Origin of the sequence: Novosphingobium olei (genome assembly GCF_012927405.1) — a bacterium.
Classification (GTDB): Bacteria; Pseudomonadota; Alphaproteobacteria; order Sphingomonadales; family Sphingomonadaceae; genus Novosphingobium; species Novosphingobium olei.
In genome coordinates this window covers 187672-245342 of record NZ_JABBGM010000001.1, presented here as the reverse complement: position 1 = coordinate 245342, position 57671 = coordinate 187672, and the positions used below count along the sequence as shown (strand labels likewise).

Below are 57671 nucleotides of genomic sequence, written 5' to 3'. Positions count from 1 at the left end.
GCGCTCAGCAGCGAATGGGCGCGGGCCAGGGCCTGCAGTCGGCCGGTAAAGGTGCTGAGGAAATCCTGCGGAGATGCAGCATGGCGCACGCTTTGCGTGGCGATCGCCTGCACTGTCGCCAGCGAATTCTTCACACGGTGGTTGAGCTCGCCCACCAGCAGCGCCTGCGTTTCCTCGGCCCGGCGCCGTTCGGTAACGTCGAGCACCTGCAGCGCCAGCGTGCCGCGCCCGTCCGCCTCGCTAAGCGAGGAGCAGTACCACTCGCCATCGATAGCCGCGCCATCGGCCCGCAGCAGCCGGTGATGCAAGGTCTCGCTCGCCTCGCCGCGGTCAAGCAGCGCCTGCATCGCCTCGATGAAGCCGCGCCGCGCTTCCTCGGGCAACCACGGCACCTGCATCAGCGACAAGCCCAGCACGTCGGCGCGCGAAAAGCCGGTCATGCGTTCGGTCGAACGCGTCCAGGTGATGATGCGCAGGTCGGAATCGATCTCGATGATCGCGAGCGGCGAATTATCGCTGTGCGCGCGCAGGCGCGCCAGAACGAGCCCCATCTCGTCGCGCTGGCGGGCAAGCTCGCGCCGCTGGCGCGCCAGCTCGGCGAACACCGCCACCTTGCCCGAAAGCACCACCGGATCGACCGGCTTGAGCAGGTAGTCGACCGCGCCAGCCTCGAAACCGCGAAAGCGCTTGCGCTCGTCGGTGGCGAGCGCGGTCAGGAAGATGATCGGCACTGCGCGCGTGCGCTCGATTCCGCGCATCAGCTCGGCAAGCTCGAAGCCGTCCATGCCCGGCATCATCACGTCGAGCAGGGCGAGCGCGAAATCCTCCTTGAGCAGCAGCTCCAGCGCCTCGAAACCGCTGCGCGCCTTGACCACCTCGATCCCGTCCTGCGCCAGCAGCGCCTCGAGCGCGCGCAGGTTCTCCTCGACATCGTCTACGGCAAGAACGCGCACCGGATCAGGCAGCCGCATCGCGGGGCTCCTTCCAATTTTCGGCGCTGCGCCGGAAGATCTTCTCCTCGGGCACGAAATCGGTAAACAGGTCCGAATGGCGCGAAAAGCGCAGCGTCTCGCGCGAGCCAAGCCCCAGGAAGCCCCCGCGCCCAAGCGAGCTGGCGAACAGGCCCAGCGCCCGGTCCTGCAACTGCCGGTCGAAATAGATCAGCACGTTGCGGCTCGACACCAGCTGGACTTCGGAAAAGACCTCGTCGGTTGCCAGGTTGTGATCGGCAAAAACCGCCTTGCGCCGCAGCGAAGGATCGAACCGCGCCGCACCGAAGGCAGCGGTGTAATATTCCGAAAGCGATCCCGGCGCGCCCGATGCGCGGTGATTGCGGGTGAAGTCGGGAATGCGCTCCAGATCGTAGATCCCAGCCTTCGCCTTTTCGAGCGCGGCCGGATTGATGTCGGTGCAATAGAAGATGGTGCGGTCTTCAAGGCCCGCCTCGCGGAACAGGATGGCCAGCGACCAGAACTCCTCGCCATTGGCGCAGCCAGCGATCCACACCTTGAGCGAAGGCCAGGTATGCAGATGCGGCAGGACGTTTTCGCGCAGGGCCCGGAAATACGCCGGATCGCGGAACATCTCGCTCACCTGGATGGTCAGGAAGCCCATCAGCGTCGGATGCACCAGCGGATCGTGCAGCACCCTGTCCTGCAGTTCGGACAGTGTTGCGCAGCCGAAATGCGTGCGCGCCCGGTCCATCCGTCGCCGCAGCGATTCGCGCGCATAGTTGCGGAAGTCGTACTGGTAGCGCCGCCAGATCGCCTCGAGTAGAAGGTCCAGCTCGATGTCCTCGGTCGATGTTTCGGCCAGCGAACTCATCGCGGCATCCACACACGGACGAGCGACAGCAGCTTGTCCACGTCCAGCGGTTTGGCGAGGTAGTCGTTCGCGCCTGCGTCCAGGCAGTCCTGCTGGTCCCGCGCCATCGCCTTGGCGGTCAGGGCGATCACCGGCAGGTCGCGCCACAGGCCCTGCTTGCGGATCTCGCGCGTGGCCGTCAGCCCGTCCATTTCCGGCATCATCACGTCCATCAGCACCAGATCCACCGGCAGTGCCTCGCCGCGTGCCACCTTTTCCAGCTCGGCCAGCGCTTCCAGCCCATTTCGCGCGATCCGCACGCGCGCGCCATGCGGTTCGAGCACGCTGGTCAGCGCGTAGACGTTGCGGATGTCATCCTCGACGATCAGGATCTGCCGCCCTTCCAGTGCGGCATCGCGGGTCAGCGCCTTGGCCAGCAGCTTCTGCTGCGGTTCGGGAAGATCGGCGACGACCTGGTGCAGGAACAGCGTCACTTCGTCGAGCAACCGCTCGGGGCTCTTGGCGCCCTTGACGATGATCGACTTGGAATAGCGCCGCAGCCGCAGCTCCTCCTCGGCCGAAAGGTCGCGGCCGGTATAGACGATCACCGGCGGGAAGCCGACGCTTTCGTCCGTGCTCAGTCGTTCGAGCAGGTCGAGCCCCGGCATGTCCGGCAGGTTGAGGTCGAGCACCATGCAATCGAACGTCTCGGACCCGAGCTTTTCGAGGCACGCCTGTGCACTGTGCGCCTCGATCGTCTCCACCGCGCGCGAGGCGAGCAGATGACGCACGCTTTCGGCCTGCGCGACATCGTCTTCCACCACCAGCACCCGGCGCAGGCGCTGGTCCATCCGCGCTTCCAGCCCTTCGAGCATGTCGACCAGCGTTTCGCGGCGTACCGGCTTGAGCAGATAGCCCACCGCACCGTTGGACAGGGCGGGCAGGGTATCGTCGTCGGCCGACACGACGTGCACCGGGATGTGCCGCGTGCGCGTGTCGCGCTTGATCCGGTCCAGCACCGAAAGCCCGGTGTGATCGGGCAGATTCATGTCGAGGATCACCGCGTGCGGCACGTATTGCCGCGCCATCAGCGCCCCTTCGTCCGCCGTCCCGGCGAGCAGGCACTGGAAGCCCATCTCGTGCGCAAGATCGCGCAGGATGCTGGCGAAGACAGGGTCGTCCTCGACCACGAGGATCACCCGCGCGTCACCCGAAAGGACCTCGCGATCGTCTTCGTCGTGAACTCTCTGCGGAGCAATCCTTGCTACCTTGACCGGCGCGGGCGCAGCCGGGGCGTCAGGGCGCGGGGTCGGCGGCGGGGGTGGCAACACCGCTGCGGGGTCGAACGCTGCCGGAAGGTCCAGCGTGAACGTGCTGCCCTGCCCCGGCGCCGAATCGAGCGCGATCCCACCGCCCAGTAGCCGCGCCAGCTCGCGCGAGATGGAAAGGCCGAGTCCCGTTCCGCCGTACTTGCGGCTGATCGTCCCGTCCGCCTGGCGGAAAGCCTCGAAGATCGTGTCCTGCTGTTCTGGCGGAATCCCCGTGCCCGTGTCCCGCACCGAAAACGCGATGCGGTGGTTGTCCTGCGGCCCGACGATGATCGCCACCTCGCCCCGCTCGGTGAACTTGATCGCGTTGGAGACGAAGTTCTTTAGCACCTGCTCCAGCCGCTGCGGATCGGTCTCGATCTCGGTCGGTGCCTCGCCAGAAACCTCGACGCGCAATGCAAGGCCCTTGCTCTCTGCCGAAGCGCGGAACGTCTGGGCGATCTTCTCGACCAGCGGGGCAAGGCGCACGCGCCTTGGCTGAAGTTCGAGCCGCCCGGCTTCGATTTTCGAGATGTCGAGGATGTCGTTGATCAGCGTCAGCAGGTCGTTGCCGGAGGTCTCGATCGTGCGGGCAAAGCGGACCTGTTCCTCGTCCAGATTGCCGTTGCGGTTATCGCCCAGCAGCCGGGCCATGATCAGCAGCGAATTGAGCGGCGTGCGCAATTCGTGGCTCATGTTGGCAAGGAATTCGCTCTTGTAGCGGCTGGCCTGTTCCAGCTCGCCTGCCTGCGCCTTGAGCGATGCCTGCGCGCGGGACAGCTCGTCGCGCTGTGCTTCCAGTGAGCGGGTCTGTTCCTCCAGCTGCACGTTGCTGCGTTCCAGCTCGGCCTGCTGCTGCTCAAGCTCCGCCTGGGCCTGCTGCAGCGCGCGGGTCTGGGCTTCCAGCTCGTCGTTGTTGGCACGCAGCTCCTCGCCCTGCGCCTGCAGTTCTTCGGCCTGCTGCTGCGTCTCGGCCAGCAAAGACTGCAACTGCGCGCGATACTTGGCAGAGCGGATGGAAAGGCCCAACTGGCGACGGATCAGGTCGAGGAACGCGACGGGATCGGCCCCGCCAAGCGCCCCGCCATCGGGCAGAGCGAGCTCGACCACAGCATTGACCGTGCCGTCCACCTCGCCGATCCCGACCAGCAAGCGCTGCGGCTCGCCTTGGCCCAAGGAAGATCCGTAGGTGAAATAGCCTGGCGGCAGGTTGTCGAGCAGCAGCACGCGCCGTTCGGCGACGGCCCGGCCGGCGAGGCCATCGTCACGGCCAAGCCGCTGCGACGGCCCGATGCCGTCGGGCACGCCGATCGAGGCCAGCTTGCGAAAGCCGTCCCCATCGCGCACGAAGATCACCCCCGCGCCCGCGCCGATCCGCTCGACCAGATAGCCGAGCGCGGCGCGGCCCAGATCGTCCAGTGCCTGTTCGCCGGCGATCGCATTGGCCAGCCCAGCCTCGCCATCGCGCAGCCATTGCTGGGTCATCGCCTCGTTGCGATAGCGGATGAACAGCGCGCCAAGCCCCGCCAGCGCGATCTCCACGATGGTGGCGAGCGACCGGTTGACGATGGCGACCGAGGGATCGATCCCTGCAGGCGCGAAATGGAAGCCCACGATCGTCAGCAGCGTTGCAACGAACGCGGACGCCACCGGCACCCAAGGGCGGTCGGACAGAAACGCAAGGACCGTGGGGACAAGGTAGATGACCCACACCGCCGTGCCGAGCGGGAAGACCAGGTCCGCAGCGAAGGTAAGCCCCAGCAGCAGGATGAGCGCGACATTCAGCACGGAGCGAGCAGCGGCCGGAGCACGCGGATTGGGCATTGTTTTCCTTTTGCCGCGTCGGAGTTCGACTGCCGCGGACCGAAAAGCGCAGAGAGACGGTATTTCGCGGGCAAACGCTCTTGAGCGGCAATGGTTCCCTCCTCCACGGCAGGCTTTGCCATCCTTTTCACGGATTGGGTGTTTCGGCCGACGGAATTGCGAAGGAATTTGTTGATCTTGCGCCAGCGACTCGTACTAGCTGCGCGCGACGAATTGAGGACGCCTACCAGAACCTCCAGCAGCAAGGGCGGATCGTGAAGGGACGGGAGCAGACACAGGACAGGCCTGTTGTGCGCAGCATCGCGGATCTGGCCCGCATTGCCGGCGTGTCGGTGTCGACGGTTTCGCGCGCGCTTACCGGCAAGGGCACCCTGAACGAAAAGACGCGCGAACGCGTCCGTGCTCTGGCGGACGAATACGGCTTCCGCCTCAACGTATCGGCACAGAACCTTCGGCTGGGCCGGACCGGTGCGATCGGCGTGCTGCTGCCGCTGGGCCACGAACGCGGCCAGCATCTCTCGGACCCGTTTTTCAGCGCGATGCTCGGCCATCTGGCCGATGAACTGGCCGAACGCGGCTATGACCTGCTCATGTCGCGCGTCCTGCCCGATCGGGCCAACTGGCTCGACGATTTCGTGCGGTCGGGCCGCACCGACGGCGTGATCGTCATCGGCCAGTCCAATCAGGGCGCAGTACTCGAAGCCGTCGGCAAGACCTATCGCAACATGGTCGTGTGGGGCGCTTCGGGCGCGGACCTGCCTTACCTGACAGTTGGCACCGACAACGTCGCGGGTGGTGCGCTGGCGGCACGGCACCTGCTCGAACGCGGCCGCCGCCGCCTCGCCTTTTTCGGCAACATCGACGCACCCGAATTCGTCGCGCGCGAACGCGGCTTCCTCGAAGCCCTGCCCGAAGAGCTGCGCGCGTCGACCGAGATCGTGCCCATCCACCTCACCCCCGAAAGCAGCTTCGCCGCGGCGAGCGAATACTTCGCCGCCGGCAATCGCCCGGACGGCGTGTTCGCGGCCTCAGACATCATCGGGATGAGCATCGTCGCCGCCGCGGCCGAACACGGGATCGCCGTTCCCGAAGCGATGTCGGTGGTCGGCTTCGACGATATCCTGCTTGCTCGGATCGCGACTCCGCCACTCACCACGGTGCGCCAGGACATTGCAGAAGGCGCGCGGCGACTCGTCGACCTTGTCCTGCAGCGAATCGCCGGGGAAGACGTTTCGTCCGCCTTGCTGGACCCCGTGCTGATCGAACGCGGGTCGAGTTGAAACGCTCTTCACGCGCTGAAAGCCGCGCATCCGGACGATGGCCCTAAGGGCAATCCGCAAACGATTGCTATTTGACTTGCAAACGATTGCTGATGGCGCTAGCTGACCCTTGAGCGGTCCGTTCAACGGCCGCCGATGCCCTTCATCGGGCAGCATGGGAGGATTGTCATGAAGCGTGTTTTGCTCACCGCATCCGTTGCTCTGTGCGCGCTCGCCGCGCCAGCGTTCGCTCAGTCTGCACCGGCCGACCAGCCGGCCAGCGCCGAGGACGCCAAGGCCGATCCGCTCGGCCTCAACGAAATCGTCGTCACCGCGCAGCCGCGCGCCGTGAACAAGCTCGACAGCTCGGTTTCCGTCTCGTCGCTCGGCGCCGACGCCATCGCGCAGGCAGCGCCCCGCACCACGGCGGAAATCTTCCGCTCGATCCCCGGCATCCGCTCGGAATCGACCGGTGGTGACGGCAACGCCAACATCGCCGTGCGTGGCCTGCCGGTCGCCTCGGGCGGCGCCAAGTTCCTCCAGCTGCAGGAAGACGGCATGCCCGTCATGCAGTTCGGCGATATCGCGTTCGGCAACGCCGACATCTTCCTGCGCGCCGACCAGACCATCGCCTCGATCCAGGCGGTGCGCGGCGGCAGCGCCTCGACGCTCGCCTCGAACGCGCCGGGCGGCGTGATCAACTTCATCTCGAACACCGGCGAAAAGGACGGCGGCGTCGTCATGGCGACGGCCGGCGTGGACTATCGCGACTACCGCCTCGATTTCGATTACGGCGGCCACATCGACGACAAGACCACGTTCAATGTCGGCGGCTTCTGGCGTTCGGGCAACGGCCCGCGCGATGCCGGCTACACCGCCAACCAGGGCTACCAGATCAAGGCGAACCTGACGCGCAAGTTCGATTCGGGCTACGTCCGCCTGTACTTCAAGCACCTCGATGACCGGGCCATCAGCTACCTGCCGATGCCCACGCTGGTCACCGACACCAACAGCGATCCCAAGTTCGGTTCGATCAACGGTTTCGACATCAAGTCGGACACGATCCAGAGCGCCTACTTCACCAGCGCCTTCGGCCTCGATGGGCAGAACAACCGCCGCACCACCGATCTCAAGGACGGCATGCACCCGCTGGTCAACGCGGTCGGCCTCGAAGCGGTGTTCGACGTGGCCGACGGGCTGAAGCTGGAAGAACGCTTCCGCTACCAGTCGGTCAAGGGCAACTTCGTCTCGCCCTTCCCGGCAGAGATCGGCTCGGCGCAGTCCATCGCCGACAGCACCGGCAACTACCTTGCCAACGGCAGCTTCTCGGGCGGCACAACCGGCGCCTATTCGCTCAAGTACGCGACCGGCCCCAACGCCGGCTCGGCCTTCACCGGCGGCGCCAACGGCCTTGCCATGCGCGTCCACCTGTTCAACGTGGACATCAACGATTTCGGCGGGTTCACCAACGATCTCAAGCTGATCAAGACTTTCGGCGACTATTCGCTGACCGCCGGCCTCTACAACGCCCGCCAGTCGATCGACATGGACTGGGTGTGGGACAGCTTCCTGATGGAAGTGAAGGGCCATAACGCCGCCCTGCTCAACGTCGTCGACAAGGCCACCGGCCAGGTTCTCTCGTCGAACGGCCTCTATGCCTATGGCGTGCCCTTCTGGGGCAACTGCTGCACCCGCAGCTACAACGTCGATTACGACATCATCGCGCCCTATGCCGCGTTCAGCGCGCAGGTCGGCCCGGTCAACTTCGACGCCTCGATCCGCTATGACAGCGTCAAGGCACGCGGCGACTATGCCGGTGCGGTGCAGTCGGTGCTCGACGTCAACCAGAACGGCGTGATCGATCCGGTCGAAAAGAGCGTGTCGGTGATGAACAACGGCGGTGCCTCGCCGGTCAACTACAACGTCCACTACACCTCGTGGTCGGTGGGCGCGAACTACCGCGTCAACAACGACCTTGCCGTCTTCGCCCGTGCCAGCCGCGGCGGCCGCGCCAATGCCGATCGCCTGCTGTTCGGTCTGGTCCAGCCTGATGGTTCGGTCCGCCGCCAGGATGCGATCAACTTCGTCAACCAGTACGAACTGGGCGTGAAGTATCGTTCGGGTCCGTTCGCGCTGTTCGTCACCGGCTTCCACGCCAAGACGCAGGAACAGAACTACGAGGCGACCAGCCAGCGCTTCTTCAGCCGCGTCTACAAGGCAACCGGTGTCGAACTCGAAGCGGCATACCGCCAGGGCATCTTCGATCTTCGCGCCAGCGCCACCTGGACCGACGCCAAGATCGCCAGCGACGCGATCAGCCCCGCCAACGAAGGCAACCGTCCGCGCCGCCAGGCGAACCTGATCTATCAGTTCACCCCCGCGCTCGACTTCGATGTCGCCCGCGTCGGGTTCAACGTGATCGGCACCAGCAAGGCCTATGCCCAGGACAACAACGATCTGGTCTTCCCGGCCTATGCGCAGGTCAACGCCTTCGTGAACGTCCGCCCGGCCGAGAACGTGGAAGTCTCGGTCAACGCCAACAACCTCTTCAACGCGACCGGCTTCACCGAAGCGGAAGAAGGTTCGATCACCAACAACGCGACCAACTACATCCGCGCCCGCGCGATCAACGGTCGCACCATCTCGGCCTCGGTCAAGTACACCTTCTGAGCCCGGGTCGCAGCGCAGGCGCCGCCATGCCCTTCGGCGGCGCCTGCCACCCCTTTTTCAATTCATCCCGCACCCAAGGCAGGAGCCGCCGTGTCCTCTCCCTCCCCGTGGAGCGCCCGCCATCTCCACGCCTACCTCAACGCCGGCGTCGAGCCTGACCGCGCCCCCCTCCTGCGCGAAGGCGACTTTGCCCGGGTCTCCGACAGCACCGACATCTGGGATGCCTGGCCGATCCAGCGGCGCGATGGCCATCCCTTCACCCTCGACGATGGGTCGCAAGTGTGGATGGCGCTCGCCGCGCCGCGCTTTCCCGATCCGGATGAACGCCACGGCCACGCCCGCATCACGCTGTTCCGCCTCGCCCCCGACGGGGCCTGGCACGAAATCGGCCCCGCCCTGCCCGATGGCCTTTCGCCCGGTAGCCGCGAATGGTCGGGCAGCGCGATCGCCGATCCGGACGGCGCGCTGACGCTCTACTTCACCGCCGCCGGCCGCCGCGGCGAAGCCGAACTCACCTTCGAACAGCGCATGTTCTCGGCCCGCGCCACGCTCGAACCCGATGGCCGCTGCACCGGCTGGACCGACCTTGCCGAAATCGTCGCGCTCGATCCCGCCTACTACATGCCGACCACGGCGGGCGGCGGCATCGGCACGATCAAGGCCTGGCGCGATCCGTCCTATTACCGCGGTGCCGATGGCCGCCACTGGCTGACGTTCGCCGCCTCGCTCGCCGGATCGCAAAGCGCCTTCAACGGCGTGGTCGGCGCCGCCTGGGCAGCGGCGGACCGCCCGGACGAGTGGCAGCTCCTGCCACCGATCGTCTCGGCCGATGGCCTCAACAACGAACTCGAACGCCCGCACCTCGTCGGCCACGGCGGCAAGGTCTACCTGTTCTGGTCGACGCAGGCGCACGTGTTCGATCCCGCCGGACCCATCGGCCCCACCGGGCTTTACGGCATGGTCGCCGATCGCGTCGAAGGCCCCTGGACACCGCTCAACGGCAGCGGCCTCGTCTTCGCCAACCCGGTCGAAGCGCCGGCGCAGGCCTACAGCTGGATGGTCCTGCCGGATCTTTCCGTCACCAGCTTCGTCGACAACTGGGGCGGCGGCGATGTACGCCGCTTCGGCGCAACCTTCGCACCGTTCCTCCATCTCGTGCTTGATGGAGACCACGCGAGCCTGAAACAGGCCTGAAACAGGATTGAGCAGAGATGGCGGAGCCCCGGATAGCAGGCGTCGAACTCGGCGGCACCAAGACCATCCTCGTGCTGGCGAACGGGACCGAGATCGTCGAACAGGTCTCGATCCCCACGCAGACGCCGGACATCACGCTCGCAGCCGCGAATGCTCGCTTGCGCGAATGGCACGCAGCTGCCCCGATCGCGGCGCTGGGCATTGCCTCGTTCGGTCCGCTGGATCTTGCGCACGGGGTCATGCTGCCAACGCCCAAGCCGCACTGGACCGATGCGCCGATCCGCGATGCGCTGAACGCCGGTATCGATGGCCCGGTGGTGATCGATACCGACGTCAACGGCGCGGCGCTGGCCGAATATCGCTGGGGCGCCGGCGCGCAGCACGGCTTTACCAGCCTGTGCTACATCACCATCGGCACAGGACTTGGCGGCGGCATCGTGATCGACGGCGTGCCGCTGCATGGCGCAATGCACCCCGAAATCGGCCACATCCGCGTACGCCGCGCACCCGGCGATGATTTCGCGGGCGTGTGCCGCTTCCACGGCGATTGCCTGGAAGGGCTGGTCAGCGGCCCTGCCCTTGCCGCGCGCTTCGGCATGGATGGCAGCCAGATTCCCGACAATCACCCCGGCTGGCAGAATGTAGCCATCGAGATTGCCGATGCCATTGCCACCCTGTTCCTGATGACCTCGGTCGAAGCGGTGCTGATCGGCGGCGGCGTCGGAACGGCGCGGGCGAGCCTGCTGCCTGCGATCCGTGCGTGCGTGCTCGAAAGCCTTGCCGGCTACCTGCCGTTCGTCACCTCCGACAGCGTCGCAACCCGCATCGCCCATCCCGCGCTGGGCGATCGCGCCGGCCCGATGGGCGCGCTGGCGCTGGCGCTCGACGCGCTGGACTGAAGCGCTCAGCGAATTCCCGCAGCCGCGATCAGCTGGGGGATCTTCTCCTTCAGCGCGAAGAAGCCCTTGGTGGCATGGGGCCATGCGCGGTCGTCCCACGCCCGCCGATGCTCCCCAAGCGTCAGCCCTGCATGGCGCAGCGCGCGCTTCATTTCGGGGAACGCTTCGAGCGCCGGGCCAACCGTGGCGAACCCGGTGAGCACCTGCCCTGCGCCCTCGCCATGTGCAAAAGCGGCCAGTTCCTCGGCCGACGAACAGACGCGGAAAGGACAGTGCCAGCGCGCCACGGCGCGTTGCACCCCGTCGCCCAGCGCGGTCTTGTCGGCCGGCACGGCGCCGTCGCTGGCCAGCACGGCCACGCCCCGCACATCCAGATCGCCCAGCGCCGCCTCCAGTTCCAGCGAAAGGTCCTCGGTGGTCAGCCACAGCACCGTCGCCACGCCCGCTTGCCAGCGCAAGGGCGCGCGGGGCAATGCGGCAGCCGGCGCAGGCGGTTCGTCGGGAATGCGCGCCACGGTCGCAAGGCCGCGTGGGCTGAAGCGCCCGCCGGTCATCCGCGCGATCCTGTCGGCATCGGCGAGATACGCCTTGCCGCGCGTGTGCAGGCCCGCGACCCAGCGCCACGACAGCGTGTTCGATGCCGCATCGCCATCGATCAGCCGGTCCAGGAAGAAGCGCGCGCCCAGCTGCCAGGGCAGGCCCAGCGTGAACACCCAGATCGAGGCGAACTGCATCCGCGCCCAGTTGTGGAGATAGCCGGTCGCCTCAAGCTCCTCCACCCAGTGGTCGAAGCAGTCGATCCCGGTCTCGCCGCGACAGGCGGCCAGGTGGCGTGCGGCAAAGCCGTCGTCCTCGCCCAGCCGCAGGTCCAGCCGGTGCAGGTCGCCGCGCCAGCTGGCCCAGACCTGCGGCCGCGCTTCCAGCCATCCCTTGAAGTAGCTGCGCCAGAACACTTCGGTGACGAACTTGTCCGCGCTTTCGCCATGCGCGGCGCGCACGCGGGCGACGACTTCGGCTTCGCTCACCAGCCGTCGGCGCAAGGCGGCGGACAGGCGCGAAACCGCATGGTGGCGCCCGGCGCCGTGCTCTTCATTGCGCCGCGCGGCATAGACCAGCCCGGCCTGCGGCAGGAACGCGTCGAGCCGCAGCAGCGCAGCTTCGCGCGTTACCGGATGTTCGGCGAAACCCTGTGCCTGGGCGGCCGGGCGGGGAGCGATGGAAGCCATCGCCACCCCATGCAGAGTCACCCGCGCCCGCGCCAGCCGACCATACGGGCAAGACTCATGCGGCCACCGGCACTTCTTCTGGCGCGAGCGGGGCGCGGCCACGGATCTGGTCGGCGATCTTTTCGGCGATCATGATCGTGGGCGCATTGGTGTTGCCGCCGACCAGCGTGGGCATGACCGAGGCATCGACCACGCGCAGGCCTTCGAGCCCGATGACCTTGCAGTCCTTGTCGACCACGGCCAGCGGATCGCTCGCCACGCCCATCTTGCAGGTGCCGACCGGGTGGTAGATCGTCTCGCCCTTGGCGCGGACCCAGGCGTCGATATCGTCGTCGCTGCGCACGCCCTCGCCCGGCCAGATCTCCTCGCCGCGATAGGGATCGAGCGCGGGCTGGTTCACGACTTCGCGCGCGATCCGCACGCCTTCGCGCACCGCGCGGCGGTCTTCCTCGGCGGCCATGAAATCGCACAGGATCGCAGGGTCGGCATACGGATCGGCCGAGCCGAGCGAGACCGTGCCCCGGCTTTCCGGGCGCAACTGGCACACGTGCATGGTGAAGCCATCACGCTTGGCGGCAACCTTGGCGTGTTCCTGCATGATCGCCAGCACGAAGTGCAGCTGCAGGTCGGGCCGGTCGAGATCGGGCCGGGATTTGAGGAAGGCGCCCGCTTCCAGCCCGTTCTGCCGCCCGGTGCCCTTGCCCGTCAGCAGGTATTCGAGCCCCACCTTGAGCATGCGCAGACCGCGGATGTCGTTGTAGAGCGTGATCGGCTGCGTGCAGGCCCAGTTGAGCGTCACGTCGAGGTGGTCCTGCAGGTTCTGCCCCACCCCCTTTCGCGCATGGACCGTAGCGATGCCGTGCTTGCCGAGCTGTTCGGGATCGCCGATGCCGGAAAGCTGCAGGATCTGCGGCGATTGAAACGCCCCTGCACAGACCAGCACTTCACGGCTTGCGAGCGCCGTCACCACCGCCTTGCCTTGGCCAAGGCTGTATTCGACGCCCGTGGCTCTGCCGTTCTCGACCAGCACCCGGTGCGTGCGCGCGCCGGTCACGATGGTGAGGTTCGCCCGCTGCCCGGCAATCGGCGCAAGGTAGCCGCGCGCCGCGCTCCAGCGCTGGCCGTCGTGGATGGTCAGCTGGTATCGGCCGAAGCCTTCCTGCTCCAGCCCGTTGAAATCGTCGGTCACCTTGTGCCCGGCCTGTGCGCCTGCTGCGATCACGCCCTTGTAGAGCGGGTGTTCGGACCGCTCGCCCCAGCTGACCTTCAGCGGCCCGCCTTGCCCGTGGTAGGTGTTCGCGCCTTCCTGGAAATCCTCCGCCCGGCGGAAATAGGGCATGACTTCGGCATGGCTCCAGCCTTCCAGGCCCATCTGCCGCCACTGGTCGTAATCGCGGGCATGGCCGCGCACATAGAGCATGCCGTTGATCGCGCTCGATCCGCCCAGCCCCTTGCCGCGCGGATGCCACATCCGGCGGTTGTCCATGAAGGGTTCGGGCTCGCTCCAGAAGCCCCAGTTGTGCTTGCTCTTCTTCTTGATCAGCGAGCCGACGCCCGCCGGCATGCGCACCAGCACCGAGGTATTCTTGCCGCCCGCTTCCAGCAGCAGGACGCGCACCTGCGGGTCCTCGCTCAACCGCGCGGCGAGAACAGAGCCCGCGCTACCGGCGCCAATCACGATATAGTCGAACGTGCCCTCTGGCATCTTCTCATCCCATTCCAACGCTTGTTGACACAGGGGTAAGTAATCGGAATTCCGATTGCAAGCCGCACGATCGGTCACGCGAACCTGACGGAAATTTCACGCAACCGCGTTCTTTCTCCTGCGTTTCCCGCGCATGATCGCAGATAACGCGCCGGCGCTGGTTACCGGGGGAGAGAGTGGCATCGGCCGGGCATGTGCCCTTGCGCTGGGCCACAGCGGCAGGCCGGTCGTCCTGACCTATTACGCCGATGCAGCAGCCGGGCAGGCCGTCGCGGACGAGATCGCGTCCGGCGGCGGCCGCGCTCTGGCGCTGCAGGCCGATGTCGGCAACGAAGCGGCAATCGATTCGCTGTTCGCCGAAGCGGAGCGCGCCTTCGGCCCGATGCGCCTGCTGGTCAACTCGGCGGGGCTCAACATGAGCGGAACGCCGCTGCAGGCGATGACGCTGGCGCAGTTCGACCGCGTGCTGCGCGCCGATCTCTACGGCCCCTTCCTCACCTGCCGCCGCTTCGTGCGCGCGCTGGAAGGCGACGCCCCCACACCGAGCGGCAGCGCCGCGACCGGCGTGGCGCGGATCGTCAACGTCTCGTCCATCCACGAACGCGCGCCGCGCGCGGGCGGGCTCGATTACGATGCGGCCAAGGGCGGCCTTGCCCAGCTCACCACCACGCTGGCACTCGAACTCGCGCCGCGCGGTATCGCGGTCAATGCCGTCGCGCCGGGCATGATCCTTACCCCCATGAACCAGTCCGCGCTCGACCACCCGGACGAGCTGAAGGCCAAGGAGGCGGCGATTCCCTGGGGCCGCGCCGGCCGGCCGGAAGAGGTCGCCGACCTCGTCCTGTACCTGCTGTCGGACCGCGCCGACTACATCACCGGCACCACGGTGACGATCGACGGCGCGCTCTCGCTCACCGTGGCGCAAGGCGCATGAGCGGGCCCGACGCCGCGGGTGCCACCCACGCCCCGCTCGCCTTCGCCGTGCTCGCCCACCACGTCGTCACGCTCGATGCCGCGCGCAGCGACGGGCTGCTCTCGGGCTTCGACCTGATGAGCCCTTACGTCTGGCGCCGCGATGCGGCCTACCAGCTGCTGGTGCGCGTGCTGCCCAATCCGCTCGGCCCCGATGACGCGACCGGGATCATCTACGCCGGCACGTCGCGCGACGGGCTGTTCTTCGAAATGGCGCATGATCCCGCCATCGTCCCCGGCCCTGAAGACGTCGACGCTGCCGGGGTGGAAGATCCCACCGTGGTGCGTTCGGGCGAACAGGTCATGGTGTTCTACACCGGCGTCGAAAAAGGACGCGCGCGCGGATCGCTGCTCGTCGCCGAAGGGCGCGACATCACCGCGATGACCAAGCGCAAGGTGCTGCTCCAGGCGCCCGAGGGCGAAGGCAACATCAAGGAGGCGACCGTCGCGCAAGGCGCCGATGGCAAGTACCGCCTGTTCTACGAATACGCGCGAGAGATCGAACCGGGTCGCGCCGCCTCGCGCATCGGCATGGCGATCGCGGATTCGCTCGAAGGGCCATGGACGGTGGCGGACGATCCCTTCACCGTGCGCGACGACGCCTGGGACAACTGGCACCTGTCGACCGGCCCCATGCTGTCGCGCGCCGGAAAGCCCAACGTGATGTTCTACAACGGCGCCACCGACGATGCCCGCTGGCGGATCGGCTGGATCGCCTTCGACGAAAACTACACGCAAGTGGTCGATCGCTGCGTCGAACCGCTGATCGTGCCTCCGCCGCCGCGCCTGCGCTCGGGCATCGACATCGCCTTTGCCGCCTCGTGCCTCGACGAACACGACGGGATCCACCTCTACTATTCGCTGGAAGACCGCGTGCTGCGTCGCGCCACCATCGGCTGGCTCGTGACGGAGTAGTCGCCGGGATTGTCGACAATCTGTTGACAATTGCCTCGCAGGCCGCGAGCCTGCCCGACATGACGCGTCCCGCCCCCGCCTCCAAACCCCGGATTTCCGCCAGCGAAATCGCCGGCGCGATCGTCCGGGCGATCGAATCGGGCGAACTTCATCCGGGCGAACGGCTGGTCGAAGCGGACCTGTGCCTGCGCTTCGGCACCGGGCGGCAGGCGGTGCGTGAGGCGCTGCAGCAGCTGAAGGCCGCTGGCGTGGTCGAAATTGTCCCCAATCGCGGCGCGCACATCCTCGCCATTTCGGCCGAGCAGGCGATCCTCACGCTCGAAGTCACCGAACTGCTGTTCGGCCTCGCCGCCCGCAGCGCTGCAAGGCGCATCGTGGCCGGGGCGGATGCTTCTTCGTTGGAACGCGCGGTGGCGGAACTCGAAGCCTGCCGCGACGCGGGCGATGCCGCCAGCTACATGCACGCACGCCGCCACCTGTTCGGCGCGCTGGCGCATATCGCGGCCAACCCCGAACTCACCCGCAGCCTCGACCAGGCGCGGGTCCATGTCATGCGCGGCCAGTTCGGCTTCGCCATGATGCGCGGCGAACATGCGGGCGAACTGGCGCAAGTGGGCAAGCTGGTGCTTTCGGGCCACGCCGCCGAGGCCGAAGTCGCCGCGCGCGCCTATGTCGAACGCATCCGCCACCGGCTCGAAACGCCATGAATTCCTGAAGACCCAGGCAAACGTCGCAAAGACGACAAGCGGGAGAGAATGACCATGCAGTACGATCTTGTCATCCGCGGCGGCCTAGTCGTCGACGGCACCGGCACCACCCCCTTCCACGCCGACGTCGCCGTGCGCGATGGCCGCATTGCCAAAGTCGGCACCATCGAGGGGCGCGGCGCAGAGGAGATCGATGCGACCGGCAAGATCGTCACCCCCGGCTTCGTCGACGTGCACACCCACTACGATGGGCAGGTGACCTGGGAAAACCACGTCGCGCCCTCGTCGGGCCATGGCGTCACCACCGTGCTGATGGGCAACTGCGGCGTCGGCTTCGCGCCCTGCCGCCCGCACGAGCGCGAGATGCTGGTCAAGCTGATGGAGGGGGTGGAGGACATCCCCGAAGTGGTGATGACGCAAGGTCTGCCGTGGAACTGGGAAACCTTCCCCGAATACCTCGACGCGCTCGACGAGCGCCAACTCGATATCGACGTCGCCACCCAGCTGCCGCATTCGGCCTTGCGCGTGTTCGTCATGGGCGAGCGCGCACTGCGGCAGGAAGCGCCGACCGCCGAAGATCTCGAAAAGATGCGCGCGCTGGTAGCCGAAGCCATCACCAAGGGCGCGTTCGGCGTCACCACCTCGCGCAACATGATGCACCGCACCAAGGCGGGCGAACTGGCCCCCAGCCTCTATTCCGAGGTCGATGAACTCTGCGCGCTGATGGATGGGCTCAATGACGCCGATGCCGGCGTGTTCCAGCTGATCCCGGCGCCGGCCAGCGATGCCGAGGAAGAATTCGCCCTGCTGCGCAAGGTGGCGGAGCATGGCCGCCGGCCGCTCTCGTTCACGCTGCTCGATGTGCCCAACCAGCCGGGTGCCGGCTGGCGCTCGCAGCTGCGCGCGCTCGAACAGGCGCGGGCCGACGGGCTGGAAATCCGCGGACAGGTCGCCCCGCGCCCGGTCGGCATGTTCTATGGCTTGGATCTCAGCCTGCATCCGTTCAGCGCGCACCCCTCGTACCGCGCCATTGCCCACCTGCCGCTGGCCGAGCGGGTCGAACGCATGCGCGACCCCGAATTCCGTGCGCAGCTGCTGGTCGAAGCCGGCGAGGACACCAACCCCGTCACCCTCGCGCTGATCGATGCCTTCCGCGCCACGCACGAATGGGACGGCGATCGCCCCGACTACGAACCGGTGCGCGACAACCGCATCGAACAGCGTGCCAAGGCGGCGGGACAGAGCTGGCAGGAATACGCCTACGACCTGCTGCTGCGCAACGAAGGGCGGCAGATGTTCTATCTGCCGGCGGCCAACTACACGGAAGGCAATCTCAAGGCGGTGCGCGAAATGCTCGGCCATCCGGACACGCTGATGGCGCTGGCCGATGGCGGCGCGCACTATGGCCTGATCTGCGACGGCAGCTTCCCGACCTACTTCCTGCAACGCTGGGCCCGCGATGCTGCGCCAGACGAGCGCATCGCGATCGAGGATGCCATTGCCGAACTCACTGCGCGCCCGGCGGCAGCGGTACGAATGGCCGATCGTGGGCGCATCGCCGAAGGGCTCAAGGCCGATCTTAACGTGATCGACCTCGACGCGCTCGACCTGCACCTGCCCTACATCGCCTACGACCTGCCCGCTGGCGGCAAGCGCATGCGCCAGGAAGCCGATGGCTATGTCGCCACGATCGTTTCGGGAACCGTGATTGCCCGCAACGGCAAGCCGACCGGCGCGCTACCCGGCCGCCTCGTCCGCCGCGGCCGCGTGCGCGAAGCCGTCGCGGCCTGACCGCAAAACATGGAGCCGCATCCGGCGGCGAGCCCGGACGATAACGCCGTTGGGAGATCACGGACCTGCGCGACCGGCGCGGGCGCCATGCGTGGCGCGTGCGCGTGGAGGGCAAGAGGAACGCTGTGGCGAGTGGCCGGCGGGGCGTTGGCTATCCCGGATCGGCTCAGCCTGAATTCGGACGGGGGCTCGAAACCCGGGCTGCGGCTCGCAAGGCGGCCCGGTCCGTAGCGATAAGTCCCGCGAGGATAAGTTCCGGGATTGGTCGCGGCCGCATGAAGGGGCCGGACCGGACTGGAACCGGACTCGCAAGGGAGCGCTGCCACGCGGTTGAACCACCGCACCACATCCGCCCGTCCGTTGCAGTGGCTTGGGTTGCCCTGAGGGACTTGGGGCTTAACGCCCTCGCTGCCGTATCCCCCGAAAGGGATGCGGCTCCCGCAGCGCCGACCCGCGCCGGTCGCGTCGGGCCTTTCCCAGCGTGGAGATTGGCCCGAAGGAGCGAAGAGCAAGCCGGCCATGCCGCTCCCGGTCCGTGGACGGGCATATAACCTATATGGTACGTTTTGTCAAGGTTGGGGAAGAGACTCCAGAGAACAGGACAGATGCGAGGGGGGCACCCCCTCGCGCTCCCGGGACGTCTTCCGGCGCGGGGGTTGCGCTGTGGGGAGGTGTTGCGTTCGATCTCGCTGTTGCGCTTGTGAGAACAAGGGCGGCCCTTCGACAGGCTCAGGGCAGGCGTTTTCGGGGGCGTGGGGTGTTCGTTCCTCATTCGTCATGCCAGCGTAGGCTGGCATCGCCCTCGGTTTGCGGACCGGGTGGTAGGCGCTCGGCAGCCAGCGATCCCAGCCTTCGCTGGGATGACGTTTTGTGCGCTCCCACACCCCGCCCATCCTGAGCTTGGCGAAGGATTGTTCTGGCCTTCGGGCTCGCGCCCCCTGGCACGAAGGCAATGTGCTCAGCTTTGTTGGCGCACGAGGTCGAGGACCTGCTCGTTAAGCGATTGCGCGCGTTCGGACGTCGCGCTTTCGGTGTAGCAGCGCAGTTCGGGTGCATTGCCGCTCGGGCGAAGGTGGATGACATCGCCATCGGCGAACGTCGTGCGCAGGCCGTCCGTGGTGTCGAACGCGATCGCCGCGCCCGCCAGATGGCCGAACATCGTCGTCAGGCGCTGCAAGACATCGGCAGGGGTGCCTTCCTGCAGATGGGCGAGCAAGGCCTGGCTCTTTTCGGTCGCGTAATCCTTGAGCCGTTCGCTGTAGGTAAAGCGCGTCGGCAGTCGGGCCTGCAGCCCAGCCAGCGTAACGCCCTGTCGCCGCGCTTCGGCCAGAACCGCGACCATGGGCAGGACGGCGTCGCGCGTGGGCAGCGCGGCAAGCTGGCGCTGTTCGACCACTACCGGACTGGCCAGCAGGAAGCCGCCGTTCGCCTCATACCCGCAGACGGTGCTCCACTTTCCGGCCAGCTCATTCATCGCCTCGATAACGAAGGGCGACCCGATCCGCGTTCGGCGCACTTCGCTGAAGGCCTGTGACAGTTCGAGCGCCGTGTTGCAGCTGACGGGCGCCGCCACCGCTTCGATCCCCAGCGCCTGCGCACACAGGATCCCGAGCACATCGCCGCGCATCCACGTGCCGGTCTCGTCGGCCAGAAGCGGCCGGTCGGAATCACCGTCAGTGGATAGGATCGCATCGAGGCCGAATTCCCTCGACCACTGCCGGGCAAGGACCTGGTCTTCGGGCCGCACCGCCTCGGTATCGACCGGAATGAATTTGTCCGACCGGCCTAGCCGGACGACGTCGGCGCCGAGCAGCTCGGCGATCCGGACCACCAGATCGCGGCCGACGGCGGAATGTTCGTAGACGCCGAGCTTCAGGCCGCGAAGCGCATCGCCCCCGAAGAAGGCGGCGTAGCGCGCAACATAGGCCGCTTCGATATCGACCAGCGGACCGCAATCGGGCGCGGAGAGCAGCATGCCATTTTCGTCGAACAGATCCGGCAGGGCGACATCCTGCGCACGCATGGCCAATTCATCGGCCTTGAGGATTTCCCCGTCGGTGCGGTTGAACTTGATGCCGTTGCGATCATCGGGAATGTGGCTGCCGGTGACCATCAGCGACGGCATGCCGTGTGCAAAGCCGTGGCCGGCAACCGCAGGCGATGGCACGAAGCCGCAATAGGCTACCTCGCCACCACGGTGCCGGATCGCGGCAGCGCAGGCCGCGAGAATGCGCGGCGTGGATGGCCGCAGATCACCCGCGATGGCGACCGAGCGGCCCGGCGCGAACTGGCCGATGCCTTCGAGATGCTGAAGAAACGCGCACGTGTAGGCAAAGCAGACCGCATCGGTCATTGCGGTGACCAGCCCGCGCGCACCGCTGGTGCCGAAGGCGACACCGGAGCGGTTCATCAGGTCGGCGATGGAAACGATCGATACCATGGCGTGGATCAGTCCGTAGTCAAAAAGGGGCCGTCAACGTGGGGGGCGTCGTCGGAGGGCCCCCGTCGGAAGAAAAGGGTCTAGTTCGCCGCATTTCCTATGCTGACGATGGAAAACGCCATCGCGGAGATCACGCTGACGAACTTCTGAATATCGACCAGCGGCGCGTTGGAGACATAGAGTATGTCCTTGTTCTGGATGCGGAATCCTTGCGCAACAAAGAACGTGGCCGGGTTCGACATATCCACCCGGTAGATCACCGGGACCTTGCCGTCGGGCGTCATGCGGGTGGCGGGCGTGACGATGCCCCCTAGAGTGGCCGGGTCTTCCAGACGGAAGATGAAGACGCCCTTGATGTCAGCGCGGTTGTCCTGCAGCCCGCCGATCCGGCCAAGCGCCTGCGCGAGTGTGAGCCCGGTCGCTTCGAAATCGACTTCGGCGTTGATGTTGAACGCGCCCAGAGCCTGGAAGCTGTAGGGCTGGTACAGCGCCGTGACCACGTCATTGGCTTGCAGCGGGATGTTTTCCGCAGGGCTGCTGATCACATTAGCCAGCGGTTGCGAGGCGACGATACCGTTGCGCGACAGCTGGATCGTCATCTTGTTGACCGGCTGCTTCACCCCGCCGACGCTGGCGATGGCATCGAGCAGGCGTTCGCCCTTGGCGGTGAGCGGCATGAGCCCGCTCTTGTTGACCTCTCCCACCACGGTCACGTTCGCAGCTTGGTTGCTGGCGATGCGCACGATGACCTGCGGATCGTGCGCCTTGCCGCGCAGGCGCGCGACGATGTCCTGCGCAACCTGCTTGGGCGTGCGCCCGGCTGCGGTGATCGAGCCTGCGAAAGGCACCGAGATCTGCCCCGTTCCATCAACCATCTGCTGCGGGATATCGGCCGAGCGCGAAGTCGAAGGGACGGACGGCGTGGTCGCCGCCAGCGCGCTGCCGGCGGACAGGGACCCGAACAACGCGGCTGGCGGCGCTTCCCAGATGGCAATGTCCAGAACATCGCCGCGCCCGATGAGATAGCGATTGGTCATCGGATCACCGAAGACCTGGGCAAAGGTCTGCGGCTGACGGTTCTGGACGATCTGCCGGGCCACCTGTTCGTTCAGGTCGACCAGCGTGATGCCCGCGTTTTCGGTCTTCACGCTGCGGATGGACTTGCCCGAGGGCCCGGAGCTTCCCAGCGATGCGCACGATGAAAGCAGGGTCGGGATGGCGAGCAGCGCAGCCGTCCTGATCCAGCGGCGATTTGCAATACGGTTCAAGTCGATCCTCTCGGGTCTGATCTGCGGCCTATAGGGGAAGCGGCCGATCCCAACCAGCAGATTGCGTCAGGCCTGGCGCAGGTCCGCATGATGTTGGAGGAACCAGCGATAGGTCTGCTCCACGCCTTCTTCGAGCGAAATCCTGGCCTTCCACCCCATGGCTTCGAGGCGGCTCACATCCATGAGCTTGCGCATGGTTCCATCCGGCTTCGAGCTGTCGAACCCGACCCGTCCGGAAAACCCGGTGACCTTGGCGATCAGCTGCGCCAGTTCCCCGATCGTGACATCCGCCCCGTAGCCCACGTTGATGTGGCTGAGCATCGGTTCGGTATTGGCCTGGTAGGTTTCCTTGTCGAGATCCAGCACGAACAGCGATCCCGCCGCCATGTCTTCGACATGCAGGAATTCGCGGCGGGGGGTTCCGGTTCCCCAGATCGTCACCTCGTCCCGGCCTTCGCGGGCCGCTTCGTGGAAGCGGCGCAGCAGGGCGGGCAGCACGTGCGAGTTTTCCGGATGGAAGTTGTCGCCCGGGCCATAGAGGTTGGTCGGCATCACGCTGCGGTAATCGGTGCCGTACTGGCGGTTGTAGCTTTCGCACAACTTGATCCCGGCAATCTTGGCGATCGCATAGGGTTCGTTGGTCGGCTCGAGAATGCCGGTCAGCAGCGCATCTTCGCGCATCGGCTGCGCAACGGCCCGCGGGTAGATGCAGGACGAGCCGAGGAACAGCAGCTTTTCGACGCCCGCGGCATAGGCCTGATGGACGACGTTCGTCTCGATCATCAGGTTTTCGTAGATGAACTGCGCGGGATAGGTGTTGTTGGCGTGAATGCCGCCGACCTTGGCCGCCGCCAGGATAACCGCGTCGGGCCGCTCGCTTTCCATGAACGCGCGCACCGCCTGCTGGTCGAGCAAGTCAAGCTCTGCGCGCGAGCGGACGACGACGTCATCGCCCCGCTCGCGCAACTGGGTGGCGATCGCTCCGCCGACCATGCCGCGATGGCCGGCAACGAACACTTTCATGGCAGGGCCCCTTACGCTTCCAGGGAGACGGGAACGTCAAGCCCGTGCTGCTTGAGCAGGGCATGGCGCCGCGCGACCTTGAGATCTTCGGCCACCATTTCGGCGCACATTTCCTGCGCGGTGATTTCCGGAACCCAGCCCAGCTTGGTCTTGGCCTTGGCCGGATCGCCCAGCAGCGTTTCCACCTCGGCCGGACGGAAATAGCGCGGATCGATCCGCACGATGACATCCCCCACCGAAAGGGCGGACGCCTTGTCACCCTCGATCGCGGACACGACGCCCACTTCATCGACGCCGCTGCCTTCGAAAGCGATCGTCACGCCAAGCTCGGCCGCCGACCATTCGATGAACTGACGCACCGAATACTGCACGCCGGTGGCGATGACGAAGTCTTCTGCCGTTTCCTGCTGCAGCATCATCCACTGCATGCGGACATAGTCCTTGGCATGACCCCAATCGCGCAAGGCGTCGAGATTGCCCATGTAAAGGCAGCTTTCGAGACCCTGGCTGATGTTGGCAAGCCCGCGCGTGACCTTGCGCGTGACGAACGTTTCGCCGCGGCGGGGGGATTCGTGGTTGAACAGGATGCCGTTGCACGCATACATCCCGTAGGCTTCGCGATAGTTCACCGTGATCCAGTAGGCAAAGAGCTTGGACACGGCATAGGGCGACCGCGGGTAGAACGGCGTGGTTTCACGCTGGGGGGTTTCCTGCACCAAGCCGTACAACTCCGATGTGGATGCCTGGTAGAAGCGGGTCTTCTTCTCCATGCCCAGGAAGCGGATCGCTTCCAGCAGGCGCAGGGTTCCGACCGCATCGACCTCGGCCGTGTATTCGGGCGCTTCGAAGCTGACGGCGACGTGGCTCTGCGCGCCGAGGTTGTAGACTTCGTCCGGCTCGATCTGGGCGATCAGCCGGGTTAGGTTCGATGTATCGCTGAGATCGCCATAGTGCAGGCGGAAGCGCGCCGCTTCCATGTGGGGATCGGCATAGATGTGGTCGATCCGCTGCGTGTTGAACAGCGAGGCGCGGCGCTTGATGCCGTGAACCTCATAACCCTTCTCCAGCAGGAATTCCGCGAGATAGGAGCCGTCCTGACCTGTTGCCCCGGTTATGAGAGCCTTCTTCTGAGCCATAGAGATACGCCATTTCGTTGTTTCAGGGATTGATGTTGCAAGCCGGGCCAGCGCCCGGTGCCACCGAACGCATCACCGCGGCGCCGACAGCGCGCTACGCGGCAGAAAACTCGAAGCGCTTGAAGCAGACCGAAAGCATCCGGCTGTCTGTCGGCAGCGTGGTTGCCTTGTCGAAGCACAGGATCAGGTGGTTTTCATCCCGCAGCAGGCCCGCGTCGAACACGAAGCGGTAATCGGACCAGCCGGGCGTGATCTTTCCTTCGTGCACGATCTGCTCGTTCAGCAGGATCGTGCACTGCACCGCCTTGCCAAGATTGGGCAGCGAAGACGCCGTAAAGCGGGCCTTGACCCGGCCGCGCACCACGTCGAGGCCGGAGAAGTACAGCTCCGAACGATAGCCCACGGCCCAGCGCCATTCTGGCTCGGCATTGCTCCAGCCCTTGCCGACGAAGCGGTCGTCTTCCCGGGTCAGGTCGAGCAGGCCGCCGGTATCGAGATCGCAGTCGCGCACCGTCGACTGCACCGCGATCGGCGCCGGCTGGGCTTCACCGATGACGTCGAGCACCCGGTCGAAGGGAAGTTCGCTCAACTGCGTCAACAAGGCGAGCTTGCGGGTGAGGAAAGAGACGTATTCGTCAAGCGAGGCATAATAGCTGTGCCACAGGTCCTTAAAGAAGGCCGCGTGATCCATCTCGATCACCGGGCCCGGTTCGGCGCCGTAGATCCATTCGAGAATGGCTGGGTGCGAGGCGAGCCACTGCTTGCGCCCTTCGACAACCGTGCGCCAGCCGAGCTTGGCCATCTGCGCCGCCCGGTCGCGGATTGCGATCGGACCGGGGCTGTCCTTGTTGAACAGGATGCCGTTCAGCCAGTTGCTGATGTATTCGCTGTTGGTCGGCGCGCCGTGGGCGAGCACAAGCTTGCCCTGCGCCATGGCCTCCAGCAGCGCCATGCCGATGCCTTCGGCAACGCGCGGGGCAATGAACACGTTGGCCCGCCCAAGGCACCGTGCATAGTCTGCTTTGTCCTTGAACCAAGTGCTGTGGGTGTAGCGATAGCGCGCGTCGGGCCGGGGCTGCGGCGTATAGTTGCCCGGAATATCCGCGACATTATGGACATGCAGGCTGTCCAGTTCATCCCCCAGCAGCGTGTCGACCAGCTTGAAGTCCACGCCATGATCGGGCCGCCGCTGCCAGAAGAAGGCATGGAGCGCATCGAAGCGGGGCAGCTTGTCCTCTTCCACCGCCTCGGGAAAATAGCGCAGCAGCATGGACGTGCCGCCGGCCATGCGGATGCGTTCGTTGAGCGCCAGGGAGAAATTGAAGAACCGGGCCTTGTGCGCGAACAGCCAGTGGATATCGGGCATGCCGCCCGAACCGTCGAACATCGGGATGACGATGACCGGCTTGCCCAACGACAGGAACACCGGGGCAAGGAAGTCCATCTGCCACAGGATGACCACATCGGCTGCGCCGGCAGCAGCCAGCACGCCAACGTCGGGCTGGTCCTCAGGCGAGAGGTAATACGTCTCTACGGCAAAGCCGGTCCGCAGAATATCGACGAAGAAGTCCGCAGACCGCGTCTTCTTGTGGAACATGTGATCGACGAAAAGGGCTTTCTTCATGTCAGATCACCCAGTCCCGGTAACTTGCGGCAAGATCGCGCACGAAACGATCGCGCGCTTGGCGCGCCCTTGCCTGCCGCTTGGCCGGCGGCTCCTTGCTGAATTCGACAACCTTGTCGGCCATGTCCGCGATGCTTGAGCACACGGTGCCGCCGCCGAAGTAGCGAATCTGGTCAACAAAGGCCGGCCCATCGAGCGCGAGGCAATGCCGCCCGCTCAACATCGCTTCGATCAGGACGGCCGATCCGCGGAACTGGTAGACATCGTGCGCATAGGGCAGAAGCACCAGATCGGCGTTTTCGTACATCGTCGCCAGTTCATCGGCCGGCAGATGCGACGGCAGGACGGTGACGCCCGGAATGGCATAAAGCCGGATCAGGTAGTCAATCTGATGCTTGAGATCGCGATCAGGCAGGACCTGCGTGCGGAAGCGGATGCGCATCTCCGGGTCACGCTGGCGAACCTGCGAGAACAGATCGACCAGCTGCAGGAACCCCTTGTCATAGCGCGCCGAGCCCGGACAGATGACCGTGACGTGATCGTTCTGCAGCACCGGCACCTGGGGGCGCAACTCGATGTTGGCGGCGACCGCGACCGGTCGATCGAGCTGGGCCGCGAGATATTCGGCATATCGCGGCGTCTCTGCCGCCAGCCGCACGGAAAGCCCTGCATCGCACAGCCGATTGATCAGCGCGAGCGCGACGTTAAGCGGCTTGGCATACTGGCCAGACGATGCCGTTTCCATCACCCCGATCAGCCTGATCAGGATCTTCGGGCTGCCCGCCGCGCGCAATTCGTCGACCGCCTCGACAAGCGCCAGCAGCGAATAGAAATCGATCGAGGGGTAGCACAGCGTATCGGCCGGCCCCACGCCGAACCTCTCGAGAAGCTGGACGAGATCGCGCTTTGCCGCAGCGGCCTTCTGCGCGTGCGTGCGCAGGATCGTGCTGTCCAGATCCCCCTTCGGCAACGGCATCGCGTCATTGTAGTAATATTCGAATGCCGGCTCGATCCCGTAGCGGGCGGCCGTGTCCTGGGGCAGGCGATTACATCCGAGCGAGACGACCTGATCGTAATACTTCCCAACAAAGTGCCGGAAATTTTCCATGGCGGCCACGTTATGGCCATAAGGAAATACGCACACAGGATCGCAGATGAGCAGTCTTGAAATTTGCTTTTCCTGATTAGTGGCCGTCAAAGACAGCCCAACGCCAATATCGCCGTTGACTTGATCGGACATACCCTGACAAACCCGTCATTACTTGTGCGAACTCGAATTTTTACGTTGCACAGCTTGGTGATCAGCAAAGTGCGGCATGTCTTCGCAGGTGCGGAAAAAGTTACTATAATCTCCATACTGTCCCTGCAAGGGGGAAAAGCAGATTGTCGTGTCACACCCGATGTAGTGCCGCTGCCTCATGGTGAGTATTGAACCATTGAGGCGGTGTTTCATGGACACAACTCAATCAAGCTCATCCCGCCCCAAGCTCCTCATTTCGGAATATCCTGAAAGGTTCCCGCCGCTGGTCCTGCCGAGACAACACTTCGTCGGCATAATAGGGCAAAAGGCAGCAACTTGACTTCAACCTGCAGAGCACGCCGCCTGCTAGTCACATTACCTTCATATCGGTTCAATTTACCCGGCACCGACGTGCCGGTCGGCCCCGCCCCCAAGCGTCGCACTCAACACCGAGCGGCGATCAGCCGGCCTGTCAGGTCAGCATTGACAGCATCGACCCTCGCGATGCTGCACTCCAGCACATCGACGCGATGCTGCAGTGCGCGCTCCCTTTCCTCGGCAGCGGACAGAAGGCCTTCCTGCTCCGCCACGCGCGCCAGTGCGGTAGCCAGTTCGGCTTCCAGTTGCCGGTTCCACGCCTCCTGGCGTTGCAGATCGTGCGAAACCTGCGCCTGCGCTTCTGTCACCCGCGCCAGTTCGTCGCGCGCGGCGGCCAGTTGCTGCTCGAGCCCGGCCACGTGCACCGCGCTTTCCTCTGCCTTCGTTCGGGCAGCGTCGAGTGCTTGCGCATGGGCCTGCTGCAAATTGGCCAACTGCGCCTGGACTGCGGCAAGCTCCGCATCCGCTTCGGCAAGACGCAATTCGAGCGACGCGCGCTCCCCCACGGCTTGCGCTTCGCGTTGCGCAAGCTCCTGCCGCGCGGCTTCCAGTTCGCGAACGAAGGCGTCGCGCTCCGCATGGATTTGCGCCAACCGATGCTCGGCATCTTCCTGCACAGACCGCACCCGGGCCTCCACGGCAGCCTCTGTCCGGGCATCGGCGGCAGCCAGGTATTCGAAGGCGCCCGCGGCCTGGCGGGCAAAAACGGCCTGCTCGGTCCAGATGTCCGCAACGAGCTTGTCGATGAACGCCTTTTCGTCGTCGGTCGCTTTGCAGGCCGCCTTGATCCTATCGGCAATCTCGTCGACCAGGATGACGCAGGCCGGGCGATTGGCAATCGGGTGGAGCGGGAAGTCCATCCGTTCGCTGGCATCGTCGAGATCGAGCGAAATGCCGATGGCCTGCGCGATCGCATCGACCACTTCGCGACGATAATCGGGGTCCGGCCCGGAAAGCGCGTTCGCATCGACCACCAGATCCGCCGAGCGCCGCGCCAGCGTCAGAAAGTAGAGATGGAAGCCGACGAAGTAGCAGAAGACGTTGTCGAAATTGGCGGGATTGACCCACGCTTCGAGACTGGAGGTCGATTCGGCAGGGAAAAGCCTTGCCAGATGGTCGATCACTGGATCGCGACCGGCAAGGCCCAGCGTTTCATACAGGGTATCGAGGAAGTACCAGTTCCCGAAGCGGGCCTGCCCCGCATAGGAGTTCCATTGTTGATAAAGGTTGCGAACGAGCAGGATGTGGAACCCGCCAAAACGCGCCTTCATGCCATCGGCGCGCCCCAGCAGACGCGTGCAGGCGAGCAGCGGCACACGCTGGCGGGATCGGGCGTGGCGTATCAGTTGCTCGACATACGCGGCCACATCCTCGTCCAGCGGCCCCTCCGGCCCCGCCGCGCCGATGTATCGGTCGGCCAGATCGCGCGACGGGGGAAAGCCGGGAACGCCCGCATCACCGTCAAGCAGACCGGCGTATTCCAGCGCATAGGGAGCGCCGCGCGGATGATGCGAGCGCCATCCGTCGGGACGCGCCTCGCCCAGGGTGGAAAGCGTCAGCCCGCCCAGTTGCTCGTTGAAGGGCTCGTAGTAGCAAAGCAGCCGTTCATGCGCGCGGAATTTGGTCCACAGCCATGTACTGCAGGTGCGAAAGCCCGAGTACAGGAAAACCGGCCCATCCTGCAGGGCATGGGGCACCCCTTCCAGGTGATCGGCGATTAGCCTGCGTTTTGCCGACCGGTCCACGGCTGACGCTCCGTGGTCTTGCATCTTAATCTCCCGTACAGCCGGCCCGGGACAAGGCCAGTCCTTTGCGATCCCTTCCGACTTCGTGACGCTGGATAGCGTGTCATATGACAAAGGCGTTTCGTATCCATATCATAGAGTTGGGCCTTGTGTGGTTGCAATGCAGCAGAATTGGTGCAAAACCGCCCCGCAGTGCAGTTGTCATTGCAAGGGTGGCGCAGCTTATCCTGCTGACTTAAGGGTTGTTACAGGCAGGACATGAATACGAATAAGTTTCCCAATCTCTTCAAGAAGGTTGATTGGCTGTTCCTGCTGACCGTAGTATTGCCTACGGCGCTTGCCGTTCTCTATTACGGATTTCTGGCATCGGACGTCTACGTCTCCGAGTCACGCTTCGTGATCCGCAGCCCCGAGAAGCCCGCTTCTTCGGGCTTGGGTGTAATTCTCAAGACCGCCGGCTTCGCCAATGCCGGGGATGAGACGCAGGCCGCCAAGTTCTACATCGGATCGCGCGATGCGCTCAAAGCCATCAATCGCAACGGCGATGTCGCGAAGTCGTACAGCGATCACTCGATCTCGATCTTCGATCGCTTCAACCCCCTGGGCACAGGCGGGTCTTTCGAAGACTTGCACAATTATTTCAACAACAAGATCGGCGCGGACTTCGATTCCGGGTCCGCCATCACGACGCTGACGGTCAGGGCCTACAACCCCCAGGACGCGCAGCGCTTCAACCGTGAGCTGCTTGAACAGTCCGAAGCTCTGGTAAATCGCCTCAATCAGCGCGGGCGCAAGGATCTGGTCGACTATGCCGAATCCGAAGTGGCCGAAGCGCAGAAGATGGCCGGAGATGCGGCTGCGCGCCTTGCGCAGTACCGCAACAACACCGGCGTGGTCGATCCCGAACAGCAGGCGACGGTCCAGTTGCAGATGATCTCCAAGCTTCAGGACAGGCTGATCGCCGCGCGCAGCCAGCTTGCCGAACTGGAAAGCAGCGTGCCGGACAACCCCCAGATCCCAAGCATCAGGACGCAGATCGCATCCCTGACCGGAGAGATCGCCCGACAGATGGGTCAGGTTGCCGGCGATCGTTCATCGCTTTCGGCCAAGGCCGCGCGTTACGAACGGCTCGTGCTCGACAATGAAATGGCCAGCAAGCGCCTCGCCGCGGCGATGACCTCGCTGCAGGAAGCGCGCAGCGAAGCGCTGCACCAGCAGGCCTATGTCGAACGCATTGCCCAGCCCAATCTTCCCGACAAGGCGCTCGAGCCGCGGCGCCTGCGCGGCATCTTCGCAGCGCTTGCCCTTGGCCTGATCGCTTGGGGCGTGCTGAGCATGCTGCTGGCCGGCGTCAGGGAGCATCGGGAATAATGGAGGCGCACTCCGCCCCCGAAACGCCGTTCCGGACTTCGCTGGCGATCCAGGGGCGGGTCATCTGGGCTCTGCTGATGCGCGAAGTGCTGACCCGTTACGGGCGGCACAACATTGGCTTCCTGTGGCTGTTCGTCGAACCGATGATGTTCACGCTGGGCGTAACCGCGCTGTGGACGGCGACCAAGTCGGTCCACGGATCGGACCTTCCCATCGTTGCGTTTGCCATCACCGGCTATTCGTCGGTGCTGCTGTGGCGCAACATGCCGGCGCGTTGCATCGACGCGATCGACCCTAACCGGTCGCTGCTGTTCCATCGCAACGTGCGGGTGATCGACATCTTCTTCACCCGCATCCTTCTGGAAGCGGCAGGGGCAACGAGTTCGCTGATGGTGCTGGGAACGCTGTTCGTCCTGACCGGGCAGATGAGCCCGCCCGAAGATGTCCTCCAGGTCATCGGCGGTTGGGTCATGCTCGCCTGGTTCGGGGCCGCGCTGGCGATCTTCCTAGGCGCGGCGTCCGAAAAGTCCGAGATCATCCACAAGCTGTGGCATCCGGTTTCGTACCTGATGTTCCCGCTTTCGGGTGCGGCCTTCCTGCTCAGCGCGCTGCCGCCGCAGGCCCAGGCCATCCTGAAATACCTGCCGATGATCAATGGCACCGAATACCTGCGCGAAGGGTTCTTCGGCTCCAAGATCCACGCGATCTATGACATGCCCTACATGCTCGCCTGCAACATGGTCCTGTCGATCCTGGGCCTGTCGATCCTGCGGGTAGTCGCTGACGAAGTTATTCCCGAATGATCGAGCTCGAAGACGTCGTAAAGGACTACAAGACCAACTCCGGCCCGGTCCGCGTGCTCGATCGTGTCAACCTGCGCGTCCACCCGGGGCAGCAGCTGGGCATCCTGGGCCGCAACGGCGCCGGCAAGTCCACCATGATCCGGCTGATTTCCGGAACGGAGCTGCCCACCGCCGGTTCGGTGCGCCGTACGATGAGCGTATCGTGGCCCCTGGCGTTCGGCGGCGCGTTCCAGGGCACGCTCACCGGATACGACAACCTGCGCTTCATCTGCCGCGTCTATGGCGTTGACCCGGCCGACTGCGTCGATTTCGTCGAGGACTTCTCGGAACTTGGCATCTATCTGCGCGAACCGATCCGCTCCTATTCATCGGGCATGCGCGCCCGCCTCGCCTTTGCCATCTCGATGACGGTGGATTTTGACTGCTATTTGATCGACGAGATCATCGCTGTCGGCGATGCCCGCTTCCACGCCAAATGCATGGTCGAACTGTTCGAAAAGCGGGCCGACAAGGCCAAGATCATCGTGTCGCACGATCCCGGCTACGTCCGGCAGCACTGCCACAACGCAGCGGTCCTGTCCGACGGGAAGCTGACCTATTTCGACGATCTGGACCCGGCGTTCGAACATTATGCCGAGGTGACATCGGCGAGGGCGGCGGACTGAGCCGTCCGCCATGGGCAAGATCACACGCCGCGTGAAGGCGATATTCGACCACTTGCGCTGGCGAGCGCGCGACCTTGCCGATCGCCTGGCGTTCCCCCCGGCACGCGAAGCCCGCCTGATCGCCCGCGCGCGCGCAGCGCTGCCGGCGCCGCCCGGCCACGGGCCAAAGCGGTTGTTGGTCGATCTGTCCGTCATCCACAAGCACGACGCCGGAACCGGCATCCAGCGGGTCGTGCGATCGCTGCGGGATCGGTTGCGGCTGGCAGTCCATCCCGATGTGGCGATCGAGCCTGTCATCGTGCGCAGGCTGCGCGATGGGTATGTCACGCTGTCGGGCGATGCGCTGGCGGGCGGGCCTGACAGCCTGTTCTTCGGGCTGGATTTCGCCACCGACGCGGTGCATCGGTCCCGCAAGCAGCTTCAGGCGCTGCGGCAGTCCGGAACGCCGATGTGGTTTTTGGTCCACGATATCCTGCCGATGACCCATCCGCACTGGTTCACATACCCGTCGCGCCTCAAATACCGGCGCTGGATGCGGGTCTGCGCCACTTTGGCCGATGGGATCTTCTGCGTATCGCCTGAAGTGACGCGGCAGGTGAAGGAAATGCTGGCAACGCGCTACAGGCGCGCGGATCTGCCGCGCATCATCACCATCACGCCGGGTTCGAACATCACCCCAGCTGACAGGCTGCTCGGCCAGGAGCACCTGCCGCAGGCACCGGCGCTGGATGCGGCGACGTTCGCGCGGGCCGTGCTGATCGTCGGCACGCTTGAACCGCGCAAGGGGCATGCCGATGCGCTGGCGGCATTCGAGCTGCTGTGGCGCCAAGGCCTCGACATTCCCCTTGTCCTGATCGGTCGTCCGGGATGGAACACGGCTGCGCTTCAGGCCGCGATCCGGCAGCACGAACACTACGGCCGCCTGCTGTTCTGGTTCGACGACGTCACCGACGAAGCGCTTCACGCCGCCTATCGCCACTGCCGGCTGGCGCTGGTGCCCTCGCTCGCCGAGGGCTACGGCCTGCCGCTGGACGAGGCGCTGGCGCTGGGTGCGCCGGTCCTGGCCCGCGACATCGCGGTGTTCCATCGCCATGTTAACGATCGCATCCGCTTTTTTCCCGAACACGCCGATGCGCGTGCGCTGGCCGATGCGATCCTGCTCTCGCTGGCCGCAGGCGCGCGCGATGAGACCCTCCCGCCCCTGCCCGACTGGGACGGGACCGTGCTGGAGCTGGTGAAGGCTTTCGACTGCCTGCTCGCCTGATCAGCCGAGCAGGCGATCCGGCAACCTGGGGATGAAGCGCGGCGGGGTGCATGCCGCATAGTTTCGCGCCGTTGCCTCGATCAGCGCGGTTTCGCTCCAGTGCGCGAACATGGCTTCCCGCCGCTCCACGAGCCATTCGGCCAGCGCGGCGGCGTACAGGGCCGGATCGCTGGCGGAAAGGCACTGCGCACCGCGCCGTGCGACTTTGCCCGGATCTATGCGCCCTTCGGCAAGATCATCGAGCAGCGCCAGCAGGTCTTCGTGTTCGCGTTCGGTCGAGATCTGCAGGACCGATCCTTGCGGCAACTGGCGGTACCAGCCCGTGCCGGAGACCACCGAGGCGGCACCATTGGCCCATATGCGCAATTGCGAGCCCGATGCTTCCCCCATGGTCGGATTGCGCAAGTTGAGCACCAGGTGCGCCTGCCGGATCAGCGCATCAAGCCGGTCATCGGGCAAGAACCCATGGTCGCGAACCCGCTCGCCCAGCCCTGCCTCGGCGATCGCGGACCTGACCTCTGGCCCGTTGTTCATCTCACCGGCGAGATCCAGTTCGAAGCGATGCTTCCAGGGCGATTGCGCCCAGGCACGCAGGAACTCGCACAGTCGGCGGTTGGGATTGAGATAGCCGAACATGACGAGGCGAATCGGTCGATCGGGGGTCAGCTGGGGCGGTCCCGGGGCCGGCTCGGCGGGGGGGCTATAGGGCAGCGGCAAGGTCGCGACGGGCATGCCGGGAAACCGCTCGGAAATTTCGTCGGCGACCAGCGGGTTGTGGGTCACGGCGCCGAGCGCCCCCTGCAGGGCGACCTCGAACAAGGGGAAATCGCCGGCGATGGACGAAATCGTCGCGTCACCGGCATGGACCGCTCTTGCAGCCTCGCGTCCGGGCCGTCCATACCAGTGCGCCATGGCCGCCGCATAGGAAGCCATGCCGCCATTGTCGGCAGCTTCGCGATCCAGAACCGCATGACACAGGTCCTGCAAGGACCGGTCGTGCAGCACGACCACGCCGGGATGCCGCCTTGCCGTGTGCAGGATTTCACCGTGGAAGACCGGGTTGTTGCCGATGTTGTAGAGACAGGACCACGATGCGTTCAACGCGCGCGGCGATACGCCGGCCATCGGCTGCGCGCCCAGCTGCCCATCCCCTTGCGCGGCGCCGGGGTGGAGTACCTGAAGTTCGATCCGCGATGAAAGATGCGGCACGATCCGGGCGGAATACTGGGCGATATCGGTGCGCGACGGCGGGACCGGACTGAACCAGAAGGTCCGGCTCATGCCGTCAGCACCTCTACCACCCTGTCCCAGGATATGCCGAGCGCATCGTAGTATTCCCGCCCGGCCCGGCCCATCCGCGCCGCGATGGAGCGATTGCGCCATAGTGCGTCCATTTGCGCGGCAAGGTTTGCGGCATCCGGCGTGGCGACCAAGCCGGTCCGGTCATGTTCGACGAATTCGAGAGGCCCCCCCGAATCCGACGTGGTGATCACCGGCTTGCCCGAAAGCATCGCCTCAAGCGTCACGTAGCCGTAGTCCTCGTCGACCGGCGGATAGACCACGCCGAGGCTTTCGGCATAGAGCGCAAGCTTCTCCGCCTGGCTGGTAAAGCCCTTGAACACCACGCGCTGCTCCAGCCCGCCCTCGCGGCAGAGCTGCTGCAGTTCGGCCATGTACGACGGCACTTCCGCAGCCCCGGCAAAGACCACGCGCACCGGTTCCCGGCACAGCGCCAGCGCCTCGATCACCAAGCGCTGGCGCTTGAGCGGCGTGATGCGGCTGGGAAAGAAGAGGTAATCCCGCGCCTCGGCCGAATGGAACTGCTCGGCGTCCGCAGGGGGATGGTATAGCGGGCGGGCGGCAATGCCGTTGAAGTGCTCGAGCCGGTCGGCCACGTTGCGGGAATTGGCGTAGACCGCCTTCGCTTCGGGAATGAAGCGGCGATCGGCATGGTGAACGGCCGCACGGACCGCCTGCCCATGAGGAAGATTGATGAGATCGCCGTATTCGGGGTGATCCCATAGGTCGTAGGCGGAACGGTACTGGTGTAAGATCCACAGCACCTTGTCCGGATGGGGGGCCAGATAGATCGGGAACTTCAGACCGATCAGCCGGTCGATCCGCAGGCCATTGGCTTCGGACAGGTCGAGCATGCGCGCGATCGCGATGCTTTCGAGCAGGCGCTCTGGCGGATACCATTTGAAGGGGATCGTCACTAGCTCGGTTTCGAAACCGCGCGCGCGCAGTTGCCGCACGAGGTTGTCGGCGTGAACTTCGGCCCCGCCGTGAACGAACGGCACCTGGACATTGGCAACGGCAATGCGCATGGAGACCCGGCCTTACCCTTCGCGCCGCGCGCGGATCAGGGCGTTGCCGAAAACCAGCGCCGCCCTGCCTTGGGCAGATCCCGGATCGGGTGCCTCTGTCAGGAAGCCGAACGGCTCTGCTCCTCCAAGGCTTGCCGCCTCTACCTCTTCGCGCAGGGCCGCAATCTCGCGCGCGAGAAGCTGCTGGTTGAGCGCGATCCGGTCGATCCGCTGGCGCCGGCGGCGTCGGGCGGCGAACCAGGTGCCGAGGCCCGGCAGCCGCAACGGCCAGCCAGCCCTTGCATAAGCCTTCAGGCCTTCGATCCGAGCGAGCCTGCCGCCGCTCTTGCGCAGGCCTTCATCGGATGCGAGCAGGTTCGCCAGGACCTTGCGGCGACCGTTGAACCGCGCCGCGATGCGCTGGTAGGTGGCAAGGCCATCCTCGTCCGGCCAGCGTCCCAGGATGTCCTGATAGGCGCGGTTGACGAATTCGGCGTGCGTGAGCGCGCGCTCTTCTACCGACGACGCCCTGTGTTCCCGCGAACGCAGCAAGCCCCGCACGATCGCGGGCCGGGCCACGCCACGGCGGGCGAGATCACGATAATGACTGCGCCCTTCCGGGTCTGGCTCGCGCTTCAGCAGAACGGCGTAGGCATAGTCGAGAAAGCGGTCGAACAGGACAAGATCGAGCAGCGGACCCGTCTGGTTGACCGGGTAACGGCGCAGATCGATGTCGGCTTCCGTATCTTCGAAGATGTCCGCATTCAGCCCGCTCATCGCCGACGTCTTTCCATGACGCATCGACAAGATGCAAGGAAGGACTTGTCCGGCAAAGCAGCGGCGCAGCTATTTTCGCGAGTATTCGATTGTTCCGGAGATGATTGACGATGCCGTGAAGTTGTCGCGCGTCAGCGGCATCATCCTTTGGGTCCCCTGGTAGAACAGCTGCGCCCCCGCCGATCCGGGAACGGTGCGGGCGATGATCGCCCCGCCGATGCCCTTCATGCCGTTGGCGAGCAGGGCGCTGGCGGTGCCATCGGGGCTGGCGCCCGCACCCGCTGCGAACGGCAGGTTCTGCAGCAGGGCATTGCCCGCGGCCAATCCCGGTCCGGAAAGCGCAAGGCGGAACGTCATGCGCACCTGCCGGCCCTGCACCTCGTACTGGCAGGACCGAGTCGTTTGAGCAGATCCATGCGTCGCTTTGCCGCCGAGTGTCAGTTCCGGGGCGCAGGCCGCCGCGCCTCCCCAGATCGCATTGCCCGAGGTCGGGCCGCTTTCCCGGATGCCGTTGTAGCCGGTGGGATGATCGGACCGGTTGTTCGTGGCCCACAGCGTGTTGTCCGCCCCGCCGTCGATGACGGCGGCGTGCGATCCGTTGTTGCCCCGGTTGTATTGGGCAACGTTCGCGCTGACTTTCACGTTATTGCTATTGTGGAGATAGACGCCATTGTCCGCGCTGGTGATGTGGACGTCATCGAACTGGCTGTACGTAACCCCGGCAAGATAGAGCGCATGGAGCGCCGAGGTGCCGATCCACACGTTGGCGAACATCACGTTGTTGACAGGGTTCGCGTTCTCCGCCTGATCTACCACGATGCCGGGCCCATCGGTGGTATCGGCGACGATGTTGTAGAAGTGGCCGAACTGGCATGCCTGCTGCGAAATCTGGTACGCTTCGCCGCACAGCTTCCACCCGGTCTTGCCGTTCATAGCCTCGTCATTCATAAACTTCGAACCGGCGAAGAACACCAGCTGGTAGCCATAGAGCGCCACGTTCTGCATCGTCGAATTCGACAGGATGACCGCGTTGTTCGGTGCCTTGTTCGCAGGATCGGTGGGAGGGCCCATGTAAACCCCGACCTGGTTCTGCTCGGCACCAACGCCATCGACCGTGACGTTGTCGATCGTCGTCTGCCATTGATCGTAGAGATCGAGCCCATGGCGGCACCCGTTGAAGTAGAGATCCCTGAGCTTGCCCCGGTTCACATAGACGAGCCGGACGCCCATCGCATTGGCATTGCCCATCCCTGCGCACACCACGGTCAGGTTCTGCACCCCCACGCCGGTCAGCCCGCGGGCGTAGGTGCCTTCGGCGAGGATCGCCGGAAAATTGCCGGCGGGCATGATCCTGGTCGCACGCATCGCGGCGCCGGCCAGTTCGACGTTCGACGGCAGCGTGATCGGGCGCGAGATGCGGTAGCAGCCGCCCGGCAGGACGACCCGGCCCGAACCGTTGGCGAGGGCCGCAGCAACCGCCGCTTCGATCCCGCCCGCCACGTCGCGCGACCGCGTGCAGGCGCCAACGTCGCGGCGCTGGTCTGCGCTCAGATGATCGAACACGTTGATCCCGCCGCGAACGAAGTCGACTGCCCGATCTGCAGATGCGCCGACCCCAACCGGCGCTGCCGTGCCCGGAACCTCCGTCGGGGCCGATGCGGATGCAGCCAGCAACAGCGGCGTAATCAGATAGGCTTTCATCGACATGGGCTTACTTTGCAGGATGACCGGTTCAAGCAGAGATCCTCAACGCGCGTCGGCGACGAAGGTTCGGCGTCTTTCCACCACAATCAATAAGGCTATCAGCGAAGCTCGTTCGCTGGCGCCTGCTTGCGCTTCTACCCTGCGTCGCGACAGCAGGATCAGGAGAGCGTCATGTCCGCGCAACGCCAGCTTCACCTTGGCGCCATTCTCGAAGGCGTCGGCACCGACCAGCAATCGTGGCGCGATCCCGACCTTCCGGGCGATGCCAGCATCGACATCGACTGGTACGTCGAAAACGCGCGGGCGGCCGAAGCGGCCAAGTTCGACCTGGTGTTCATCGTCGATTCCCCGTTCATCACGCCCGATACCGCGCCCCACTTCCTCAACCGGCTCGAACCGCTGACGCTGCTTTCGGCGATCGCCACGCAGACCAGCCGCATCGGCCTCGTCGGCACGCTCACCACCTCGTACTGGGAGCCCTACAACGTGGCGCGCCAGTTCGGCTCGCTCGATCACATCAGCCGCGGCCGCGCCGGCTGGAACGTCGTCACCACCGGCCTGGAAGGCGCGGCGCGCAACTATGGCCGCGAAGAAAACTTCCTCCATGCCGACCGCTACGAGCGCGCGCACGAATTCGTGCGCGTGGTGCAGGGGCTGTGGGACAGCTACGAGGACGATGCCTTCCCGCGTGACAAGGCGGCCGGGGTGTTTCTCGACAAGGGCAAGCAGCACCGGCTCGACCACAAGGGCAAGCACTTCTCGGTGGCGGGTCCGCTCGCGCTCAGCCGCTCGCCTCAAGGGCAGCCAGTCATCTTCCAGGCAGGCGACAGCAGCGAAGGGCGCGACCTTGGCGCGGCGATCGCCGAAGCCACGTTCGCCGCCTCACAAAGCTTCGAGGACGGCCAGCGCTACTATGCCGATCTGAAGGCGCGCGCCGCCGCGCTGGGCCGCGATCCCGACCAGATCAAGGTCCTGCCCGGGCTTTTCCCGATCATCGCCGAAACCGACGAGGAAGCCCAGGCCATCGCCCGCGCCCAGCACGAGGCGCTCGATATCGACAAGCTGCTCGTCCAGCTGGGCCGCGCGTTCAACTACCACGATTTCCGCCAGTACGACCTCGACGCGCCCTTCCCCGACCTGACCGGGGTCACGCTCAACAGCTACAAGGGCCAGGCCGAACGGATCATCGCCACGGCCAAGCGGGAAGGCTACACCCTGCGTGAAGCCGCCTACAAGCTGGGCCAGTGGAAGTCGGGCTTCGTCGGATCGCCCGAAACCATCGCCGACGAGATCGAGCGCTGGTTCACCGGCCGCGCCGCCGATGGCTTCAACCTGCGCGTGACGCGGCCTGCCGACTTCAAGCTGTTCCGCGAACGCGTCGTGCCCATCCTGCAGCAGCGCGGGCTGTTCCGCACCGAATACGAAGGCCGCACCTTGCGCGATCACCTCGGCCTGCCGGTGCCGGCGCACCGCCACGCACCGGCGCAGGCTATTGCGGCCACCCAGCCGGTATCGGCCGAAGGGGCCGAACAGGCCGAACCGGAACTGGCCGAACCCGCCGAATGATCGCAAGCTCGTTCCTGCGCGCGGACGTCCTCGTCGTCGGTGGCGGCATGGCTGCGGCCTGGGCGGCGATCGGCGCCGCGCGCCAGGGCGTGTCGGTGATCGTCATCGACAAGGGCGCGATGGGCACCAGCGGGGTGACCGCCACCGGTGGCCCCGGCCACTGGTGGGTGCCGCCAGACCGCGCCGCGCGCGAAGCCGCCATCGCCCGCCAGATGGACAAGGCGCAAGGACTGGCCGAGCGCGCGTGGATGGAGCGCATCCTCGACCTCACCTGGCGGCACCTGCCCGAAATCGCTCCGTTCTATCCCTTTGGCAGCAATGGCGCGGGCGGCCCCTATGTTCAGGGCGTGCGCGGCCCCGAATACATGCGCGCGCTGCGCAAGCTGGCGATCGCCCACGGCGTCACGATCCTTGACCACCATCCCGCGATCGAACTGCTGCGCGACGAGGACGGACGCATTGCCGGCGTCCACGCAGTGGCCCTCGCCAGCGGCGACGTGATCGAGATCCGCAGCGGCGCGACGATCCTTGCCACCGGCGGCTGTGCCTTCCGCTCGGGCCTGATCGGCAGCCACACCCAGACCGGCGATGGCTACCTGATGGCGGCCGAAGCGGGCGCCAGCCTTTCGGGCATGGAGTTCTCGATCTCCTACTCGCTCTCGCCCGCCTGGGCCTCGACCCGGACGCTGCCCTACTTCGCCGCGCGCTTCTTCGACGAGGCCGGCCGCGAGCTCGACATCCCGCCACCCGATGCGGGCCATTCACACCTGCAAGCGCTGGGCCGGGCCATGCTCGAAGGGCCGGTGCTGGCAGACCTGTCGGATGCGCCGCCGGTGCTCGAAGGGCTGCTGCGCCGCATCCAGCCGCTGACCGCCGCCGCCTTCGATCGCCGGGGCATCGACCTGTTCCGCCAGCGCTTTGCCGTGCGCCTTTATGGCGAAGGGACGATCCGGGGCACCGGCGGCATCCGCATCGTCGATCGGGATTGCCGCACCGAAGTGCCCGGCCTGTTTGCCGCCGGCGATGCCGCGACGCGCGAACTGGTCGCCGGGGCCAGCAGTGGCGGTGGCGCGGTCAACTCCGCCTGGGCGCTGTCCTCGGGGCTGATCGCAGGCGAAGCTGCCGCAGGCGAGGCGATCATCGGGCGCCAGCGTCCGGCGGCGGTGCGCGGGCTTGGCCGGGCGGGCTTCCATCCCCGCCGCGGTACCCGCGCGATCGATCGCGCCGGCGCGATTTCCACGGTGCGCGATCGCGTGCTGTCCTACGACCGCGCCTTCTGGCGCACGCGCGAAACGCTGGAAAGCGCGGGCCACGATCTGGAATCGGTCTGGACCGAAGTCGCCGATCACGCCAGCGGCGAAGGGCGCGATCTTGTCGAACTGCGTGAAATTGCCGCGATGGCCGCTACCGCGCGCTGGTGCAATGCCGCGGCGCTGGCGCGGGACGAAACGCGCGGGCTTGCCGTGCGGGCGGACCGGCCGGACAAGGATGGCGCGCTCGGCCATCGCCTGCTGGCGCGCGGGCTGTCGCAGGTCGAAGTGATCGCCGAAGCGCCGGTGCAGCCGCGCGAACCCCAGCCGGTGGCGGCATGATCGCGGCCATCGTCGAAGCGCGCTGCACCGGCTGCAACGCCTGCGTCGGCGCCTGCCCCACGCGCGTGCTGGAACCCGCTGCGAAAGTGCCGCTGATCGCGCGGCTCGATGCCTGCCAGACGTGCTATTTGTGCGAACTTGCCTGCGAAGCCGATGCCATCTGGGTCGCGCCGGGCGAAGACGACGCCACTGCCCCCGCCGAACCGGTGCTGCTCGCATCGGGCCAGCTCGGCCAGGTCCGCCGCGACCACGGCTGGAACGCCCCGCTCGATGGCGGGCAGCTCGACGATTATCGCCTGCTCGGCCCGCTGCTGCGCGAAGGCAGCGAGATCGCCGCGCGCCGCTATGCCGCGGGCAGGACGTCCGAGGCGAGGTAATCGGCCACGCGCACGCGGCGCGGCAGCATGCCGTATTCGGCAAAGCGGTCGGCGGCGCGCTGGACGGCGGAAAGGCATGCGTCGTCCGGCGCGAACAGGTCGGGCCGTTCTCGCGCCACCATCTTGCGCGCGATGGCGATGTCGACCCCGGTCTGCCGGGCATAGATTTCGGCGTAGCGCGCCGGATTGGCCCGGCACCAGCGATTGGCCTGGCGCATGCGGCCAAGCACGTCGCGCAGGGCCGCGCGCTTGGCCGGGTCCGCCAACGCGGCGTCCGACGCGGTGATCAGCGTGTAGCCGGGGCCGATGCCGCGCCCATCGCGCAGGATGCGCGCGCCCGCCGCCTCGGCCTTGGCCTGGAAGATCCCGAACGTGGCCCAGGCCTCGATCTGGCCGCTGGCAAAGGCGGCGGCGGCTTCGGTCGGCAGCATGAAGCCGATCTTCACCCGATCGAGCGGCACGTCGGCTTCGCGCAGGGCTTCGAGCAGCAGGTAGTGCGCGATGCTGCCGCGCGCGCTCGACACGATCACCTGCCGCCCGGCAAGATCGGCGACCGAGCGCACGGGCGAACCGCCCGGAACGATCACCGCCATGCTTTCGGGCGCGCTCTTGGTCACCGCCACGATCTTGAGCCGGCACCCGGCGGCAATGGCGAGCACCACCGGCAGGTCCCCGGCCGGCGCGGTATCGACCGCCCCGGCGTTGAGTGCCTCGAGCAGGGGCGCAGCGCCGGGGAAACTGGCCCAGGTGACGCGGTAGGGGGCGCCCTGCAGCGCGTCGGCCGCGTCGAGCTTGGCCTGCATCAGGTGGACCTGATCGCCCAGCACGAGCCCCTTGGCGCCCGGCCTGCCACAGGCCGCCAGCAGCGGCAGCGCCACCACGCCGGCCAGCGCGCCTGCCAGGAAGCCGCGGCGATCTGCGAAGGATCGGGGCGAATTCTTTGCGAGGTGTTCCATTCCCGTGGGCGCTATTGAAGGCAGCCGCATGCCGCCAATGAAAACCCCGCTGCAGGCTTGAGATTTGCCAATACGACCGATGATCCCGGCATCTGCATCGGCACCCGAAGCTTGCCTTGCGTCGGGACAATCCCCCCGATCAGCATCCCCAATAGATCCCGCGCAAATATTCAACTGCGCGAAAATCGACGCGTTTTCAGGCCCGTTCGAGCACAGTTCAGCCCCGATGATATGGGCATGAGCATCCGCAATTTTTGCGCAAGGCGTCATCCCGGCATGGGCCCCCGACTTATCCGTGGGGGAAACAATGAACACCAATCGCAAATTCATCGTCCTGGCCAGCGTCGCGCTCGGCGCGCTGGGCATGGCATCGGGCGCGCGCGCTGCCGAGGCATTGGCGGAGGCAGGCGCAGAAGCCGTGGCACCGGCAGTGGCGGCAGACGCCGCCGAAACCGGCGATGGCGCGCCGATCGTCGTCACCGGCCTGCGCGGGGTGGAACTGCGCTCGATCACCAAGAGCCCGGCCCCGATCGACGTGCTCACCGGCGATCAGGTCACCTCGATCGGCCGCGCCGAATTCGGCGAGGCGCTGACCAAGCTGCTGCCTTCGTTCAACTTCGTCACCAACCAGGCCGGCGTCACCTCGATCCTGCGCCCGGTCACCAACCGCGGGCTTGGCCCCGCCTACACGCTGGTGCTGGTCAACGGGAAGCGCCGCCACAACGGCGCGACGATCGCCGCCGGCTCCGGCGACAACAGCGGCGTCAACCCGGTCGACTTCGACCTGATCCCGTCGAGCCTGGTCAATTCGATCGAAGTGCTCAAGGACAGCGCCGCCGCGCAATACGGGTCCGATGCGGTTGCCGGTGTGGTCAACGTCAAGCTGCGCGACAGCGACCACGGTTTCAATTCGAACTTCACCTGGGGCAGCCTCTATGGCGGCAGCGGCAGCCTGCCCAGCTGGAAGGCGCAGGCCGATGCCGGCTTCAAGCTCGGCAACGACGGCGGCTTCCTGCACATCAGCGGCGACGTGCGCCACCGGGGCCAGGCCTGGTGGAACTTCCCGGCCACCAACCCCAACTTCTACGGCTCCACCACCAAGCCGAGCGCCGCGGCGCAGGCCAAGAACGCCACCTGGAACCGCGACGGCGCGCACAACGGTGATCCCAAGATCAACGCCTTCAACCTTGCCTACAACGCGCGCTTGCCGATCTCGGACACCACCTCGATCTATTCGTTCGGCACCTTCGGCCACCGCGAAAGCGCGGCGGGCAACAACGTTCGCCGCGCCAACAGCCGGGCAAGCTTCGACGTGCTGTTCCCCAACGGCTACCATCCGGTCAACAACATCGCGGAAAACGACTGGCAGGTGGTGGCCGGCGCCGATGGCGATGTCGGCGGCTGGAAGTGGGACCTGTCGACCTCTTACGGCCGGCACCGCGCCCACCATTCGAGCGAACTGACGCTCAACCCCTCGCTCGGCCCCACCGGGCCGACGCACTTCGACAATCTCGCCACCTACATCTTCGACCAGTGGACCACCAATGCCGACCTGACCAAGGGCATCGAGGTGGGCCTTGCCAAGCCGCTGCAGGTCTCGATCGGCGCCGAAGTGCGGCGCGATCACTTCAAGACGCTGGCGGGCGATCCCGACGGCTACCGCAACGGCGGATACGTCTACAAGGCGGGTGACCAGTTCGACGATCCCAACGTCGGCCAGCTGGCGCTGGTCGGGGCGCAGTCCTCGTTCACCATCCGCCCGTCGGAACAGGCCGACATCAGCCGCACCGTGGTGGCCGGCTACCTCGATCTCGGCATCTATCCGCTGGAGCGGTGGTACATCGGTGCGGCGGGCCGGCTTGAACACTACAGCGATGCGGCCGGCACCACGGTGGGCGGCAAGTTCAACACCCGCTTCGAGATCACCGACCGCTTCGCGCTGCGCGGCACGGTCGGTACGGGCTTTCGCGCACCGTCGCTGTCGCAGATCGGCTATGCCCAGACAGACAACCGCACCGCGATCGTCGGCGGCGTGATCGTGCCCTCGCTCTCGGTGCTGGCGCTCAACACCTCGCCGCTCGCCCGCGCGCTCGGCGCCAGCGACCTCAAGCCCGAAAAGTCGGTCAACTTCGGGTTCGGCGGGGTGTGGGAAATCACCCCCGCGATCTCGCTGACGGTCGATGCCTACCAGGTCACCGTGAAGAACCGCATCATCCGCACCAGCAACCTTGCCGGCGCGAACGTCACCGCCGCGCTCAAGGCCAACGGCTATACCGGGACCGAGTTCGTCACCTTCTTCACCAACGCGCTCGACACCCGCAGCCGGGGCGTCGACGCGGTGTTCCAGGCGGGCCACGATTTCGGCAACCTGGGCAAGGTGAACCTGTCGGCCTCGTTCAACTACAACGAGACGAAGATCCAGAAGCTGGCCGCGCCGCCGGCCCCGCTTGGCACGCTGAGCACCGGCTTCGTGTTCTTCGGGCGCGATCGCCAGGGCGAACTTTCGGTCGGCAATCCCAAGACCAAGGCGGTGATCGCGGCGAACTGGAAGCTCGCGCCGGTCGAACTCAATGTGCAGACCACCCGCTATGGCAAGCTCACCTACTGGCGCTCGCAGCTGACCAGCCAGGACCGCGTCTATGGCGCCAAGTGGATCACCGACGTTGAGCTGAGCGTCGACGTCACCCGCTTCGCGCGGCTGTCGGTGGGCGCGTCGAACGTGTTCAACGTGCGCCCGGATGCCTATCCCGAACTGGGCGATCCCAACACCGGTTCTTCGGGCTTCGTCTATGGCCCTTCGCCCTTCGCGCCCAGCGGGGGCTACTACTACGGCCGCATCGGCGTGACCTTCTAAAGGCCACGCAATCGCGGGTTTACAGCCCCCCGGGCAGGCGGCAAGGTCCTGCCCGGGGGGCCTTTTTCAAGGATAAGCCATGGAATATCGCAAGCTGGGTCGCACCGGCCTCGACGTAAGCGTCATCTGCCTCGGCACGATGACCTGGGGTTCGCAGAACACCGAAGCCGAAGCGCACGAACAGCTCGATTACGCGCTGGGCCAGGGGGTCAACTTCATCGACACCGCCGAAGGCTACCCGGTGACGCCGGTCTCGGCCGAAACCCAGGGCAGGACCGAGGAATACATCGGCAGCTGGATCGCTCGGCGCGGCAAGCGTGACGACTTCGTTCTGGCGACCAAGGTGGCCGGCCCGGTGCGCGATCCGGTGCGCAAGTTCCGCGGCGGCGACAACAAGCTCGACCGCGCCAACATCGAAGCGGCGGTGGATGACAGCCTGCGGCGGCTGCAGACCGACTACATCGATCTCTACCAGGTGCACTGGCCCGAACGGCCGGTGCCGGCATTCGGCGGACGCGGGCTGACCGCGCTCAGCGACAAGCCCGATACCACCCCGATCGAAGCGACGCTCGATGCGCTGGCCGGCCTGGTCAAGGCGGGCAAGGTGCGCCACGTGGGCGTCTCCAACGAAACCCCCTGGGGCGTTTCGGAATACCTGCGCCTGTCGCGCGAAGGCGGCCTACCGCGCATCGCCTCGATCCAGAACGCCTACAGCCTGCTCAACCGCGTGTACGAGATTGGCCTGTCGGAATTCTCTCTGCGTGAGGACGTCAGCCTGCTCGCCTATTCGCCGCTAGCGGGCGGCAACCTGACCGGCAAGTACCTCGGCGGCGTGATCCCGGCCGGTTCGCGCCGTTCGGTGGCCAACCAGTTCGTCCGCTACGACAGCGCGGGCCAGGTCCCGGCCGCGGCGCGCTATGTCGCGATCGCGCAGGCCTTCGGGCTCGATCCCGCGACGCTCGCTTTGGCTTTCGTCAATTCGCGCCCGTTCGTGACCGCGAACATCATCGGCGCCACTTCGCTCGACCAGCTGCGGGTCGATATCGCCAGCATCGACGTGACGCTGCCGCCCGAAGCGCTGGCCGCGATCGAGGCGGTGCACCGGGAAATTCCCGACCCCTGCCCCTGATCGGCGCATTCCAGCGAGAAATGATCAAGACCAATCGAGAATAACTGGATTTTCGATCGCCGCCCGCGCCCGGTAGGTCCTGCGTGATGAACACACGGCATGGAACTCGGGCGCGGACGGCCTTGCTGGCCGGCGCGCTGCTTCACGCAACGCTCGGCCTTGCCGGGCCCGCCGCCGCGCAGACTCCGCCGCCCGATGTCGTCGATCCCGCGCCGACCGCCGCCGACTGGGCCGCGCTGGGCAAGCTGCCCGACTGGAGCGGGACGTGGCTCCCCGACATTTCCGACCAGGTCCGGCAGATCACCACCAACCCCGTGCCGTGGAAGGCCGCGGTGCAGGCGCAGGTCGATTTCTGGACCAGCGAGGAAAAGGAGGGCCGCCCGCGCGGCCTGCTGCTCGATTGCCTGCCGCACGGCATGCCCAGCTTGATCCTGATCACCCACAACGCCAACGAATTCCTGTTCTCGCCCGGACGGGTGACGCTGCTCGGCGAATCCGACGGCAACCGCCTGCGCCGGATCTGGACCGACGGGCGCAAGCTGCCCGATGATCCCGACCCGACGTTCCACGGCACGTCGGTCGGCCACTGGGAAGGCGATACGCTGGTGGTGGAAACGCGCGGCATCCTGCCCCAGGTCTACCTCGCGATCAGCGAAGCGGTGGGCATTCCGCTGGGTGAAGGGGCCGCGGTGCACGAACGCATCCACCTGATCGATCCCGATACGCTGGTGCACGACCTGGTGATCGAGGCGCCGCAGATCCTGACCCGTCCATGGGAAACCCGCCGCATCTTCCACCGCAACCGCAAGCGCAGCTACGAAATCGTCGAAGGCGTGTGCCGCCAGGGCGATTTCGAGGAAGGCACCGACAAGTGGGGCAACCGGACCTACGTTCCGACCCACCAGCAGGACGGCAACATTCTGCCACCTCCAACCAAGTGAGCCGAGCCATGACCCGCACGATCCGCGCCGCCGCTTTCGCCCTCGCCGCCGCCACAGCCACAGCCACCGCCACGATTGGCCTTGCCGGCGCGGCGCAGGCCCATCACAGCTTTGCCATGTTCGATCCGGCCAAGGTGGTGACGCTGCAGGGCCGCGTGAAGGAATACCGCTGGGTCAACCCGCACGTCGCGCTGCTGCTCGATGTCGCGGCGCCCGGCAACGGCGGCGGAGTTTGGGCGGTGGAACTGACCAGCCCGGGCAACCTCACCCGGCTCGGCTGGAGCCGCAAGTCGCTGAAGCCCGGCGACCGCGTGGCGGTGGAGATCAACCCGCTGCGCGATGGCCAGCACGGCGGCGGTTTCCGCAAGCTGACCCTGCTCGATACCGGGCAAGTGCTGCAGGCCCGCCTGATCGACATCGAAAAGAACGCCGCCGCAGGGCACTGAGCGGACGAGAGAGGATTATCGCACCATGGATCTGAAGCTCGAAGGCAAGCGCGCGCTCGTCACCGGCGGCAGCAAGGGCATCGGCCGTGCCATTGCCCGCGCCCTGCTGCACGAAGGCGTGCGCGTGGCCATTTCCGGGCGCGATGCCGATGCGGCAGAGGCGGCGGCGCGGGCGCTGGCCGCCGAAACCGGCGGCGAAGTCCACGCGCTGATCGCCGATACGCGCAGCGACGAGGCGGTCGATGCGCTGGTCGCCGATGCGGTGGCGCGGCTCGGCGGGCTCGACATCCTGGTCAACAACGCCGCGCGTCCCGGCCTTCCGGGTAAGGTTCCGGGCGTCGCCGGGGTCGAATCGCAGGTGCTGCTCGACGAACTCGATACCAAGCTCGTGGGCTACCTGCGCACCGCGCGCGCCGCGGCGCCGCACCTGGTGGCCAACGGCTGGGGCCGGATCATCAACATCAGCGGGCTTGCCGCGCGCGTCACCACCACGATCCCGGGATCGACGCGCAACGTGGCCGTCGCCGCGCTGACCAAGGCGCTGGCCGACGAACTGGGGCCGCAGGGCGTCAACGTCACCGTGGTCCACCCCGGCGCCACGCGCACCGAAAAGACCGCCGCGCTGGTCGCCGCGCGCGCGGCGGCCGATGGCCTGTCCGAAGCCGAGGCCGAACGCGCGCTGTTCGGCGGCAACCTGATCGGGCGGATCGTCGATGCCGACGAAATCGGCGCGATCGTCGCCTTCCTCGCCTCGCCACGCAGCGATGCCATCACCGGCGATGCCATCGCCGCGGGCGGCGGCACGGCGCGCACGATTCATTATTGAGCGCAGGCCACCACCGAGAACAGGGCGGCCCCTTTAAACCCGCGCCGCCAGGGGACATCTGAAAGCCCATGAGCCAGACCCGCCAGCTGCATCTCGGCGCCTTCATGCGCCCCGTCTCGATCCACACCGGCGCGTGGCGCTACCCGGGGGCGTGGCCCGACGCCAACTTCAACCTTGCGCACATCACCCGGCTTGCCCGCACGCTCGAAGCGGCCAAGTTCGATGCCTTCTTCATGGCCGACCACCTCGCCGTGCTGAACATGCCGATCGAGGCGCTCAAGCGCAGCCACACGGTCACCTCGTTCGAACCGTTCACGCTGCTGTCCGCGCTGGCGATGGTGACGGAGCGGATCGGCCTCGTCGCCACCGCATCGACCACCTACGACGAACCCTACCACATCGCCCGGCGCTTCGCCTCGCTCGACCACATCAGCGCCGGGCGCGCCGGGTGGAACATCGTCACCACCGGCAATCCCGAAACCTCGTTCAACTTCGGCAGCGACCAGCATCTTGCCCACGCCACGCGCTATGCCCGCGCGCGCGAATTCTACGACGTGGTCACCGGCCTGTGGGACAGCTGGGCCGACGATGCCTTCGTCCGCGATGTCGAACAGGGGCTGTTCTTCGATCCCGACAAGCTGCACGTGCTGGGCCACGAAGGCGAACACCTGTCGGTGCGCGGCCCGCTCAACATCGGCCGGCCGGTCCAGGGCTGGCCGGTGATCGTGCAGGCGGGCGCATCGGACGCCGGGCGCCAGCTCGCCGCCGAAACCGCCGAAGTGATCTTCGGATCGGAAGCCACGCGCGAAGGCGGCAAGGCCTTCTATGCCGACGTCAAGGGACGCATGGCGGTGGTGGGCCGCGATCCCGACCACCTCAAGATCCTGCCCGCCGCCTTCGTCGTGGTGGGCGAAACGGTGGAAGAAGCCCGCGCCAAGCGCGCGCATCTCGACAGCCTGGTCCACTACGACAGCGGCATCCGCTCGCTCAACATCATGCTCGATTACGACGTTTCGGGCTTCGATCCCGACGGCCCTCTGCCCGACATCCCCGAAAGCAACGCCAGCAAGAGCGCGCGCGACCGTACGGTGGCGCTGGCCCGCCGCGAGAACCTCACCATCCGCCAGCTCGCGGCGCGCGCGGGCAGCTATGCCGGGCTCGCCTTCGTCGGCACGGCAAAGACGATCGCCGACGAAATGGAAGCCTGGCTCGACGAGCGCGCCTCGGACGGGTTCAACGTGATGTTCCCGTGGCTGCCGGGCGGGCTCGACGACTTTGCCACGCAAGTCGTGCCCGAGCTGCAGCGACGGGGCATCTTCCGCAAGGACTACGAAGGCACCACGCTGCGCGACCATCTCGGCCTGCCGCGCCCGGAAAACCGGTTCTTCGCCAAGGCGGCACGCGAGGTCGAGAGCGAAGCGGCGGGCGACCAGCCGGCGGGTTGACGATAATCCAACCGCGCATTGCAACTCGTCATAACCGCACCGGCACGGCGCCTGTTAGACACGGGCGCAGTTTCCCCGAAGTGCGTGGATGAGGAGCGCGAGCCATGGCCGAGATCGTCAACAAGACCGCCCTGATCGTGGGCAGCGGCCCGGGCATCAGCGCCTCGGTCGCCCGCGCGCTGGCTGGACAAGGCTACCGCCTCGCGCTCGCCGCGCGCAATCCCGACAAGCTGCGCGACCTTGCTGCCGAAACCGGCGCGGCCACGTTCGAGGTGGATGCGAGCAGCCCGGCAGCGGTCAGCCAGCTGTTCAAGGATGCGCAGGACGCGATCGGCCTGCCCGAAGTGGTGCTCTACAACGCCGCCGGACGGTTGCGCGGCCCGCTCGAGGCGCTCGATCCCGAGACCGTGCGGCGCGTGCTGGAAGTCTCGGCCTATGGCGGCTTCCTCGTCGCGCAGCAGGCCGCCAAGCGGCTGGTCCCGCTCGCCCGCGGGGCGATCCTGCTGACCGGCGCCACCGCGAGCGTGAAGGGCTTTGCCAATTCGGCCGCCTTCGCCATCGGCAAGTTCGGACTGCGCGGCCTTGCCCAGAGCGCCGCGCGCGAGCTGGCGCCCAAGGGCGTCCATGTCGCGCATTTCGTGATCGACGGCGCGGTCAGGAGCGCCGAACGGCCCGATCCGGCCACCGCGCCCGACAGCACGCTTGACCCGGACGCGATTGCACAGACTTATCTGGCGGTGCTGGCCCAGCCGCGCAGCGCGTGGACATGGGAAGTCGAACTGCGGCCCTATGTCGAGGTGTTCTGACGGGCCAGGATCGGACGGGACGGGATCGGATGGGGGGTAAGGACATGGCCATTGAAGTTCGCCCGCACGGGCGCGTGGGTGCGGAAATCCTGGGGCTGGACCTGGCTGCGATCGATGACGAGGCGCTGGCGCAGGTCCGCTGCGTCTTTGCCGAACACGGCGTGGTGTTCTTCCGCGACCAGCAGATCAGCGAAGAGCAGCACATCGCCTTTGCCCGCCGGATCGGGCCGATCAACACCAACCGCTTCTTCGCCGCGCACCCCGCCCACCCGGAAATCGCGCTGGTGATCAAGGAACCGCACCATCGCGACAACATCGGCGGCGGCTGGCACACCGACCATTCCTACGACGCCATCCCGGCGCTTGGCTCGATCCTCGTCGCGCGCGAACTGCCGCAGAGCGGCGGCGCCACCAGCTTCGCGTCGATGTACGCGGCCTACGAAGGCTTGCCCGGATCGCTGCGCCAGCGGCTGGACAATGCCCGCGCGGTGCATTCGGCCCGCCACGTGTTCGGCAGCAAGGCCAGCGCCTATGCCGCCGCCAGCGATACCCGCGCCGGGCGCATCGGCAACGCCTCGGCCGCCGACGTGCTGGAGGACGTCATCCATCCCGCGATCATCACCCATCCGCTCAGCGGCAAGCGCGCGATCTACATCAACCCTGGCTTCACCACCCGCATCCTCGGCCTGTCGGATGCCGAATCCGACGCGCTGATCGCGGAAGTCTTCGCCCACTGCCAAAACCCCGCCTACCACAGCACATTCACCTGGCAGCCGGGCTCGGTCGCGCTGTGGGACAACCGCGCGACCTGGCACTACGCGCACAACGACTACCACGGCCAGCGCCGCGAAATGCACCGCATCACGATCGAGGGCGAACCGCTGCACTGACCGCCGACCCGCCCCGTTCGTCGCAAGCTTCGCCAAAACTCTATCGTTTCGGTAGATAAATCAGGGCAAGTCGGGCTAGACGTTGCGCGATGCGATTCGCGCGATCGCGCACGCGATGACGTCGGAGCCTGAATGATACGCCTTGAAGGAGTCCACAAACGCTTTCCCGGCGCCGGCGGCGCCGCGCTGGACGGGGTGAACCTTGCCATCGCCCGGGGCGAGGTGTTCGGCATCATCGGGCGTTCGGGCGCGGGCAAGTCCACCCTGGTGCGGATGATCAACGGGCTCGAACGGCCGAGCGCCGGGCGCGTCACGCTCGACGGCGTCGACGTCGCCGCGCTGGCTCCTGCAGACCTTCGCGCGCTGCGCCGCCGCGTGGGGATGATCTTCCAGGGGTTCGGCCTGCTGTCTTCGGCCACCGCCGCGCAGAACATCGCCCTGCCGCTGCGCATCGCCGGCACGCCTGCGCGCGAAGTGGCGGCGCGGGTGGCGGAACTGCTCGGCATGGTCGGGCTGACCGATCATGCCGACAAGTACCCCGCCCAGCTTTCGGGCGGGCAGAAGCAGCGCGTGGGCATCGCGCGGGCGCTGGCGACGCGCCCCGACGTGCTGCTCTGCGACGAGGCGACGAGCGCGCTCGACCCCGAAACCACCCGCGATGTGCTGGCGCTGATCGCCGCGCTCAACCGCGATCTGGGGCTGACGATCGTGCTCATCACCCACGAGATGGACGTCGTGCGGCAGGTCTGCGGCCGGGTGGCGGTGCTGCATGCGGGCAAGGTCGTGGAAAGCGGGGCGACCGTCGACGTGGTGCTCGATCCGCGCCATGCCGAAACCCGCTCGCTGCTTGCCGAAGAGGGCGGCGCACCGTCCTATCGCCACAGCTTTGCCGGAGAGATCGTGCGCTTCACCGCGCGGGGCGAGGCGGCGGCGGGCCCGCTGATCAGCCGCATCGCGCGCGAAACCGGCACCGAGATCGCCATCCTCGAAGGCCGCGTCGGCCACCTGGGCGATACGCCCTATGCGCAGCTGACGCTTGGCCTTTCCGCGGGGAACATCGCGGCCGCGCGCGCCGCGCTGGCACAGGCGGGAGTGATCGGCGCATGAGCGGGTTCTTCGCCGACATCATGTGGTCCGACATCGGCCTCGCCACGCTCGACACGCTGGTGATGGTTTCGGTCTCGCTCGTCCTCACCGTGCTGATCGGCCTGCCGCTGGGCCTTGCGCTGTTCCTGACCGGGCCCGGCCAGGCTTGGGAGCGCCGCTGGCTCAACGTCGCGCTGTCGGCAGCGGTCAACGTGATGCGCTCGCTGCCCTTCATCATCCTGCTGATCGTGCTGATCCCGGTGACGCTGGCGCTGGTCGGCACATCGCTGGGCGTTGCCGGCGCGATCGTGCCGCTGGTTGCGGGGGCGGCGCCGTTCTTCGCCCGGCTGGCCGAAGCGGCGCTGCGCGAAGTCGACCGCGGCACGATCGAGGCGGTGCAGGCGCTGGGCGCCACCACCCGCGATCTGGTCCTGCGGGCGCTGCTGCCCGAAGCGCTGCCCGGCCTTGTCGCCGCCACCACGGTCACCGCCATCACGCTGGTGTCCTATACCGCAATGGCCGGCGTGGTGGGCGCCGGGGGCCTGGGCGATCTGGCGGTCCGCTATGGCTACCAGCGCTTCCAGACCGACGTGATGGTGGTGACCGTCGCGCTGATGATCGTCCTTGTCCAGATCCTGCAAATGCTGGGCGACCGCCTCGTGCGGCGCCTGAGCCGCCGATAGGAGTTTCTCCCGATGCTGCGCCGTCTTGCCGCTCTTGCCGTCCCTGCCCTGCTCTTGCTCTCCGGCTGCGGGAGCAAGCCCGCCGCCGACAGTCCCAACGGCCCGCTGACCGTGGCCGCCACCGCGATCCCGCACGCCGAGATCCTCGAACACATCAAGCCGGTGCTGGCCAAGGAAGGCGTCGACCTCAAGGTCCTCGTGCTCAACGACTTCGTCCAGCCCAACGTGCAGGTTGCCGAAGGGCGCGTGGCGGGGAACTACTTCCAGACCAAGCCCTATCTCGATGAGTTCAACAAGAACCGCAGCGTGAAGCTGGTGACCATCGCCGGCGTCCACGTCGAACCGCTGGGCGGCTATTCGCGCAAGTGGAAGACGCTCGACCAGCTGCCGCAGGGCGCGATCGTGGCGATCCCCAACGAAGGCAGCAACGGCGGGCGCGCGCTGGCGCTGCTGGCCAAGGCGGGCGTCATCACCCTGAAGCCCGAAGCTGGCGCGCTTGCCACCCCCCGCGACATCGTCGCCAATCCGAAGAAGCTGGTGATCCGCGAACTCGAGGCGGCAACGCTGCCGCGCGTGCTGGACCAGGTCGATCTTGCGCTGATCAACACCAACTACGCGCTGGTCGCGGGGCTCAACCCGGTGCGCGATTCGCTGGTGATCGAGGACAAGACCAGCCCTTACGTGAACTACGTCGTCGGCCTTGAAAGCGCGAAGAGCGATCCGCGCGTGCAGAAGCTGGTGGCCGCGCTGCGCAGCGCAGACGTAAAGGCGTTCATCGAAAAGAAGTACGGCGGCGCGGTGATCCCCGCGTTCTGACCGCAAGGGCCAGCTTGCCAATCCCCGCGAACGCGCCGAGATCCGATGCCATGCCAGTAACGATGCCAGCCCCCATGCCGAGCGCCAGCCCCGACCTTGCCGTCTTCTACGAACACCCCGCCTGGTTCGCGCCGCTGTTCGCCAGCCTGGAGCGCGCTGGCATTGCCCACGTCGCGATCCCCGCCACCGGGCACGGCTTCGACCCGGCCGAGCAGCACCCGCCCGCCCCGGTGGTGTTCAACCGCATCGCGATGTCGAGCTTCCTGCGCGCGGCGGAACATCCGATCTTCTATGCCCAGGCGCTGTTCGCGCATTGGGAGGGGCTCGGCGCGCGGGTGATCAACGGCGGGCGGGCGCTGGCGACCGATGCATCGAAGGCGCGGCAGCTCGCGCTGATCCACCGCCTCGGCCTTGCCGCGCCGGCGACGCGCGTCGTCCATGCCCGGGCCGACCTGCCGGCAGCGGCGGCGGCGATCGGCTTCCCCCTGGTGGTCAAGGCCGACATCGGCGGCGCGGGCGCGGGGATTGTCCGCTATGACAGCATGGGCGCGCTTGAAGCGGCGATTGCCGACGGCACCGTGCCCGCAGGGATCAACGGCGTGACGCTGGTGCAGGACTACGTGCCAAGGCGCGGCGGGCGGATCACCCGGGTCGAAACGCTGGGCGGCCGGTTCCTCTATGCGCTCGATATCGAAAGCAGCGGCGACACGTTCGACTTGTGCCCGGCCGATGCATGCGCGGTCGGCCGGCCACCGGTGACGATGACCCGCGCCGACCCGCCGCTCGCGCTGGTGGCGGCGGCGGAGCGGATCGTCGAGGCCGCCGGGATCGACGTCGGCGGCGTCGAATACCTGATCGACGATCGCGACGGCACGGCGCGCTTCTACGACATCAACGCCTTGTCCAACTTCGTCGCCAACCCGAACGAAGTGCTCGGCTGGGACCCCCACGACCGGCTGACCGCGTGGCTGCGCGGGCTGATCGAACAGACGCGAAAGGCCGCCTGATGCGCTTCGGTTTCTGGATGCCGGTGTTCGGCGGCTGGCTGCGCAACGTGCCCGACGAGGGCATGGCGGCGGACTGGAGCTATGTCCGCGACCTAACCCTGGCGGCGGAGCGGCAGGGCTGGGACCTGACGCTGATCGCCGAGCTGAACCTCAACGACATCAAGGGGATCGAAGCGCCCGCGCTCGATGCCTGGTCGACCGCGGCGGCGCTGGCGGCGGTAACCTCGACGCTCGAACTGATGGTGGCGGTCCGCCCCAACTTCCACCACCCCGCCCTGTTCGCCAAGCAGGCGGCCAACATCGACCGGATTTCGGGCGGTCGGCTTACGCTCAACGTCGTCTCGTCGTGGTGGGCGGACGAGGCGCGCCAGTATGGCCTGCAGTTCGACCAGCACGACGATCGCTATGCCCGCACCGCGGAATGGCTGCGCGTGGTCAACGGGCTGTGGAGCGAGCCGCGCTTCAGCCACGAGGGCACGTTCTACCGGCTGGAGGACGCGATCTGCGAACCCAAGCCGCTCGCCCGGCCGCGCCCGCGCCTCTATGCCGGCGGCGAGAGCGAGGCGGCCAAGGCGCTGATCGCGCGCGATTGCGATTCCTTCGTGATGCACGGCGATCCGCCCGAAGTGATCGCAACCAAGATCGCCGACATGCGCGCACGGCGCACCGCCGCCGGGCTGCCGCCGATGACGTTCGGCATGGCAGGCTATGCCATCGTGCGCGACAGCGAGCGGGAGGCCGAGGCCGAGCTTGCCCGCATCACAACGCTGCGCGGCGACCCGCCGGCGGGCTACGACAACTTCGACCAGTGGCTTTCGGGCACGCAGCTGGAGCGCGAGCTGCAGATCCGCGAATATTCCGTCTCCAACCGCGGCCTTCGCGCCGGGCTGGTGGGCACGCCTTCGCAGATCATGGCGCGCATCGCCGATTACGAGGCCGCGGGGCTCGACCTGCTGCTGCTGCAGCTGAGCCCCCAGGCCGAGGAGATGGAACGCTTCGCCCGAGAGGTGATCGGCCCGTGGCGCGCCGGGGCCGCGCGCTAGGCGCACAGCCCGGCGCGCTTACTGGCCCTTCGAGAACGAGCTGTCGAACGCGCCCGACAGATCGGGAACCTTGGCGATGATGCCAGCGGCCTTGTAGCGATTGAGGATGTCGAGCTGTTCGCTGCGCAGGCTGTCGTCGACCGGCGCGGGGGCGGTGCGCAGGTCTTCGACGGTGAAGCGCGCGACATCTTCGGGCAGGCCGGTTTCGCGTGCCAGAACCCTGGCGTACTCGGCGCGATGGTCCGCCAGCCAGGCCCGCGCGCGGCTCAACCGGGCGAGGAAATCGGCGATCTGCGCGCGCTTTGACGCAATCGCGTGGTCGTTGGCGGCGTAGAATCCGGCCTGGCCCGGCAGTTCGCGCGCATCGCCGATGGCGCGCTGGTGATCCTTGATCAGCGCATAGCCGACATAGGCGCCCCACGTCGACCAGGCGTCGATCGCCCCGGTTTCGAGCGCGCTCTTGGCCTCGGCATTGTTAAGATAGACCCAGGTCACGTCCGACGGCTTGAGCCCATGGCGTTCGAGCAGGCGCAGCGCGAGGTCCTGCCCAGCCGAGCCGCGGATCGTGGCGATGCGGCGGCCCTTCAGGTCCTCGACCCGGCGCAGCGGGGACCTCGCCGGCACGATGATCGCCGATGAGCGGCCTCGGTCCGGCCCATCGATCGGCCGCGCGGCATAGACCACCTTGATCTTAGCGCCCGAGGCATAGGCGAAGGCGAACGGCTGGCCGCCAATCCCGCCGATGTCGATCGCGCTCGATCCGAGCGCCTCGAGCAGGGGGGCGGCGGCGGGGAACAGCGCCCAGTCGATCTTGTAGGGCACGTTGTCGAGTTCGCCCGAGGCGCGCAGCAGCGCCTGCACGCCGCCGCGCTGGTCGCCCACGATCAGCGCAGACCCGCCGGCGCCGCCAGCGCCGCCAGCCGAACGATGGCGCAGCCACCAGCCGCCGGCCAGGGCCAGCACGACGAGCGCCAGCGCGGCGAGCACGATGGTCGTGCGGCGGCGGCGCGGCGTTTCGGGTTGCGAGGTGGACGCCATGGCTTTGCCCTTTCTCCTGCACGGTATGTTGCACGCGCCGCATCCGCTGTGGCGCAGGCGATCAAGAGAGCGGCACGCGTCGGGTGGGGTCCAACGCGGAATGCTCAAGCCAGCCGGATCGATGTTCAATGGTTCAGCGACGCTGATCGGGCGC

At 66.6% G+C, this 57671-nt stretch carries 46 protein-coding genes (1 of these 46 running past the window's edge); 28 read left to right on the top strand and 18 right to left on the bottom strand.

Annotated features, from left to right (window positions below):
* The 3 genes in view from HHL27_RS01085 to HHL27_RS01075 are tightly spaced (each overlapping or abutting the next) and all read right to left on the bottom strand, a layout consistent with a single transcriptional unit that may run on beyond the window.
* Positions 1-971: the 5' portion of a response regulator gene (locus HHL27_RS01085; protein ID WP_169491534.1), read on the bottom strand. 820 nt of this gene lie to the left of the window's left edge; 971 of the gene's 1791 nt are visible here — the first part of the coding sequence; it begins with the start codon at positions 969-971; its stop codon lies beyond the left edge, outside the window.
* Positions 958-1836, bottom strand: coding sequence for a CheR family methyltransferase (locus HHL27_RS01080; RefSeq protein ID WP_420874022.1), 879 nt, complete (start codon positions 1834-1836; stop codon positions 958-960). The genes HHL27_RS01085 and HHL27_RS01080 overlap by 14 nt, the downstream gene beginning before the upstream one ends.
* Positions 1821-4934: a response regulator gene (locus HHL27_RS01075; RefSeq protein WP_169491532.1), complete on the bottom strand. Its 3114-nt coding sequence runs from the start codon at positions 4932-4934 to the stop codon at positions 1821-1823. The genes HHL27_RS01080 and HHL27_RS01075 overlap by 16 nt, the downstream gene beginning before the upstream one ends.
* 299 nt (positions 4935-5233) lie before the next feature.
* Here HHL27_RS01075 and HHL27_RS01070 point away from each other — a divergent pair, with 299 nt between their 5' ends.
* The 4 genes from HHL27_RS01070 to HHL27_RS01055 all read left to right on the top strand — a co-directional run bounded on the left by HHL27_RS01070 (position 5234) and on the right by HHL27_RS01055 (position 10956).
* A complete protein-coding gene (locus HHL27_RS01070; protein WP_169492056.1) occupies positions 5234-6214 on the top strand; it encodes a substrate-binding domain-containing protein in 981 nt (326 codons plus the stop codon).
* Positions 6215-6382: 168 nt separating this feature from the next.
* Positions 6383-8863 (top strand): TonB-dependent receptor, encoded by a 2481-nt coding sequence (locus HHL27_RS01065; protein WP_169491531.1) that lies wholly within the window; start codon positions 6383-6385, stop codon positions 8861-8863.
* 90 nt (positions 8864-8953) lie between these two features.
* Positions 8954-10057, top strand: coding sequence for a glycoside hydrolase family 68 protein (locus tag HHL27_RS01060; RefSeq protein WP_169491530.1), 1104 nt, complete (start codon positions 8954-8956; stop codon positions 10055-10057).
* Positions 10058-10074: 17 nt separating this feature from the next.
* Positions 10075-10956, top strand: coding sequence for an ROK family protein (locus HHL27_RS01055; RefSeq protein WP_169491529.1), 882 nt, complete (start codon positions 10075-10077; stop codon positions 10954-10956).
* Between the two features lie 5 nt (positions 10957-10961).
* On the opposite strand, the gene HHL27_RS01050 is transcribed toward HHL27_RS01055, so the two are convergent.
* Together HHL27_RS01050 and HHL27_RS01045 are read right to left on the bottom strand one after the other, a co-directional pair.
* Positions 10962-12182, bottom strand: coding sequence for an FAD-binding domain-containing protein (locus tag HHL27_RS01050; protein WP_169491528.1), 1221 nt, complete (start codon positions 12180-12182; stop codon positions 10962-10964).
* A 55-nt stretch (positions 12183-12237) separates the two neighbouring features.
* Positions 12238-13887 (bottom strand): choline dehydrogenase, encoded by a 1650-nt coding sequence (locus HHL27_RS01045; protein ID WP_169491527.1) that lies wholly within the window; start codon positions 13885-13887, stop codon positions 12238-12240.
* 133 nt (positions 13888-14020) lie between these two features.
* Here HHL27_RS01045 and HHL27_RS01040 point away from each other — a divergent pair, with 133 nt between their 5' ends.
* The 4 genes from HHL27_RS01040 to HHL27_RS01025 are packed head-to-tail and all read left to right on the top strand — an operon-like array spanning position 14021 to position 18272.
* Entirely contained in the window at positions 14021-14821 is an 801-nt protein-coding gene (locus tag HHL27_RS01040; protein ID WP_169491526.1) for an SDR family NAD(P)-dependent oxidoreductase, read from the top strand.
* A complete protein-coding gene (locus tag HHL27_RS01035; protein ID WP_169491525.1) occupies positions 14818-15774 on the top strand; it encodes a glycoside hydrolase family 130 protein in 957 nt (318 codons plus the stop codon). Before HHL27_RS01040 ends, HHL27_RS01035 begins: the two co-directional genes overlap by 4 nt.
* Positions 15775-15833: 59 nt before the next feature.
* Complete coding sequence (locus HHL27_RS01030) at positions 15834-16481, top strand: GntR family transcriptional regulator (RefSeq protein WP_169491524.1); 648 nt, start codon at positions 15834-15836, stop codon at positions 16479-16481.
* Between the two features lie 48 nt (positions 16482-16529).
* Positions 16530-18272 (top strand): N-acyl-D-amino-acid deacylase family protein, encoded by a 1743-nt coding sequence (locus HHL27_RS01025; RefSeq protein ID WP_206069303.1) that lies wholly within the window; start codon positions 16530-16532, stop codon positions 18270-18272.
* Positions 18273-19230: 958 nt separating this feature from the next.
* Here HHL27_RS01025 and HHL27_RS01020 read toward each other — a convergent pair.
* The 7 genes from HHL27_RS01020 to HHL27_RS00990 all read right to left on the bottom strand — a co-directional run bounded on the left by HHL27_RS01020 (position 19231) and on the right by HHL27_RS00990 (position 29126).
* Positions 19231-20712, bottom strand: a complete 1482-nt coding sequence (locus HHL27_RS01020) for a phosphomannomutase (RefSeq protein WP_169491522.1) — start codon at positions 20710-20712, stop codon at positions 19231-19233.
* Positions 20713-20792: 80 nt separating this feature from the next.
* The gene (locus HHL27_RS01015) at positions 20793-21980 is read right to left on the bottom strand and encodes a polysaccharide biosynthesis/export family protein (RefSeq protein WP_240959233.1); all 1188 of its coding nucleotides are present in this window, start codon (positions 21978-21980) and stop codon (positions 20793-20795) included.
* A 66-nt stretch (positions 21981-22046) separates the two neighbouring features.
* Positions 22047-23003, bottom strand: a complete 957-nt coding sequence (gene fcl / locus HHL27_RS01010) for a GDP-L-fucose synthase (RefSeq protein WP_169491521.1) — start codon at positions 23001-23003, stop codon at positions 22047-22049.
* Between the two features lie 11 nt (positions 23004-23014).
* Complete coding sequence (gene gmd, locus HHL27_RS01005; protein WP_169491520.1) at positions 23015-24139, bottom strand: GDP-mannose 4,6-dehydratase; 1125 nt, start codon at positions 24137-24139, stop codon at positions 23015-23017.
* A 94-nt stretch (positions 24140-24233) separates the two neighbouring features.
* Complete coding sequence (locus tag HHL27_RS01000; protein WP_169491519.1) at positions 24234-25763, bottom strand: glycosyltransferase; 1530 nt, start codon at positions 25761-25763, stop codon at positions 24234-24236.
* Position 25764: 1 nt separating this feature from the next.
* Complete coding sequence (locus tag HHL27_RS00995) at positions 25765-26871, bottom strand: glycosyltransferase (protein ID WP_240959304.1); 1107 nt, start codon at positions 26869-26871, stop codon at positions 25765-25767.
* 575 nt (positions 26872-27446) lie between these two features.
* Positions 27447-29126 carry a phytochrome family protein gene (locus HHL27_RS00990; RefSeq protein WP_206069302.1) on the bottom strand — a complete coding sequence of 560 codons (1680 nt, stop codon included), beginning with the start codon at positions 29124-29126 and terminating at the stop codon, positions 27447-27449.
* Between the two features lie 258 nt (positions 29127-29384).
* Here HHL27_RS00990 and HHL27_RS00985 point away from each other — a divergent pair, with 258 nt between their 5' ends.
* The 4 genes from HHL27_RS00985 to HHL27_RS00970 are packed head-to-tail and all read left to right on the top strand — an operon-like array spanning position 29385 to position 33229.
* On the top strand, positions 29385-30497 hold the full coding sequence (locus tag HHL27_RS00985) for a KpsE/RkpR family capsule polysaccharide export protein (RefSeq protein WP_169491516.1): 1113 nt from the start codon (positions 29385-29387) through the stop codon (positions 30495-30497).
* Complete coding sequence (locus HHL27_RS00980) at positions 30497-31300, top strand: ABC transporter permease (RefSeq protein WP_169491515.1); 804 nt, start codon at positions 30497-30499, stop codon at positions 31298-31300. The genes HHL27_RS00985 and HHL27_RS00980 overlap by 1 nt, the downstream gene beginning before the upstream one ends.
* Positions 31297-31965: an ABC transporter ATP-binding protein gene (locus tag HHL27_RS00975; RefSeq protein ID WP_169491514.1), complete on the top strand. Its 669-nt coding sequence runs from the start codon at positions 31297-31299 to the stop codon at positions 31963-31965. The genes HHL27_RS00980 and HHL27_RS00975 overlap by 4 nt, the downstream gene beginning before the upstream one ends.
* Before the next feature lie 10 nt (positions 31966-31975).
* Positions 31976-33229 (top strand): glycosyltransferase family 4 protein, encoded by a 1254-nt coding sequence (locus tag HHL27_RS00970; RefSeq protein ID WP_169491513.1) that lies wholly within the window; start codon positions 31976-31978, stop codon positions 33227-33229.
* On the opposite strand, the gene HHL27_RS00965 is transcribed toward HHL27_RS00970, so the two are convergent.
* From HHL27_RS00965 to HHL27_RS00950, 4 genes are all read right to left on the bottom strand, one after another.
* Positions 33230-34510, bottom strand: a complete 1281-nt coding sequence (locus tag HHL27_RS00965) for a glycosyltransferase family protein (protein WP_169491512.1) — start codon at positions 34508-34510, stop codon at positions 33230-33232. It lies immediately after the preceding gene.
* Positions 34507-35556 carry a glycosyltransferase family 4 protein gene (locus HHL27_RS00960; protein WP_169491511.1) on the bottom strand — a complete coding sequence of 350 codons (1050 nt, stop codon included), beginning with the start codon at positions 35554-35556 and terminating at the stop codon, positions 34507-34509. Before HHL27_RS00960 ends, HHL27_RS00965 begins: the two co-directional genes overlap by 4 nt.
* 12 nt (positions 35557-35568) lie before the next feature.
* Positions 35569-36312 carry a DUF4214 domain-containing protein gene (locus tag HHL27_RS00955; protein WP_169491510.1) on the bottom strand — a complete coding sequence of 248 codons (744 nt, stop codon included), beginning with the start codon at positions 36310-36312 and terminating at the stop codon, positions 35569-35571.
* Positions 36313-36381: 69 nt separating this feature from the next.
* Positions 36382-38013, bottom strand: coding sequence for a pectate lyase family protein (locus HHL27_RS00950; protein WP_169491509.1), 1632 nt, complete (start codon positions 38011-38013; stop codon positions 36382-36384).
* Positions 38014-38187: 174 nt separating this feature from the next.
* On the opposite strand from HHL27_RS00950, the gene HHL27_RS00945 reads away from it, so the two are divergent.
* The 3 genes from HHL27_RS00945 to HHL27_RS00935 are packed head-to-tail and all read left to right on the top strand — an operon-like array spanning position 38188 to position 41551.
* Positions 38188-39582, top strand: a complete 1395-nt coding sequence (locus HHL27_RS00945; RefSeq protein ID WP_169491508.1) for an LLM class flavin-dependent oxidoreductase — start codon at positions 38188-38190, stop codon at positions 39580-39582.
* Positions 39579-41174: an FAD-binding protein gene (locus HHL27_RS00940; protein ID WP_169491507.1), complete on the top strand. Its 1596-nt coding sequence runs from the start codon at positions 39579-39581 to the stop codon at positions 41172-41174. The genes HHL27_RS00945 and HHL27_RS00940 overlap by 4 nt, the downstream gene beginning before the upstream one ends.
* A complete protein-coding gene (locus tag HHL27_RS00935) occupies positions 41171-41551 on the top strand; it encodes a 4Fe-4S dicluster domain-containing protein (protein ID WP_169491506.1) in 381 nt (126 codons plus the stop codon). The genes HHL27_RS00940 and HHL27_RS00935 overlap by 4 nt, the downstream gene beginning before the upstream one ends.
* Here the strand turns inward: HHL27_RS00935 and HHL27_RS00930 are convergent.
* On the bottom strand, positions 41518-42507 hold the full coding sequence (locus HHL27_RS00930) for an ABC transporter substrate-binding protein (protein ID WP_169491505.1): 990 nt from the start codon (positions 42505-42507) through the stop codon (positions 41518-41520). The two genes, HHL27_RS00935 and HHL27_RS00930, sit on opposite strands and share 34 nt — an antisense overlap.
* Before the next feature lie 307 nt (positions 42508-42814).
* Here HHL27_RS00930 and HHL27_RS00925 point away from each other — a divergent pair, with 307 nt between their 5' ends.
* The 13 genes from HHL27_RS00925 to HHL27_RS00865 all read left to right on the top strand — a co-directional run bounded on the left by HHL27_RS00925 (position 42815) and on the right by HHL27_RS00865 (position 56479).
* Positions 42815-45361, top strand: a complete 2547-nt coding sequence (locus tag HHL27_RS00925) for a TonB-dependent receptor plug domain-containing protein (RefSeq protein ID WP_240959231.1) — start codon at positions 42815-42817, stop codon at positions 45359-45361.
* A gap of 79 nt (positions 45362-45440) precedes the next feature.
* Positions 45441-46490: an NADP(H)-dependent aldo-keto reductase gene (locus HHL27_RS00920; protein WP_169491504.1), complete on the top strand. Its 1050-nt coding sequence runs from the start codon at positions 45441-45443 to the stop codon at positions 46488-46490.
* Positions 46491-46576: 86 nt separating this feature from the next.
* On the top strand, positions 46577-47431 hold the full coding sequence (locus tag HHL27_RS00915; protein WP_169491503.1) for a hypothetical protein: 855 nt from the start codon (positions 46577-46579) through the stop codon (positions 47429-47431).
* Between the two features lie 8 nt (positions 47432-47439).
* Complete coding sequence (locus HHL27_RS00910) at positions 47440-47877, top strand: DUF6152 family protein (RefSeq protein WP_169491502.1); 438 nt, start codon at positions 47440-47442, stop codon at positions 47875-47877.
* 25 nt (positions 47878-47902) lie between these two features.
* Positions 47903-48703 (top strand): SDR family NAD(P)-dependent oxidoreductase, encoded by an 801-nt coding sequence (locus HHL27_RS00905; RefSeq protein WP_169491501.1) that lies wholly within the window; start codon positions 47903-47905, stop codon positions 48701-48703.
* Between the two features lie 68 nt (positions 48704-48771).
* Complete coding sequence (locus tag HHL27_RS00900; RefSeq protein ID WP_169491500.1) at positions 48772-50148, top strand: LLM class flavin-dependent oxidoreductase; 1377 nt, start codon at positions 48772-48774, stop codon at positions 50146-50148.
* Between the two features lie 104 nt (positions 50149-50252).
* Entirely contained in the window at positions 50253-50954 is a 702-nt protein-coding gene (locus HHL27_RS00895; protein WP_169491499.1) for an SDR family NAD(P)-dependent oxidoreductase, read from the top strand.
* Between the two features lie 44 nt (positions 50955-50998).
* Positions 50999-51844, top strand: coding sequence for a TauD/TfdA dioxygenase family protein (locus HHL27_RS00890; protein WP_169491498.1), 846 nt, complete (start codon positions 50999-51001; stop codon positions 51842-51844).
* Positions 51845-51976: 132 nt separating this feature from the next.
* Positions 51977-52951 (top strand): methionine ABC transporter ATP-binding protein, encoded by a 975-nt coding sequence (locus HHL27_RS00885; protein WP_169491497.1) that lies wholly within the window; start codon positions 51977-51979, stop codon positions 52949-52951.
* Positions 52948-53613 (top strand): methionine ABC transporter permease, encoded by a 666-nt coding sequence (locus tag HHL27_RS00880; RefSeq protein WP_169491496.1) that lies wholly within the window; start codon positions 52948-52950, stop codon positions 53611-53613. The genes HHL27_RS00885 and HHL27_RS00880 overlap by 4 nt, the downstream gene beginning before the upstream one ends.
* 12 nt (positions 53614-53625) lie before the next feature.
* Complete coding sequence (locus HHL27_RS00875; protein ID WP_169491495.1) at positions 53626-54429, top strand: MetQ/NlpA family ABC transporter substrate-binding protein; 804 nt, start codon at positions 53626-53628, stop codon at positions 54427-54429.
* A 74-nt stretch (positions 54430-54503) separates the two neighbouring features.
* Complete coding sequence (locus HHL27_RS00870) at positions 54504-55436, top strand: ATP-grasp domain-containing protein (RefSeq protein WP_169492053.1); 933 nt, start codon at positions 54504-54506, stop codon at positions 55434-55436.
* On the top strand, positions 55436-56479 hold the full coding sequence (locus HHL27_RS00865; RefSeq protein WP_169491494.1) for an LLM class flavin-dependent oxidoreductase: 1044 nt from the start codon (positions 55436-55438) through the stop codon (positions 56477-56479). Before HHL27_RS00870 ends, HHL27_RS00865 begins: the two co-directional genes overlap by 1 nt.
* Before the next feature lie 18 nt (positions 56480-56497).
* On the opposite strand, the gene HHL27_RS00860 is transcribed toward HHL27_RS00865, so the two are convergent.
* Positions 56498-57517 carry an ABC transporter substrate-binding protein gene (locus HHL27_RS00860; protein ID WP_169491493.1) on the bottom strand — a complete coding sequence of 340 codons (1020 nt, stop codon included), beginning with the start codon at positions 57515-57517 and terminating at the stop codon, positions 56498-56500.
* Positions 57518-57671 lie beyond the last annotated feature (154 nt).

What these genes read in the sequence shown, in the direction of transcription:
- HHL27_RS01075 (WP_169491532.1), bottom strand. Translation starts at nt 4,934, where the DNA reads ATGCCCAATCCGCGTGCTCCGGCCGCTGCTCGCTCCGTGCTGAATGTC.
- HHL27_RS01065 (WP_169491531.1), top strand. Translation starts at nt 6,383, where the DNA reads ATGAAGCGTGTTTTGCTCACCGCATCCGTTGCTCTGTGCGCGCTCGCC.
- HHL27_RS01055 (WP_169491529.1), top strand. Translation starts at nt 10,075, where the DNA reads ATGGCGGAGCCCCGGATAGCAGGCGTCGAACTCGGCGGCACCAAGACC.
- HHL27_RS01050 (WP_169491528.1), bottom strand. Translation starts at nt 12,182, where the DNA reads ATGGCTTCCATCGCTCCCCGCCCGGCCGCCCAGGCACAGGGTTTCGCC.
- HHL27_RS01045 (WP_169491527.1), bottom strand. Translation starts at nt 13,887, where the DNA reads ATGCCAGAGGGCACGTTCGACTATATCGTGATTGGCGCCGGTAGCGCG.
- HHL27_RS01040 (WP_169491526.1), top strand. Translation starts at nt 14,021, where the DNA reads ATGATCGCAGATAACGCGCCGGCGCTGGTTACCGGGGGAGAGAGTGGC.
- HHL27_RS01035 (WP_169491525.1), top strand. Translation starts at nt 14,818, where the DNA reads ATGAGCGGGCCCGACGCCGCGGGTGCCACCCACGCCCCGCTCGCCTTC.
- HHL27_RS01030 (WP_169491524.1), top strand. Translation starts at nt 15,834, where the DNA reads ATGACGCGTCCCGCCCCCGCCTCCAAACCCCGGATTTCCGCCAGCGAA.
- HHL27_RS01025 (WP_206069303.1), top strand. Translation starts at nt 16,530, where the DNA reads ATGACCATGCAGTACGATCTTGTCATCCGCGGCGGCCTAGTCGTCGAC.
- HHL27_RS01020 (WP_169491522.1), bottom strand. Translation starts at nt 20,712, where the DNA reads ATGGTATCGATCGTTTCCATCGCCGACCTGATGAACCGCTCCGGTGTC.
- fcl (WP_169491521.1), bottom strand. Translation starts at nt 23,003, where the DNA reads ATGAAAGTGTTCGTTGCCGGCCATCGCGGCATGGTCGGCGGAGCGATC.
- gmd (WP_169491520.1), bottom strand. Translation starts at nt 24,139, where the DNA reads ATGGCTCAGAAGAAGGCTCTCATAACCGGGGCAACAGGTCAGGACGGC.
- HHL27_RS01000 (WP_169491519.1), bottom strand. Translation starts at nt 25,763, where the DNA reads ATGAAGAAAGCCCTTTTCGTCGATCACATGTTCCACAAGAAGACGCGG.
- HHL27_RS00995 (WP_240959304.1), bottom strand. Translation starts at nt 26,871, where the DNA reads ATGGAAAATTTCCGGCACTTTGTTGGGAAGTATTACGATCAGGTCGTC.
- HHL27_RS00985 (WP_169491516.1), top strand. Translation starts at nt 29,385, where the DNA reads ATGAATACGAATAAGTTTCCCAATCTCTTCAAGAAGGTTGATTGGCTG.
- HHL27_RS00980 (WP_169491515.1), top strand. Translation starts at nt 30,497, where the DNA reads ATGGAGGCGCACTCCGCCCCCGAAACGCCGTTCCGGACTTCGCTGGCG.
- HHL27_RS00975 (WP_169491514.1), top strand. Translation starts at nt 31,297, where the DNA reads ATGATCGAGCTCGAAGACGTCGTAAAGGACTACAAGACCAACTCCGGC.
- HHL27_RS00970 (WP_169491513.1), top strand. Translation starts at nt 31,976, where the DNA reads ATGGGCAAGATCACACGCCGCGTGAAGGCGATATTCGACCACTTGCGC.
- HHL27_RS00965 (WP_169491512.1), bottom strand. Translation starts at nt 34,510, where the DNA reads ATGAGCCGGACCTTCTGGTTCAGTCCGGTCCCGCCGTCGCGCACCGAT.
- HHL27_RS00960 (WP_169491511.1), bottom strand. Translation starts at nt 35,556, where the DNA reads ATGCGCATTGCCGTTGCCAATGTCCAGGTGCCGTTCGTTCACGGCGGG.
- HHL27_RS00955 (WP_169491510.1), bottom strand. Translation starts at nt 36,312, where the DNA reads ATGAGCGGGCTGAATGCGGACATCTTCGAAGATACGGAAGCCGACATC.
- HHL27_RS00950 (WP_169491509.1), bottom strand. Translation starts at nt 38,013, where the DNA reads ATGAAAGCCTATCTGATTACGCCGCTGTTGCTGGCTGCATCCGCATCG.
- HHL27_RS00945 (WP_169491508.1), top strand. Translation starts at nt 38,188, where the DNA reads ATGTCCGCGCAACGCCAGCTTCACCTTGGCGCCATTCTCGAAGGCGTC.
- HHL27_RS00940 (WP_169491507.1), top strand. Translation starts at nt 39,579, where the DNA reads ATGATCGCAAGCTCGTTCCTGCGCGCGGACGTCCTCGTCGTCGGTGGC.
- HHL27_RS00935 (WP_169491506.1), top strand. Translation starts at nt 41,171, where the DNA reads ATGATCGCGGCCATCGTCGAAGCGCGCTGCACCGGCTGCAACGCCTGC.
- HHL27_RS00930 (WP_169491505.1), bottom strand. Translation starts at nt 42,507, where the DNA reads ATGGAACACCTCGCAAAGAATTCGCCCCGATCCTTCGCAGATCGCCGC.
- HHL27_RS00925 (WP_240959231.1), top strand. Translation starts at nt 42,815, where the DNA reads ATGAACACCAATCGCAAATTCATCGTCCTGGCCAGCGTCGCGCTCGGC.
- HHL27_RS00920 (WP_169491504.1), top strand. Translation starts at nt 45,441, where the DNA reads ATGGAATATCGCAAGCTGGGTCGCACCGGCCTCGACGTAAGCGTCATC.
- HHL27_RS00915 (WP_169491503.1), top strand. Translation starts at nt 46,577, where the DNA reads ATGAACACACGGCATGGAACTCGGGCGCGGACGGCCTTGCTGGCCGGC.
- HHL27_RS00910 (WP_169491502.1), top strand. Translation starts at nt 47,440, where the DNA reads ATGACCCGCACGATCCGCGCCGCCGCTTTCGCCCTCGCCGCCGCCACA.
- HHL27_RS00905 (WP_169491501.1), top strand. Translation starts at nt 47,903, where the DNA reads ATGGATCTGAAGCTCGAAGGCAAGCGCGCGCTCGTCACCGGCGGCAGC.
- HHL27_RS00900 (WP_169491500.1), top strand. Translation starts at nt 48,772, where the DNA reads ATGAGCCAGACCCGCCAGCTGCATCTCGGCGCCTTCATGCGCCCCGTC.
- HHL27_RS00895 (WP_169491499.1), top strand. Translation starts at nt 50,253, where the DNA reads ATGGCCGAGATCGTCAACAAGACCGCCCTGATCGTGGGCAGCGGCCCG.
- HHL27_RS00890 (WP_169491498.1), top strand. Translation starts at nt 50,999, where the DNA reads ATGGCCATTGAAGTTCGCCCGCACGGGCGCGTGGGTGCGGAAATCCTG.
- HHL27_RS00885 (WP_169491497.1), top strand. Translation starts at nt 51,977, where the DNA reads ATGATACGCCTTGAAGGAGTCCACAAACGCTTTCCCGGCGCCGGCGGC.
- HHL27_RS00880 (WP_169491496.1), top strand. Translation starts at nt 52,948, where the DNA reads ATGAGCGGGTTCTTCGCCGACATCATGTGGTCCGACATCGGCCTCGCC.
- HHL27_RS00875 (WP_169491495.1), top strand. Translation starts at nt 53,626, where the DNA reads ATGCTGCGCCGTCTTGCCGCTCTTGCCGTCCCTGCCCTGCTCTTGCTC.
- HHL27_RS00870 (WP_169492053.1), top strand. Translation starts at nt 54,504, where the DNA reads ATGCCGAGCGCCAGCCCCGACCTTGCCGTCTTCTACGAACACCCCGCC.
- HHL27_RS00865 (WP_169491494.1), top strand. Translation starts at nt 55,436, where the DNA reads ATGCGCTTCGGTTTCTGGATGCCGGTGTTCGGCGGCTGGCTGCGCAAC.
- HHL27_RS00860 (WP_169491493.1), bottom strand. Translation starts at nt 57,517, where the DNA reads ATGGCGTCCACCTCGCAACCCGAAACGCCGCGCCGCCGCCGCACGACC.